The sequence below is a fragment of the Cytobacillus oceanisediminis 2691 genome, assembly GCF_000294775.2.
GTDB classification, from domain to species: Bacteria; Bacillota; Bacilli; order Bacillales; family Cytobacillaceae; genus Cytobacillus; species Cytobacillus pseudoceanisediminis.
In genome coordinates this window covers 230,687-288,357 of sequence record NZ_CP015507.1, presented here as the reverse complement: position 1 = coordinate 288,357, position 57,671 = coordinate 230,687, and the positions used below count along the sequence as shown (strand labels likewise).

Sequence of the window (57,671 nt, the reverse complement as noted above, 5' to 3'; positions counted from 1 at the left end):
CAAGATATATATCAATAGAGTCTTTCCTTCGCAATGAACCTGGTTGAGCATAAATCATTTCCTTTGTAATAGGGCGAATAGCTTCTCCTTCGGTTTCATCGGGAATCAATTGTTCAAAATCAATCATTTTAGTTGATATCATTGAGTTTCCTACGATATTGACGGATGAGTCCTGCCCCACTATTTGGTCCATATCTTGTGCAAGTACCACATCGTCAATTAGTGCCTCTTTTGGCCTTCTTTCTATAGCTAACTTATTTTTGGTTATACTTTCAGACTTAAGAATTTCTTCCCCAGCTTTCACAACGACTACTTCTGCTGAATCAATACGATCTTTTATATAAAAATCGTATACAAAAATAAATCCTGCAGTAGCCACGGAAGTGAATATTCCTAAAGCTATTTTGACTCCCGGCTTCATACAGTTGTCTCCTCTCCTTTGGATTCCGCTTTTTCAACACTAATCTTCTTATTAAAGAGCCCCTTAAATACTCCAGTAGCTTTCTTTTGTTTCTTAAGAAAATCACCAGGAAGGATATCTTCCAAAAGCGGCCGCAAACTTGATTCCAATTGTTTTTCGTAATCTTTTGTATCATTCAAGAATAATCCCTGGAACTGTGCTTGAAACACATCTGTTACTGGAAAAGAAGGTAAATGGGTTATCATTTTCTCCAGGTAAAGATCCTTAAGCAATTCGTTTTTCATTAGAGCTTTATCAAATCGATTTCCTACCAATGAAGATTTACCAGACTGAAGCTGCTTTTGTAGAAACTCAATTGATTTTTCACTTGATTCCTCAAAATGCTGGATAAAAGGAATATCAGGTTCAAGAATGAAGTAAGCATGATCAGCAATGTCAAATACATCTTGATAGAGTTCGTATTGCCAGTCAGTACCAACATCCATTATGGTTACTGTCGAGTTAGAAGAGAACAATACTTTGATAAGTGCATCAAATGAAACGTCCTCCTCCTGATAAAGCGGCTCTTTAGTGGGGTGTTTGCAAATAATATCTACTTCTGATTTGCTCCAGTCATATATGCTTTTAATCTTTGGATCTATGTACTTACTGAATTGATAGAATTTACTTTTGTACTCATCCGAATATAAATGCCCGAAAAATCGATCATATGTATACGATTTAGAGAATGGGGATTCTACATAGGTAGTGGAAACGCCCATTTTCGCTAAGCACCTTGCCAAAAGATGTGAAATAAATGTGCTACCACTTCGTTCAATCGGGCTACCAATCATCACTAATTTCTTTTTTACAGGAATACCTACAATCTTTTCGTTATGGTTATGTACATGAAAAGTGTAGTCCCTCTTGATAGTGGTTTTGTTAACGACTTTTTGAACGACTTTCTTTTCAATTACCTTTTGGACGACTTGCTTTTGCTTTTCATGGTTGGGGTTTTCATCAGCTTCACTTTCATTTTCGTTTATTTCTTCCTCACTGGAGCGGTGCTCAACTTCTTTGACTTTAGAGGTATCTGAAAAGATTTCTGATGAAAGGAACTTAGCAACTTTAGAAAATTGTGGTTTGGCTTTTAGCTGTTCAACAAAAACACTCAAATCAAATGAATTTGTATTGAAAATATCCATAATCCCTAAACTGACTATTGTTGAAAGGATAGGATCACCTTTTGGCCTTTCGCACAAATAAACAATACGTAAAGAGTCCTCAAACTGGATACGCATATCTTTGAGGAATGATATGAGCTCTTTGTCTTTCAATTCCTGTCGATTATAATCACTTTCAAGGTAATAATCGTGTATGATTAAGATTTCTGGGGTTTCAATTTCAACAATTTCTTGAAGGAAACGTCTATGCAGCACTTCTTGGGAGGATAAGGTGAAATCCTCTGTATGTTGCTGAAACGTATTAATCAGTATGTCTGTATAGGATTTATCCCCCACAGCGATAAGCACTTTTCTAGGCATTTAAAAATCACTCCTGGAAAAAACAAAAAACCCGAAACGTAATCACCAACAATACCATGTAGTATTGATTGGAAATTAGGTTTCGGGTTTTTCCCGTTTTATTATAGTTTTTTTCAGGCCTCCTAATCTCTTAGAAGGCCCACACTAAAAAACTTTAAGAAAGGCTGTTGCTTCAAGGCTATAAAGCAACTGCGTTGTTGTAGTCCCATTGTATCACTCCGATTTGCTAAATTCAACCATTATATTCGAGCAGCTTGCAGTGTAAATCGCTTAGAAAGAAATTGTATAAATCGATCAACTATATCTGGATCGTATAGTATCCCCTTATTAGATTACAATTCGTCAACTACTACATCGTGACATTTAGTATGCTGATAAATTCTGCCATTCAGCATAGTATCGTAACTGTCTATGACTCTTATCATCCGAGCAAGAAGTGGAATCTCTTTACCCGCAATTCCAAAATATCCACTGCCATCAAAGTTTTCATGATGATATTTAACACACATTGCATACTCTGGAGGAAAGACATCAAGCTTATAAAGTATTTTTTTACCGTAGTCGGCATGGTTCTTGATCTCTGCAAATTCACTTTTAGTCAAAGGTGTAGTTTTATTCAGCAAGGAGTAAGGAATTTTAAGCTTACCTATGTCATGGAGAAGCCCCAGCACAAAAATCTCTTGAGCATTACTAAATCCTAAGAAGTTGGAGAAAGCATATAATTCATCTCCTACCCTGAATGAGTGCATATACGTATCGAGACAGTGATGAAATAAGGCTGTAACAAGAGTGTGAGTTTCTTCTAAAAGCTCCTCGTTAATTTTCTCCACCTCCTTAAAAATCAAGTCTAATTCGTTTTAGGTCTTGCTTGTTCGGAATGTAAAAAGAAGTATTAAATCCACTTTCAAGAACATCCTCTTCGACACATACCCATATATTAAATGGGAAGGTATCCAGCATTAGTTCTTGATGTATATGATTCGCAATGCTAAGGGTGGAAGCAAATATTATGATATAGGAAGTATTATCAGGAAACTCACTTACCGGAATTCTTCCATAGTGTTCATAAATGTTTTTCCAATTGAATAGTCTTTCCTTGAAATACCCAATATAGTTTTGAGTCCCTTGAACTCGATCAATAAGGAAATTCATTTGACCCTGGGGAAACTCTATGATTCCCGCTCCTAATGGTCGGTTATTTTGATGGTTAGTGGCAATGATCGGATTCCACTTCCATTTTTTTAAGATGTTCATTTCCGCCATTAAACAGCGAAGTTCATTCATGGATACATATCGTTTGATTCCACCAACACCTAAAGAATCCCAACGATTCGCGTCCATAAAGAAATCAGAATTATAATAGTGCTTTAAAAGCTTAAATCCGGCCATTCCCAAAGTAAAGGGAGCGGGTGGTTTTACTGCATCCTCTTCTCCGTGAATTCGTATTTTCCAGCGTTCAACAAACCCATTTCGGCGCAAGCGGTCTAGCCTTAAAGATGTTTGAGAAGAACTCATAATAGGCAATAGATACCTTCGTAATTGGTTTTCGTTTGCACAAATGGCATCACCAAGAACTTTTAAGAGTGTGAAATCCTTCTCGTCTAACCTACCCCTCGTAAAATGTTCTACAACACTTTCTAAATTAGTGTAAGGGTAGTATTTCTTCGGCAAGACCTTAGTGCCTTTAAGGAAGGGGTGATCCCATAAAGGCACTTCACCTTTCTTTGTTGTGAGTAATGGATACTCCTGTGTTACTCCTGGGTTAGGCTGGTCTTGAATAAGAGCTTCCATTATTCAAACAAGAACGCTCCAACGTCCCTGCGTTTCTTTTTACCCCTTGGATATCCAGTAATGACAACTTTGGCTCTCCGATTCTCTTTATCGATGCTTCGAATTGCGCAGCTTACCACATCTCCGACCACTGGCTCCTCCAGATAATTAGGTTTAACGCCTTTTACTTCTAATCCAACATCCAGTTGAATGAAGATGCCGTGAACAGCGTCTACACCTGAAACTTTACCAGCGATTGCATTTCTGGATTGTAACGATTCTAGTTTTTCATAAGGATCTTCCATAGTATGACGACGGCTGACACGTATGGTATTGCGCTCTTTGTTAAATCGGATAATCTTTACTTTGATATTTTCTCCGCGGTGAATTTGTTCTTCAATACGTCTTCCCCGCTCCCAGCTGTAATCGTCTGGGTACATAGTGCAATCAACACCATTTACACGAACGAAAATTCGTCTAGTTCTTCTATCAAAACCAGTTATCGTTCCATCAAACACAAATTCATGCAATTGGTCAGTTTCTTCTAAAACCTCAAGTTGGCTTAAAAATTTTGCCCTTTTAATCTCATCTGCCTTTTTTATGCTGACAAGTAAAATTTCTTGTTCTAAATCCAGATGGTCGATGAGGAACTCCTGCATCGTACCTGCAAATCCATTTAGGCTGCGGAACTCATGTGATGAGAATTCATGTGCCGGGCAATAAGCTGTTACCCCGTTTTCAAGCATTAGATAAGCAATTTCAGTCTCTTTATTTACATACTCTTGAGAGTCAGCGTCCAGGACCCTTGCTTTAATTACTCCTACAGAGGTAACAACCCCTTTAACAATCTCTTTATTTCTTTTATATCTTGCAAGATCATCTAGCTGCTCTTCAGATTTCCAAGATTTTGTTGTGAGTTCTTCCATTTGTATCCCTCCTGATTTTAAAAAGGCAGGTAAGCAAACAAAAAAAGTCCCCCAAAAACGAGAGTAGTGTAGTACTACTCTGGTTCTTGGGGGACTCCCATTTTAGAATAATTTAATTTTCGCTCTTGCTACCTTACCAAAAGTGTATACTAAGCGTTATAGATTTGGCAATAATTAATTTACTATAATTAACTATATTACTACTTTATTCCTCAAATACACTGAATAGAATTTCAGCCTTTTTAGAATTGTTCTTTGCTTCTTTGTCTGTTTCAGAAGCTACAGCAACCTCTGACTTTGCGGGTATTTCACTTAACTCTTTTAGTAATTCGTTTTGAAGCTGTTCCTGCTTTTCGCCTAATTGAGACAGTACTGGTCGCTGCACCTCTTTATTTGATATATTACTGTCTGACTCATGAGTTATGTTTATTCGCTCCTTTGGTAAACCCTGTGGCATTTCTTTGGACAAAACATTGACAGTGGGTTCACCATCATCGCTGCTTAGAATAACACTATTAGAAGGTGGTTCTGTTTTGATATCTTCTAAATTAGCGGGACTTAAAGGAACAATCGGCTCTATTGCGTCAGTATTCTTTTTTAAATCTTCCGGAACAGCTTCTAATTTGTCACTTGAAACTCCAGCTGGTATTTCAGCCTCTGGGTCCGAGTCTTTTTTATTAAAAATTGGTAGTGTAATAGGATGATCATTACCGGGATTTAGTAGAAGCGGTTCTGCCTGCTCAATGTCCGATTTCTCTAATTCTTTAATAACCTCTTCTTCATCTAACACTTCAAATTCTTCGAGAGTTTGATTCTCGGTTAACAAAACTATACCCTTTCTAGACTCTAGCCATGTTTTAGCAGCTTCTTCATTTACCTGGATCACGGCCTCATTAAATTCTTCCTTTGGAACAAAGTTTGCATCAATTTGCATAACCGGCACCGGCTTATTATTAGCAACAATTTTAACTGCACATTGGAATGGATTCTGGAAAATGATATCGCTTGGAGATAGGATAGCCTCCTTTTTCTTCTGATAGGAATTCCCAACCCGTAACATAGGCTTTTCTTGCAGCGGGCTGACTGCTTGTTCATTTACTCCTTCTTCAAATCTTTCAACCTCCCCGAATATTTTTGAGAAAAGTTGAGCATCAAAATCAGGAATATCCCCGTAAACCATTTTGTGTCGTAAGGTACCTAGCAAAGTATGCATATAGGTTTCTCCATACTTATCCGCTAGCTGGGCAACAGTTTGTGCTACAACGGTAACAATAACTTTATATTTACGTGACTGAGCTGGAAACTCTTTGAATGGTTGATAAATGTAATCTGGAAATTCATCTACTAAAATATGATGAAAGTTTGATATATTAGGTTTCCTTCTGAAAACTGCATTCTGAAGACTCAACAATACGAGTTTACCTAATACGTTGGATAGGCCGCCGAGTTCTCCCTTGGCCGAGTTCACTAGTAAAACACCGCCTGATTCTAGATGGCGGTCAAATGAAAAATCAGATTTCCCAAATAATACTCTTCGTATTAACGGGCTTGCCCCTATGTCGTTAAGAATGTTTCTTAAACCCTGTACATACTCCGCTTTAGCATCGTAATATTCTTGCTGCCCTCGAAACTCCCCTTCTTGGACAAGTTTTGGTACGTTTCCTTGACCTGCTCTTTCTGTTTTCGGAAGAAGGTTTGTGTCAAACCATTCATCTATCTGTTTTACGATAGCCCAATGATTCCGCTCATCACGATCTTCCATCAGGTCCACATTTTCTGGGAAGGTCTTTTTAAGTTTCTCATGCATTACACGAACAAGGTTAGGATTATCGTACATTTTTAACAACATGTCGAAAGTAACTTCTTGTTCAGGCTCATGCAGTTTTAGTAAATAGATATAGTGCTTTAAATGGTTCCTTTCACTCTGTTGGAAAAAGAAGTTTGCCTGACCGCCTTCTGCTAGACCCTCGATAACCATAGCGAAAGCTTCAGCCACTTTATCAACCGGTCCTTCCATAGGATTTATAGATGGAGTATTCGGATTTGTAGGGTCGATGTAAAATACTGACTCCTCTGGGATGCCATGTGCTTTTACTAACTGAAATGCCTTTTGGCAAAGGTCGTTTGAAGGCTCTATTATGCTTACTCCATTTAGGTACATACCCTTAACATCTTCCGTATGGAAGTCCTCCCTCTGATACAGAGAAGGATATTCATTTATGTAGCGGCTCATCCAATGTAAATCCTGATTAATTATAGGTAGAACCAAAGCAGCGGTTTTACCTGTACCGATACTACCAATTATGACATTGTTGAGAGTACGGTCCTTACCTGGTTGGACAACCATTTCTTTTGTGTCTGAGTCTGGCCCCAATACCACATCTGGCCATAGTTCCTTTTTGCTCATCTTAAAGAATTTTTGCAGATGAACATTCTTGTATTCAAATTCCCAAAATGCTTGATTAAGTTCCTTTGAATATTGTGAGTACTGTCCAAATAGCCATAGCATACTTACGCAAGTAATTGTAGTAGGAACGAACATAACTGTTAGAAGCAATGTTTGGGTGTCACCCACCGCAATTTCTAACCATATACTTTGAACATCCATTTGATTTATGCGATTTCCTAAATACGGGATCAGGGTGTTATATACTGGTGCACTAATCAACCTAAGGAAGTGGAAAAACATTCCTAAAGCCATATTTCCAAACCAAGCAATTCTCCACCTTTTCGTTTGAAATGCTTTAAACTTTGTACTGATTAGCCATCCCACTATAAGACAGATTGCTGATAACCAGAAACCGATTCGGCCAGGTTCTGTAGAGTCACCAAATAAAATAAATGATGGTACCACACCTTTAAATTGAGCAGACATTAAAAAGAAATAATTTATGGTTGCCCGGATTGTTAGATACAAAGAGAGAATACCCAGTATTGAAACGGCAATGCCCGGCAATTTTAACAGCAGTTTATCCCTCATAAAGCAACACTTTCTTCCTCTTAAATTTAGAGGTTTGCTGATAAAATGTTGATCCGTCAATACTATTTCTTTGTAGCCTTTCGAAAGAACTGAAATAGACATGATTTAACTCCCAAAGGTCACCCAGATTATCATGCAATCTCTCCTCTTCTGTTTGATAGATAGCAAGGATTCCATCGACATGACTTTTATAACGGTCTTTTTCTAAAAGCCAGTTTAAATAAGCAAGTTGGTCCAAGGACTTTACGCAGCCTTCATCCATTACTTTGATTAAAAATGTTTTTACCTTCTCTCCTTCTCTTTTCATGTCAAAATGGCCGTCAGCAAAATATGAATTTAATACGTTTCCGGTATAAAACTCTTCAGGTAGCCTTTTTACCATTGAAACATTGAGGTGTTTATTAGTTTCTAAAGCTCCAATACTTTCATTTAGTACATAGGAATGTTCCTTAGTCTTTCCTGTTAGTAGGTTATAAGCTACTTTTCCTGCTCTGCTAGAAGTGACCACATGGAAATGAAGGTTAGGAATGATATGAGCGCTTGCCCTAATAACATATTCTTTTATTTGGCTTACACGCTTTTTACGTTCTTTTGGCCGATCTTCCACATAGCATAGGATGTCATCATCTGCAGAATCTATAGGGGCAATCAATATATGATGGTCTTTATGTTCTAAATTCTGAGCATTATATTCTACATACCTTTTAACTTTATCGATGATAGTATTTGCTCTTTCATGCCCGGTATCCGATTCAATATTCAGTATTGATGAATCACTGTACAATATCCAATCCGGTTCTACTAGAGTTGGTATTTTTAAGAGGTTTTTTCCCTGTTCTTTATAAGCCTTCTTCACTTTAGTGTCATAGTATGGAGTTTCTAATGGAGGAATTGAAGTAAACCTACCTCCCTTTTTATAAAACTCTAAATACGTTCTTATTACTATTTCTCTTGTTAAAAAGAAGTGATCAGCCGTTTTAGGATTTGGCAGCTCTACCAAAGGATAAGTTGAATTATGGATAACCCCTTCATTTACTAAAATATCAATTCCATTCTTATTGATCTGTACACATCTTAATTGGACCTTCTTCCTCCCGCTATAAACTTGTGTTTTGGTAATCTTAAGCTCGTTCCATTTCTGAAGCTTCTTGTAGACAGCACTCTTTTTCATACCATATGCCTTTAAAAGAAAAAACCTTACTTGTGAGACAGTTACTGATTTATGTAACCATATTAGCTTTAATAATTCTTTATCTTTTTCAGTTATCCATGCCCTGCCATTATTGTAAGTATAGATAGACTTATCACTCACCACTTATAGCCTCCCTTCTATGAGATAAAAAAAGACCCCGAACAAACCAAGCCTAAGCTTAGTGAGTCCAGGGTCGTCCCTTTAGATATGAAATTTCGACCTGAGTATACCATTTTATATCAGAGCTGGCAATAAAATATCGTGATATCTAGCGAATGATTATACAGGGATATACAAAGAATGGTGACCTTCATACTTAATAAGTTTTGTTATGAAATAGCTATATTTTAGGGTACAAATCGATGTTGTAAAATCAATAGAATTCAGTCTCATTACTGTAAGATTAACGGTGTGAAAACACGGTAAGAACTCACACTTGCTTTCGAACCCTTATTTACGATAATACCAAGACTTCATAGTACTTTTATTGGTGTACCATGGTGGAAAACTTCTGGTGGAACGATAATCGTTCCACCGCAACCTTTCCACTGGTAAGCGGAATTTTACTGATTTTGTTATATATTGAGGACTAAAGATACGATCAAGAATTTGAATGGAATAGTGAATACCCATATATAAAAGATAGTTAGGAATCCTTTCGAGATCTACCCGCTACCGACAATCTCCTACGTTCATTTCCCTTCTGGACTGTCTTCCCTGCATTTAATACTCCATCTTCCAGTAATAATATAAAACAATGTATTGAATTTACTTGAAAAAATTTATATTAATTCAAATGCTAGTACATGAGCTTGAATGAACCTGAATGATTGCTAGACAACGGTAAATATGTAAGTTGAATGATGTTGAATTGTGATCGAAGATGATCTATCTACCCCCTTTATACTGAACTAAATTGAATTTAATGATACGAAAATGAAATATAGTAGACTTTATTATGTAAGTTTTAAGGTTCATAATTGAGGTACGCAATTATGGTGCGCATTGAGAGTTATTGAAGGGTATATATTATCAGCAATAAATGTGTCTGAGATTTTTATTATGTACCACAATTGAGGTACGCAACAAAGGATGGATAGTACATTTATTTGTAGATAATTAAGTATAAATATTGCTTTTATTTGGCTTGTTTTCTATAATGTTCCTTAAAGGTACATAAAAGAGGTCTTTTAAGGTTCATAAGGTGGTGAAGGTATGAGTGAACTTGAAGCTAAGAGTTTCAGAGACTTAGATGAGTTGGAATACGATAATGACACGCTGCGATTTCTTAGAAAGAAGCTAGATGACTTTACTATAGACGTATTTAGACAGGTCGTAAAAGAAAACAAGATACATAGAGGCCTGGTTAAGACCAGGTTAGATAACTTTCATAGCAAACGAAAGAAGTATGATTCCGCTTTTTTGACTCTAGAAGCTCAAGGGTTTGTTGAGAAAAAAGAAGACGGAACCGCGACTCCCTATTTTGTTACAGTAAGAGGCAAACAATTAGCACAACTACTTTATGAAGAAAAGTTAAGGAAGGAGCAACACATATGATGATTAAGGCTTTTGGAGAAAATGAAAAGTTAGGTGCAATTAAAGCGCTGTTATCCCCACATTTACTATCTGATGAACTAAAATCTGAAATGGATCGTTATCCTTCACAAGCAATTATCGGTCTTGGACAAGGTGGTGGCCGAATCGCTGCTGAATTATCAAGGTTTGGGTACCCAACTTTCCTACTCAATTCATCAAAATCGGATATGGAAGAACATAAAAACTTGATCCCGGAAACACATAGGATTGTAACTTCTAGTAAGGACTTTCCTGAACTAGAAGGTACGGATAAAAATGCACAGCTTGGATTTGAAATCGCTAAAGAAAATGCAGATTTATATAAAAAGGTCGCACTTGACGATGCAGTACAGGACTCAGAATTCGTATGGGTTTGTGTAAGTTTAGGCGGCGGGACTGGTAATGGAGCTCTTAAAGTAGCATTAGCTTACCTATCGAAAGTCAGAGAAAATAGAGCCCTACCAGGCGGAAAAATCCCGTTAGGTGTTATTTGCTCCCTGCCTTCTTCTGATGAAAGAGGATCTGCGTTTAGAAGAAACGCTCTTGCTGGAATTAGTGTGATTCAACAGCTTATGAATGAAAACAAAATGGGTGCTGCTGTAGTTATTGATAATGAAAAAATGAAAGACTATTACGCAAATAGCCCTCTCAAAACATACGGTGGCCTTGAAATTGATGCTAAATCCTATAGCAATATGGTAATAGCAAGTGCTTTAGCTGAAATTTCATCTCTACCACTTTTAGATGGACGGTCCGTATTTGATAAAACGGAGCTACTTACTACCTTATCAACTCCAGGCTGGCTATCTATATCGAAGCATAAGGAACTGAAAAATGATGAAAATATTGAGTCTGTTATAGGAAATCTATTTAATAACAATGAAGTACTAGCTACTTATAAAGTGCAAAATGCTGTGGCTGGTGCTGTAGCAGTTCTATATCCTTCTTCGAAGAATATTTCACCTAAGATTGCAGATGATGTTTTTAGATATACTTCTGACTTGCTTGATACCAAAGTAAACCTGTCAATATCTAAAAACAGCAAGTTGGATAACCTTACTTTATATGGGCTTGCCGTTTACCCTTCTCCCTCTGTAAGAATTCAACAGTTAAGAGAAGAATTATCTCAGTGGGAACAACTAGAAAAAGAACAAGAGGAAGCTAAGAAACAAGCTTCTTCAGCACTAGGGTTAGATGAATTTGATGACTTCTTCTCTTCTGGAAACACTACAGTTCGACGGAAAAAGATGACTTTAGATGATTTAGAATTTGAGGAAAATGAGAACAAGCCAAAGAAAGCTAAAGTTGCAGATTTGAATGATATTGATTTCTAAAATGACAAGCCTTCCGAGGCTTGTTTTTTTATATCATTCTTATACACTGGATTGTACACCTCTTTTACGTACCATAAAGGAACATAACTAAATACCACCTTTTATATTAATCAATTTTTAATTTGTGTACCCTAGTTCAATCTTGAATGGTACACCATATAAGTTTTTACGCTTTGCTTAGAATTTTCATTCATTTAGAGTCAAATGCCTCTATAGAAAATAACAATGAATGCACCTAGATTAGTTAGGTTTATATACAAAGGATCAAAACAAAGGCCTTTGGTAAGCCAAGACTTAACATTGCTTCATATTTCTGGACAATTGATATAAAAAACTAAAATCAGATTCATTCAATGAAGTGCGGACGCTGTTTTTGCGCTGCACCTCAATCAAATACGAGTAACAGACTCATTCTTCGACGCTATGAGTATCAAATACTACTATACAACGGAAAATATGATGACTTTAGATGATATAGAAAATAAAAAATAATCCTTTAAGGGCCGTTTTTTGTATTATTCTATTACTCCTGGTTATGTACCTCTTTTGTGTACCGTAACGGAACACAATAAAACAATCCTTATAATATCAATGGTTTTTTTGTGTACCCCAATTAGCTACCTCGAATGTGGTACACAAAAAAAGTTTTTACACTTTGATAATGTGTTCCCTATCCGAATATAAATTCAGACATCTAAAGCCATGGGAGGTAATACCAATGAATTTCCTTAGTTTATTCAAATTTTGCTTAAAGAGCTCAACCCAATATCCTTTAGTAAGCCAGACTTATCATTGCCTCTAAGTACTGGACAATTGGTGAAAAAACTAAAATCACCTTCATTCAATGATGCCTGGACGCTGTTTTTACACTTTATCTCAACAAACACGAAAATCAGACTAATTTCTTCAACACTAGGAATATAAGAATTCGGTGACTTCTTCTCTTCTCGAAACAAAATATGACTTTAGAAGAAAATTAGAACAAACCTAAGAAAGCTAAAGTTACAGATCTGAATGATATAATTCTAAAAACCCTGCCCTTTAGGGCTATTTTTTTGTAACTTCAGGTTCTGTACCATTTTTGTGTACCATAAAGGTACACAACTAAACAATCCCTTATGTATCAACGTTTTATTTGTGTACCACAATTAACAACCTCAAATGCAGCACATACAAAAGTATTTTATATCTAGCTAAATACAAAATAACATTCTGACGGCTATAACTATAAAAGATAGAATCAAAGAATGCCCTTAGATTAGTAAAATTTACTTATAGGGCTTCAAAACAATTGCTTATGATGATCCAAGACGCAAACATAGTCTCTTACCCTGGTTAATTGGTATCGAAATCATCAATCACCTTCATTCAAAGAAGTATGGACGTTACTTCAGCATTCAATCTCATTCAATTACAAACAAAATCACAATAAAAGCTGATAAATCAAGCGTTAACACACACAAACGATGGATAGCGTTACCGTTTACGGAACGTTAAATAGCGTTCCTTATAATTCAATTACGAAAACGATGGATTCATATTTGTATGCATGAATCAACTACGTTATTGATTTATTAAATTACGTAAGGTAGCGCTCGCGCTGATGTTCGTTTGCGACGGATATCGCAAGCGCTGCGAATCGTTCGGAGGTTGCTAACGCCTAATATATCAACGTTTTGAGTTGATTTATGGATGGTTTAAGTGTAATATTTTTTATAAATGATTGTAGAAATCTACAGTACTGGAGGTGAGGATGTGGAAAACTTAGATATGAAAGAGCTGCTTATGGAAGAATTTGAAAATGACCCTATTTACAGAATGGCTGTTTTGAATGGGTTAGAGGACAGTGTGTTCACAAACGGAATTTTATCAATGCATAAGGACATGACATATAGCACTGTAGAGGCAGGCCGTATTATTGAACGGTCGGATTCTACAATTAGAAATCATTTTCGTTCAGATCTAATCGAGTACATACAACCGGAAAAGTTCGGGAAGTACTATAGGTTAAACTATAAAAGTGTATTTCGGTTACATTTAATATTTATATTAATGGACAAAGCCTCAAAAACTTCTGTGGATTTGCTTGCTGAGCTGGGAATGCAACCTGGTGTTTCAATGGGAGGGAATGTAAAGAGGGTTCAACGTGAAAGCAGCGATCTTCAAGAATATAACGATCAGCTTCAAAATAATTATGAAGAACGCTTATTAACTATGGAGAGAAATTTAGGGTTTCAGAGTAAAATGCTGAACATACTAAAGTACGAGAAAGACATTTCTGATATTGAGAGAAAACTAGAGAGAAAAGAAGTTGAAATCGACCAGATAAAAACAGATGCATATATGAAATATTTAGAAGAAAAACAAACTCAGCTCTTATCAACCTCATTGAAGAAAAGTGTTCAAAAATCATCTTTCTTAGGGCTATTTAAAAAACCTGATAATATAGATGTTGAACAAATTAACAAAGATGTTGAAACAAAGCTAAAAGAAAAAATGGATCAAGAAATTAAAGAAAAGATCAATATAGCAAGAAAAGAAGTAGAAGCACTCCAAGAGGAAAAAAGGAAAGTAACTACATTACTACAGCAAGAGCGTGAATCTTTTTCGAATATGCAGCTTGATACTGATGTAGATGACAAAAAACTATTAAGTGCAAATATGAAATAGATTGAAATATCCGAACATATGTTTTATAATAGGTTTACTAAAGTTGTTCATAAGGGGTGGGGCAGAGTGTTAACATATAATTTTAAAGAGAAAACAGTTAGAACAATTGATAAAGTGGTGGTGGCTGCAACCGCAGTAACTCTGCTTGCAGCTATCGCCAGGACAATCATTAATTGGTAAGTTCAATATCTCCTAAAGCTATTAAAGCTCATTCAGTAAAATATTTACTGGGATGAGCTTTTTTTTAGTCATTATTATTGTATTTCTAATGGGTTTTTGTTAAACCTTAGCTGCGTTCTTGGTTTGAAAAATAAATAAAATACAGGGTACAACTGAACTCTAAAAAAGTTAGGTTTCAAAACCACTGAGTAGTTAAGGTGAGTCTAAAATTTGCGGTAGTAAATTACAACAAAAAACCACTTAAAATTGGCAGTTTTTTAGTTTTTAAGGAAGATACGAACATATAATCTAGTATAATATAGGAAATATAAAGGTCTGATATTAGGAGGGGAGAATGAATGCCTTACGGATTTATTAAGCATATCGAAAATAAAGGGTATAGTGAGGAAACAGTAAATAGCTACGAAAAGGTTATAAACCAATTTTTTGCCTTTATTAAAGATAAATATCCGGAGAATAAGGAACCTTTTCAAATTACCTCTTCAGACATAATCAAATACTTAGAGTATCAACGTGATATAAGAGAAAAAAGTATCTCGACAATAAATAAAGAACTTGCCATTTTAAAGACTATGTTTAACTATTTTTGGGAAACTGACAAAGTACCTTTAAGTGTTGATCCTGCAGTCAAAATCAAGAGGTTTGTTGTAAAAGAAAAGCCAACTGTGCACATTCAATTTCACGAAATTCTAAAAGTACTTGATCTAGTTCTGCTTAATGATGAATATTCGCCGCTTAGAAAAGTATTGTTTTTATTGGCCACTAAAGGCTTAAAGATGGCTGAGTTTGGATTTACCAAGGATAAAGTTAAAGATAACGCAAATAAAGATATAGTTGAAATTCAATTGAAAAATAGAACCATTACCCTCCAGGGATCTGAAGTGGCGTACTTCCATGAGTACTTTTACTCCACTTTTTTTAATGGCAGCGAGTATGTATTTACGACAAAACATCACGGAGAGAACGTAACTGGACCTATACAGGTAATGTCCATGCAAAGTCATTTAAGAGCAATATCTCGTGATTACCTCCCTGAAGGATCTCCAGCTTTAACTCTTACTATAATTCGAAGAGCTATCGCATTTGATCTTTATTCTAAAAAAGTACCAATCCAGCTAATAGCCGCCGAATTAGGAATTGAAGAAAATACTGCATCATACTATCTGAAACAGATAGTCGAAGGAACCTATACCCAAAAAGAACTTGAATAGGCTTCAAAATTAAGTGTATAATTGTGGAAACAAAAACAACAATGGGAAGCACCCAGAAAAACTATCTTTTATCGGAGATGGTTTTATTCTGGAGTGCTTTTTTTTATGGGAAAGGAGCTGTGGCGTTGGAAGATAAGCAAGTTGCTAGAAACCTATTAGATTTCTCCAAAGCAGTCTTAATAGGAGAAGGAGATTTTGATTTCAATAATTCCAATGATGTATTATCTATACCTTTTAACAAACAAAAATCTTTATACTTATCGGAAGTTCTTAAGAATGAGCAGATTAGTAACTATATTGAAATTAATAGTAAAAAAGAACAGCTTAGTATACATTCACATCCAATTTTAAAAACTTTGATAGACCAATGGTACAAAGATAATTCGAAGATATTTAGCTTAATCTTAGATCCAGGCTTGATTACTTTAAAATCGATTATTGTCTGCATCAACTTATTTGGAATTAGAAAATTAGAAAGCATATCACTACCAACTAGTATTGATAGAGATCATCTTAAAACTCTTTCATATTGTTTAGAAAAGCATTTAAAAGTACCAGTAACACCTAGCAATAACCAAATGAAAATAACAGATATACCTAAACTTGTCACATCTGCAGTGAGTGACATCTCTGCTTTACATAGCGCAGAACTAATAAATTATCTTACTACTAAAGAAAAGAAGCTTTTGACAGAAGGGACCTTAAGATGAAAGTTAAAGCTATTTCTCTAATTCTATCTAGTTCTATGCTGTTAACTGGATGCGGTGGTTTATTCGATAAAGAATCAAAAAGAATTGAAGCTCTAAAAGAAGAAAAGAAGCAAGGTGAACTTAAGGATAGCAAAGAAAAAGAAGAACAAGAGAAAATATACAAAGATATGGAGAGACCAGTTAATGAGGTAGTCTATGAAAATGAGTTAGATACCTTAAAAGAAGTTGAAAATCTAGACTACAAAAATTTAGAAGAGTATAAGGATGCTGCAGAGTTTTCAAAATTTGTCGCAGACGCATTGTATAAATTCTACACAGTGCAACTTTCTCCGGAAAACTATTATGAATTCCTTTTACAATATGGAACTGAGTCAGTAAAGGAATCTTTACCTTCTAAGGATGATGCTGTAACTGTATTTTCTTCATTACAGGACCTGTATCTAAAACAAAATATTAATGGCGAAAGCTACACATTAACAAATGTTACTTTTAACCGGCTTAAAAATGAAGGGAGTTTTTATCGTAAGGTTTTAACAACAAACGGGGAGGAGTATTTTATATCCATAATTCAAAAGGAAAATGGAGTCTGGAAATATGCTGATGATAGTCCTTCACCTCCATATGAAGTTCAGGATAATGCTTCATAATACTTACAAAGGAGAATTTAGATGACACAAACCACTGAGATTAATATTTATGAATACACACAAAAGAAATTAAAAGCCCACCAACAGAATAATCAAGAGTTCAATATTGATTTAGCAACAATCTATGAGTTCTATAAAAATAGATTATTACAATACGTGCAGCATGACAAAGTAGAGAAGATGGAGAATATGCTATTTGCAGGAATTCAATCACAAATATTTAATGGTTACTTTATGGCAATGGAATTAATGCAAAACAGCGAATCGAACTTTGAGGATGATTGGTTTAAACAAGCAGAAGGGGTAATAGCGCAACAAATCCCCGATATGCTCCGAGTCGGCTCAAATAATAACCTAGAAGAAGTAATAACCATGGATAGCCTTAGAGAGATGATCAAATGGATGGTAATTGAATATGAGGGTGTTTACCCTACCCTGATGGATATATCCTTAAATACGGCTTGTTTAGGGGCATTATGGGCTTTTAAAGACGAGGCTAATAAAAGAGGTATACATTTTTATAAGTCTCAACACAAAGGCATTATGGCTTCTCTAGATGACATTACCTTTATTAATCCTCAGAACTATCTTAGTTTAACTGCAGTAAATAGTTTAAGTGAAGTTTGGGAGATTATAAATTCAGATTATAGAGGATTAGACAAAATAGGAGAAGTAACAGTTTTGGCTGTTGATATCGGGGATAGCGAAAAAGGTCTTTTCCTGAATATTTCAATAAAAACTAGCCTAACTGATTTAGAGCAGGACAATCTTTTAGATCAAATAGTTACTAGAGCAGTTGTTATGAATACTCTTGATAGAGATAAACTTACAGTTAACTTAGCTCAAGTAGACAGTTTCTTTCAATACAACTAATAAACAAGACCAAGCAGATTGCCTCTGCTTGGTCTTTACATATCTTCTTTTCGAAGTACAAAAAAGACCATCTAAAAAATGATGGTCTTATAAAAATTAATTTATTTTATTGAGTTATCGGCTCACTTCTCATATATCCTTTCTTAGAATGATAAAATATCTTATGGGTAGATAATGTTCCTAATTCGAATATTTCATTCAATACTGTGGATGCTGCTAGAGCTGAGTAACGATTAGTTATCACTCTCTGCGGATTAGAAGCAGCAAGTTCAGTACATGAAAGTTCGGACGGGGCAATTTCATCCTGGTCTTCTAAAATATCAGGAAATACAGAAGCAACTGGCTCAGAAATTACATTCCCATTAATTTTAAGGCCACATACCAATTGACCCGTAAAGCCTGATCGTTCATAAGTTTCCAACTCTTCTTCTGTCCAGGCATCTTTTGACCGGATACGGAAGTCATTGGGAACCTGGGCTTCCTCATTCCCAATATCGATATATAAAAGATTATCTACTTTTTCAAAGTATTCATGGAATACCCTTCTAGAGAAATTGTTATCAACACAAGAGATTAAGATTGGTACATATGATGTACTCCAGCCATGACAACCTTCATAGTCTGTATTAAATAAGTTGTCTAAGGTTTCAACATTCTCAATATAACTAGCGCTATATGTTTCAATGTTTACCTGGTAAGCTGAGCGATAACGTTTAGCTAATATTTCTGCTTTGTTCCTTCCTAAATCTTGGCGTAAACAAAGCTGGTTAGCTAGGTTTTTTTCTTCATAATGGTCATAATCAGCAATCACCATTTTGCCCCACACATCAAAGATATTGAGCATTTGAGCTACTTGCTGAATGACATAACCTCCATTTCCTCCCGCTCCAACTAACACAATATGAGTGAAAAGACGTTTTCCTTTTGTAAAGTCCACAGATATTTTTGGCATATTACTCTACCTCCACATTTGAAATATCACTAAGATAAGTCGCATAATCATCAAATACCGGGTTTTCAAAAACATTAGAGGGATTAATATTAAAGTGTTTTTGAGTCTCCTTGTTAAATGTTCTTACGATTAAATCCGGAAAAAATTTATCCAAGCGGCCAACAATGGCATAAAGGATAGGGGACCTTTCGTTAGCATCATCCACTGGAGAGGGGATAGCCGGCATTACATGATGAGAATGGATCTCCATTACTTTTATTAAGTTTCTATCACCATATTTCTCAACATAAAGCCATGCATTATCATCATCGATTGAGCAAAGCACAGGGTTAACCACTTGCTTAGGAATATCTAACATAAATGTTCCTGTGTCCCTGTCAATGTAGATGTCAGCATGAACCTCCGTTCCAAACTTACTAGAAAAATCTTTGGCTACTACGATAAAATCAGCCAATATGTGAAAGGGAATTTTCTTTTTCTTTGAACAGGAAGAAACCTCTGCAGATGCAGAGGTCTCCTTACAATCCACCATACCTTTCTTCTTTGCAGAAAGTACGGGTACAATAATGTTTTTCTTCTCAATGTATACAAGTTGAGTAAAGTTGGCCACAAGCTCAGGAAAGTCATCTTCTAATTTCTTTCTGAGAGCATTTTCAGAAATCGCCTCAAATGCTGATTCTTCTCCATCATCATCTTTTTTCTTCTTTTTAGTCGGAAGTCCATTTTCTAGCTCTTCTATTGAGAAATAGTTGGTAACTGGCAAGTCCATACCCGCATAGCGAACAATGGTATCAACCAGGACTTTAAATGGATCCTTTTTTGGAGCAGCTGGTGTAGAAGCTTTGGCCTCTTTCTTTTCCTCATTTGATTTCCTTAATTTTTCGATTTGTTCTTCTCGCTTTTTTACGGCGGCTGCTTTTGCAGCTTCAAGCTTAATTACTGCCTCATCCTCAATATCAAACATGCTAAAAATATCAGTTTGTTCTACCTTTGTCATTGTTTATTTCCTCCAATTAGTTTTTTTAAAAATTTCCAAGTATAGACTCTTTTAAAGGAACAAGCCATTCATCGTTAAAATCGTTGTCCTTAAGTACGGTAAAAAGCTCTCGTATTGTTTTTCCATTAGACGTCTTTGACCCATAGTCATCCCCGAACGGTGCCGCAAAAAAGATATTATGAAAAGTACTTAACTGAGATAGAGTTTTAATAGGAGGGAGTTCATTTCCACCCATACATACCTTTGTATCTGTGTTCACATTTGAAAAAGGAAACAGAAATAAAGGGGTTTCATCAGTTAGTATCCCTTGCTCTTGCACTGCTACAATGTTAGATAGGGTTACTTGAGTGTCAGACACTGAGTATTTAAAAATCATCCTTGGGAATCCCACCTTCTCAAAAGCCTGAGAATGATAGGTAATATCCCACCGCCTTTTCGGTATCTCAATGTATACTTCATGCTGTTTAGCAGCTCGATTCACCCATACATGCTTTATGCAATTTTGCGGTAAAATAGGAGTTGAAATGTTTTCTCCACCTGCACTAGATTCCGATAAGATCCGGATTAAATCTGATAGAGTCATTTTATATAAATCCTGGATGAGACGGTTTTCTATTTTCACCATCTTGTCCAAGCTTTCTGTCTTTCCATCAAAACGGTCAGATAATCGCAGAACCTCTACATAACCTTCATAGTCATCAATTTTGTCAGATAGCTTGATAACATAATCCATTATCTGTCACACCCTCAATTTGTATATATAAATCCTCTACTAATCTAGTAATTCTAGCCACTGCCTCAGCCGCTTCAAAAAATACACTTGTAAAATAAATTGCCAAGACCAATCCATATTCCTTATGGAAACTCATATCAAATTCAGTAAGATCTCCGTAAAGTTTGGATAATGGCTTTTTTAGCTTATCTATCTCACCCGTATCTAGTAGCTTTTGAACCTTATCATTGTTTAATAAATATAGCCGCTCAGGAGTAGAAGAAATATTAGATTCTTTAGTAATGGTTTCTAGTTTGTGTTCATCTTCATAATCCAGCTGTCTGAATGTTGGATAAAGTGCTTTTAATCCAGCTTCTAGAATCTCGAAAGATGAACCATCATAACCACCTGGATACACAATGTATTCCGGAAATTCTTTCACATTAACCCCTAAATCGTGCCAAATCTTTAATGTAAGAAAATTGCTTATTGATTCATCGTAAGCGTATTTTTCTTCTGCATCTAATAACATTCTCATGCCAATTCCTCCTTAAATGAAATCATCTTCATTCTCATAAACCTTGTTATTACATTTGGTTAATGAATAGATCAAGTCATCCCAGGCAGCGTTAATCTCCCATAGATTGTCTTTAATAGCGACTAAATCTGCCTGTGTCATTTCATCATCGTAGTGGGGGAGGAAATAAAACTCATAAAAAGCTCTAAGACCTCCGTTTAGATTAAAAGAATCAAAATCCACCTTTTTGGTAGGAGTATGATTCCATACATATTGAATGACTTTGGCTACTCCTTCCTCTTTCTTTTCAGAGGTTTGCTTTTTAATTTGCTTATAAGGCTCCAAAAGTTTTTCTACTTTATGAAAGTCAATCTTCAAATTAATTCCCCCATTCGAAAAGGAGGGAGATAACTCTCCGCTCCTTACTGTGTTCTAACTGGTAAGACCAGCTGAAGCTCTTCATACTCAGATTCACATGGAGTTAACAAGAAAGGTCTCATTTCTCCGTTGAACTTGAAACTTATGAATTCGTCATCGATGGCTTTTAAAGCATCAACAATGTATTTTCCCGAAAAGCTAATCGTGAAATTATCTTCGCCTTCTAAAGACTCATAATCTACAACCGATTCACCTTTGCCTGTTTGAGCGGTATAAGAAGAAATAGTTGCTGCTCCGTTTACATGAAGTTTAATTACTCCACCTTGTCCATTGTCTGCATTATTAGCAATCCCGCGGATTATTTCAATTTCATCCAGGAACACTTTCCGATTAATCTTCATTTCCGCTTTAAAATCTTGCGGAATGAGACGGGAAGTATCAGGGTAGGTGCCTTCTAACAAACGACAATAGAACACCAAGGAACCACTTCTAAAGATGAGCTGGTTTTCTGATTCACAATAGATATGGACATCCTCCTGTAAATCAAATGTTTTATTCAGCTTATCAAGCGATTTCGCAGGAATAACAAACTTTAAATCCCTATCTGAAGTGTTTCTCACCTGGACTTTACCCAACCGGTGAGAATCGGTACAAACCATTTGCATACAATCTCCAGAAAGGTCTAGGCATACACCGGTTAATATAGGGCGTATTTCAGAATCAGCCGCAGCAAATCCCGTTTTCTTGATTAGATTGCTAAGATCAGTGCCCTTTAAGAACAGGGTAGATTCTTCAATAGCAAAGTCGGGTAACTTTGGAAACTCTTCAGGGTCAAACGTATTCAAATTAAACTTAGACCGGCCTGATTGCAGAAGGAGAGTAAAACCATCAAGCTTTAAGGTAATGTCCTTCTTGAATCTTTTTACGGTTTCGGTCACTTGTTTAGGCAATACCGTTTTCCCTGGCTCATATACCTCAACGTTTTCACCATCAACAGGTACGTGAAAGCGGAATGATTCATTACTGTCAGAACCTATAAAAATAAGTTCTTCATTAGTAGCTTCCATGTAGATTCCTTGTAATATAGGGATATTGTGTTTGGCGTTTACTACCTTCTCTACCTTTTTTAAAGCATCAGACAACACAGAATGGTTAATTTTAATATGCATTGTTATTCCTCCATGAGTTGTTTTTTTATAAATAAAAAAGCACCAAAAGAAAGATAGAAAAATCTTCTTTAGTGCCACTCCTCAATTAAGCGATTTTAGTTAAATTTCCATTTTGAAGGTCCTCTTTAATAAATGTAGCGACTTCTTTAACATGATCCTTCGTTAGATGTATAAAGCAACTAAACAAACTCTCAATCTTCACATTAGGAAGAAGAATTTGTACATATCTTAAAGAATCACTTAAAGCAACTTTATAATTATTTGTGATAAGAACCAGGTCATTAACCGGCCTCAAAACACCATAAAATGCTCTAAGTTCCTCTTCTGTTGCTTTATCAAAAATATTTTGTAGTGACTTGCAAGTAGAATTTTGGGTCACCTTTTTGAACAGCGGAATGATAAATTGCGGTTGTTCCTTCAGGCCCGTAGTTTCTAAATACTCACCAATTACCTTTAAACAACGAGAGCGGTCAAATTCGCCCTTTTGATTCATTTGTTTAGTTCCTTTCGGAGGTTGTTTCCCAGTTTTTTTCAGTACAGAGTCATTTTGATTACTCTGCTGAGCTTGGCTATTTTCTCTTTGGTATTGCTTTTCAGGCTTATTTTGAGGATCTTGAGAAGCATTTCTACAATTTCCTTTCTCATCAGCAGGCAAAGCCCAATCTGGAAGCTTTGGTGGCATCCAATAACCCTTAACATTAGTTTTCTTGTCGTTTATATAGTTGGATCCATCACGTTTATTATCAAAAACTTGTACGTAATTCTCTTCCAATCTATACAAATATCTTCCAATGCCCCACTGAACTGCAGCTCTTTTCATTGCACTTGAAAGGCCACCTTTCAATGATTCAAACTGAGTTTGCTCTGCTCCATCTGATTTTTTTATCCATTCGCCATCTACATAACATGAGATTGTACAAAGGACTCCTTGCATAAAATCAGAAAAATCATTTTGCCATCCAGCCGGTCCGAATACTTCATCTAATCGATTTTGAATTGCTCGATTTGTGACATAAGCTAAGACAAAGGCATATTTTTTACCATTGCTTTGACCACTTCGACTGACACGCCATTCGATATCCTTTGAAGGAAAAGGCGCTTGCAGCTTTTGCATAACTTCCTCCATGCTACAATCTTTCTTCACAACAACAGCCCCTTAAAGTTTCTTAGAACTTTTCCACCACTTATTTTTTGCTCCATTAATGCAAAAAAACCTCTGAGTTTGATAGTTACAAATAAGCACAAAATGCTTACTTGAATTCCATCAACCCAAAGGTTGTAAGTTTAATAGAGTATCCGCTAACCAAATTATGGCTGCCAAAAAATAAAAAAATAAAAAAAGTTCCTGAAAAAATTATACAATTTTATCATTTAATTAACAATAATAAACTTCCAGGATTGTGCTATTGTGGTGTTTTTACCCTTTAAAATGCTTCCCGATGTGCTATAATATTTCTATAATTTAATTTACTTAAAGCGATGACCGCTCAAACAGCCTTTTGTTAAAGGTGTGTTTAGCGGTCTTTTTTATTTGAATCTATAAAGAGGGGAGAACAGTTAAATAAATGCTAACAGTTGATACATTTAATGAAATTGAAATAGAAGATGACGTAGAACGATTGTTAATTCTCCGAAAACGAATGGCCTTATCCCAATATCAGTTTGCAAAGGGGATGGGAATTAGTACAAGTTATCTTGGACAGATTGAAAGGGGCGAGGTACCATTCTCTCCCCAACTTAGAGTTCGGATTAACGATTATCTGAAGCGGGAGAAAGAGATTCATGAAAAAGATATATTTAGCAGTTTCTGATAAAGAAGATGGAGAAATCAGAAGTACAATTAAAGGATTGCTTCCCTTTGTAGATGTACATAAGCTATCTTCCAAGGAGGAAGTTTTAGAGGCAATAAGCAACCCATTTTTAGCATGTATCACTCTAAGTGACTTTCTGGATCAACATATTTTAGAATCCATTAAATTAGAGGGTCAACTCATTGTAATCGACTATGATAAAAGTATAAACGTTACAAATAAAAACATAGTTCTATGCAGAAGTACAAATGATACAAGAATGGCCATCTATGATTCACCTATTGGCCACTTAGGAATAGATAGAACAGTTATGGAACCATCCAATGATAAGCCGATAAAGAAAGAAATTGCTAATGAAACAGCTGAAAATGACGTTAAGAAGAGTGATAATCAGGAAAAAGCCATAGACAAATCACCTCCAGAATTCTCGAAGGAAAAGGATAATACAAACTCTAAAATTCCTCCAAAAGAAAACGATCTAGAAAAAAACTCAGAAAAGATCAATAGTAAATCCCTAAGTAAAACGCCAAGTCCGGAATCTAAAAAGGCAGCACCTAATCAAGAACATGACAACTCATCAGCTTCACAAAAAAAGAGGAAGAAAATATACATTTCTTCACCTACAAAGGCTCATGATTTCGGTAGAAAATTAAATGGTGTAAATCTCAGTACAGAAAAGACTGTGGGTATTTGGGCACCTTTAACAGCAGGGGCCACAACCTTCATTGTGGATTATGCCATATTCCTTCAGCAACATGGTGTTCCTATATCAGTTGTGGAGATCCCAAAAGAGAATCCTCACTTGTTTAAGATGTTACACCGGTTTGGTTCAAAGCCAGACAATTGGATTTCACTAACGGAAAACCTTTACTCCAATGACAATGGCAATAATAACTCTTTATGGATTTATAAAGGCGTCAAATGGTTCCCGGTAGGCTTAAATGATTTTGATATTGATCGAAACCAGGACCTAATTTTAGATTTTTTTATTTCAGTTAAAGAAAATGCTTATGTATTAGTGGATTTGCCTACCGGAAAGATGGATGATTCCACTTTAAATACACTTCCATACCTCGACGAAATTTGGGTAATTGCTGATGACCAGTTTGACCGAACTAAAGAATGGAAAAATTTCATACACAATACACTCATTAAGGAGTATAAAAAGCCAGTTAAATTGATTCATAGCCGCACTGGTACTCATAGCCGGCCAAAGGACGTAGCAGAATTATTAGACTTGGAGCTCATCACAGCTTTACCTTCCATGTTTGACAGGGTAATGGCAAATAACCATGAGAGAAAACCATTGATTGCTGACATAATTGCAGCTCAAAAGCTCATACCGCCATTTATTAAAATAGCTAGAGGGTTTGTGGGGAAAGAATTTGATAAAATATACCGACCAACCTTCTGGATGAAAATAAAAAGAAAGTTATTAGATGCTGTTGATTGATTCTTCATGTAGGTGCTAAACTGATAGTAATCTATTTTCTTTTATTATTTCTTGGCTATCTTTTATGAGATAAGCGGTAATTTATCAATTTAGCGGTCTTTGGATCGAAGCAAGAGCTTTCTTTTTGATGCTCTCTCTTCTTTCCATTGGCCGCTTTTTTTATTCAATGGAGGTGGAAAAAATTGAATTTAAAGGAAATTAAAAAAGTCTTAATGACTGGAAAAGGAAAAATTTTAATAGGGACACACACTAAGAAAAGGCTTAAAAAGCGAGGGTACTCTAAAGGAGACATTGTTTCAGCTTTATTTAATGGAGATATCGTTGAAAGACAAGGGGCATCTAAGGTTGTAATAGCCGGGAGAGATATGGATGATAACCCGATTGTTGTGGTCATCGCTAAACATTCGCATTTTATTTTTAAGCTTGTAACAGTCATGCCGCCAATTGATCATTTCCGATTTAAGGATTGTGTGTAAAGAGCTTAAGAACTATAAGAAAGGTTGTTACGAATTATGAAATTAATGAGGCAAACTAGAGTCAAAGATTGGTATGAATACTATCGGACCCCATGTGTAATTTGTGGTAAGACAGGTGGTTGTATGGCTCACCTTGATGGTTCAGCGGTAGCTTGTATCCGAACTGAAAGTGACACTTATTTTTCAAAAAATTCGGCTTTACCTAGCTACCTTCACCTACTTAAAGGGGATAATAAGCGAAAGATTAACAAAGAGGAAATCGAAGAAATTCATGTAGGACATCCCAAGCAAAAAGATAAAGTACTTAATACTGTTTATAGTGCATTAATAGAATGCTTAGAACTTGATGATGTACATTACAAACACTTAACTTCTCCTTCAAGACAGCTAGCGGATAAGCAAGTTATGCTAAGGCAATACCGTAGCTTTCCAGATAAGCCTTGGGAGGTAGCGAGATTGTTGAAAGAAGGTTTGGAAATTAAACATTTTAAAGGAATCCCTGGTTTTTATCTACAAGAAGAAAAGTACTGGACTATTGCCGGCAGCAAGGGAATTTTAATACCTTTTCGTAATCACTATAACGAAATTGTTGGTTTCCAGTATCGAATTGATAATCCTCAAAATGTGGTTGAAGTAAAATTTAATCGCCCTGGTCTTAAAGCCCGGGTTATAGAGCAACCAGATTTTGTGCAGGTCTCTTTTGATGGTGAGATCATCTTAGAGGAAAAGATTGAATCTAACAAAACATGGACAACCATAGTCCATGAAAATGAAGTTAAAGGATGGGTTCGAGTAGTAAAAGGAAACCGATATTTCTGGCGTGCGAGACGTTTCTCAACAAGTGCTTAAAGCATGAAATGAGAGGAATTAAGTTATTTAATTCTAACTGGAACATTGATGATAGGAATGATAGCCGTCATGTTGGCTTGAAACTACACCCTAATACTCCTACATGCGCCTCAACGTTACAGAGTTGATGGGGTCTGAAGCTAGGTGAAGTCGGCTGAAACTAACCTAAGTCCAAGAGTGGATATGGTTAGTGATAGGCCGGGGGGCTGAAAAAGCGTTTTATGATGAGAATGTGCTAAAGATGCACTGACAAAGTGGCGAATGTACGGGTCTAAAAATAGATGCACAGGAAACTGTGTAGCTTCCAAGTGGAAGGTGAATTACCGAAAAGTAAGATTGCCAGATATGAAATTCGGGATATCCAACAATGAGGATATATAATTTACAGGCTCAAAGTCACCATCTAAGGAACGATATGATAGCTAAATGTTTCGGAACGTCGAAAGCAATGAACTTCTATTAAACGTCTGTAAGCGGGAAGGTTGCTATAAGGTTATCTTACTAACCGAAGTGCATTTATCGTTGTGAGAGTAGGGGCACAGTACCGTTGAAGCTATGGAAACATAGTAGAGGGATAGCCCCGAGTCGGAATACTAATGACTAAAGAGGACAATATATCAAATTTATTGGGTTCGAGTATGACTAAGAGAAGCAAAACTCCACTAAGGAGGATGCTGACCAATTGGCACTCAATCTCAAAAAGAAGAGGCTCAGGCACAATGAGTATTATGATATGCAAGCTACGCTTGACCAACTTTACCAAGACAGCCTAAACAATCGTGAAACAAGCGATTTAATGTCTTTGATAACGTCAAGGGAAAATGTCAGGCTTGCTTATAGAAACATAAAACGTAATGGTGGAAGCCTTACTAAAGGAGTCAATAAAACTAACATCACCAATATAGCTGATAAAAACATTGATGAACTGGTATCTTATGTTAGAAAAAGGCTTCAAAACTTCCAACCGCACTCTATAAAGAGGGTTTATATACCTAAAGACTTCAGTGAAGAACGCAGACCTTTGGGTATCCCTACAATTGAAGACAGAATCATCCAGCAATGTATCCTGCAAATTCTCGAACCAATATGCGAAGCTAAATTCCACAAACACAGTTATGGATTTAGACCCACTCGCTCAGCTCACCATGCAATCGCCAGATCACAACATCTTATGAATACAAATGGTCTGCACTACGTAGTTGATATCGACATTAAGGGTTTCTTTGATAACATCAATCATGGAAAATTACTTAGACAGATATGGAACATAGGGATTAGGGACAAAAACCTTATTTCAGTAATAAGCAAAATGTTGAAAGCCAATATTATTGGCGAAGGGAGAATGGATAAAGGAACCCCGCAAGGTGGAATCATTTCTCCGCTCCTATCCAACATTGTGCTGAATGAATTAGATTGGTGGATCAGCTCCCAATGGGAAACATTTCAATCTAAGAAAACCTACTCAAATAAGGGCAAACAGGATAGAGAATTAAAGAAAACTAGGTTAAAAGAAGTTTTCATTGTAAGGTACGCTGATGATTTTAAAATCTTCTGTAGAGACATTAATGTTGCAAAGCGAATGTTTTCTGCAACCAAAATGTGGTTGAAAGAAAGGTTAGGACTTAAGGTAAGTAATAAGAAATCTAAAATTACTAATCTTCGTAAGAACTATACTGAATTCCTTGGATTTAAACTCAAGGTAACTCCTAGAGCAAATACAAGGCATGGATACGCATCTATCAGTGACATATCGGATAAGGCAGTTCGGAAAATGAAGAAAAACCTTAAAAAGTCCATCAAAACAATCCAATACTCAAAAGAGCATAAGAAATTAGAAGTAGACAGAATGAATTCGAAAATAAGGGGATATCACAATTACTACAAAGCAGCAACAAGAGTAAACATCACCTTTGTAAGAATGAATTTTGCGCTCTCTAAGGTCATACACAATAGATTAAAAAGCCAAAGCTCTAATGTTGGGACTGAAAGCAAAACGTACAATAAGTTATACGGACAATATAAATTCAAGAAGATATTTATTGATGGTAAGCCTATCTTTCCAATTGCAGGTATTAAATTAGAAATACCTAAAAACTTTAGAAAAGATATCAATAACTTTACTAAAGAGGGAAGAGCAGCTATCCATAACAGTCTGAAAGCAGTGGATAGTGAAATGCTTGTCTATCTTCTGAAAAATCCTGTAATAAATGAGTCAGTTGAATTTAACGATAACCGTATATCACTGTTCGTAGCGCAAAATGGTAAATGTGCTATTAGCGGTCAACCTCTAACTATCGGTAGGATGCATACTCATCACAAGAAGCCTAGAAACTCAGGTGGAACTGATAAATATAGCAACCTTATTATTGTATCCAACTTCGTTCACACTTTGATTCACGCAACAAAGGAGGAAACGATAAAACGATATATAAACTTAGAGAACCTTTCCTTAAAACAAATTGATAAAATCAATGTTTTGAGAAAACTGCTGAAACTACAACCCATAGTCGCCTAACAAATAAAGCCTTTAATGGATTTTGAGAGTGAGTAGCTTTGATGCATTAGTCCATATTAGAAGTATTTCGATGGAACGCGGTATGCGGTGAAAGTCGCACGTACCGTGTGAGGCGGGGGAAAAGCCAGAGATTACTTCAAAGGTTTACCTATCGTACCCGAAATGGGCAGTGGCTACCTCAATCGTTACGGATTGAGATGCCACACATTTAGTTCAGCAAAGAAACCAGAAGGAACAGGTTCAGGTAATCCAGCCCCCATTCATGTTGCAGTACCTACTTCTAAGTTAAAGGAATGGAAAGAAGGGGTTAGTCTAAAAGCAAGAACTGTATGGTTATCTGAAGGTCCTTTAAAATGCGACATAGCATCAGATTGTATTGGGAAACTATATAATCCATTAGAAATTGATGATATAGGTGATATCTTCTTAGCACTTCCGGGAGCAGGAGCATGGCGTCTAGCCCTTCCTGTATTAAAGGAAATGGGTGTGGAACAAGTAAATATTTGCTTTGATGCTGATGCCGTTTCCAATGTATATGTAAAGAAACACTTGATGGAATGTGCGAAAGGTCTAAAAGAAGAAGGCTATAGAGCAAACCTTGTTTTATGGAATGAAGATGAAGCTAAGGGGATTGATGACTTATTTATCAAAAACCGCTTACCACATATAAAAAAATTATTTTAAAAAATATTATTTAAGCTATAAAAAAGTCCTTTGAGTTGAGTTTGAACTGTGCCCCGATTTACGGACAGTTTAAAAAGCGCCTATGCGGCTAGTAAATGGCCCCGGTATTGCTCCGGGGTCATTTTATTTAAGCCCCATTGATAACGATGCTGGTTATATTCCTCAATCACTCGATCCACTTCTTTTCTAACATCTCCTAAATTATCTAATGATTTATACTCTGCTAAATCCTTAAAGTGCCCAAAGAAACTTTCCATTGGTGCGTTATCCCAACAGTTTCCCTTTCGGGACATCGATTGTATTAAGCCAAGTTCTTTTACTTTGCTTTGGAATTGGGGATGGGTATAGTGGAAACCTTGGTCAGAGTGCAGTATGGCTTCTGGATGAAAATGATCGCCAACAGCTTGTTTTAACTTTTTAAGCGTCTTATATACAATATCCATTTCTAACGAAGTGGATAGATGATAAGCGACAATTTCTTTGGTAGCTCCATCTTTTACGCAGGATAAGTATGCTTTTTGTCCCTTTCCGAAATAGAGATAAGTAATGTCAGTAAGCAGGACTTTTCCTGGTTCTTCTTGATTAAATTCTCGGTTAAGGAGGTTGGGACAAGATCGATGCTCATGGGTTGCCTTAGCCATTTTACGATAAGGATTGGCTTTCCTTACTTTTGTTACAAGATTATATTTTGCCATCAGACGCCTAATCTTTTTGTGGTTCATTACCGATGAATAATCATTCTCCATAATCATTTTGATCTGGAGGACACCTACTTTTTCTTTTTTACTTATGAATATTTCTCGAATTAACTCTATATCCAATTGATCCTTCTCGTCACGTTGTGCCCGTAATTGTGCTGCCTTCAGCCAATCATAGTAGCCACTTCGACTTACGCCTGCCAGTTCACACAGGTAGGAAACAGATTTTTTCAACTGATATGTTCTGATGGTTTTCTCAATTAAAGAAAACTTCTCAGCTGCCGTTAGAATCGTTTCTTCATCAACGCCTGCCTTTCTAGTTCTTCCAGCTTTTTTAAGAAGTCATTCTCTGCCTCAAGGAATTTAATCCTTGCCTCAGCCTTCCTTAGTTTCTCCTCAATGGAAAGTTGTTTAGAAGAAGGACGTCCAGTGCTCCCTTTACCTCGACGTTCCGTAAGGAAACCTTCCTCCCCGAACCTTTCGAATGTTTCTCTCCAACGCTTAAGACAACGTTTTGGCTGTTCCTTGCCAATCATCTCGAGATCAAAGCCTTGTTCAATAAAGATTTGCGATGGTGTTTTCCCACTTTTGTACTCCGCCACTGCTTTTATCTTAAATTCAGAACTATAGGAGATTGACCTCTCAGAAGCCCTCAAAACATTAGGATTCTTTTCAAGCTCTTTCATTTGCAATTCATTATAGATATTCTTACTCATAAAAAATCCTCCGCCTTATTCATTAAAACTATTGAAACACAAAAAACCCCAGAAAGGGGCACTTTTTTATCAGTGTCCACTATCTAGGGTATAGTTCAGTTCTCAAGGGACTTTTCCTTTTTACATCAAAAACTGAACAAACAAAATTAAATGTTATTGGCAACTTTCCATCCCTTTCGTTGTTTGGCAGCTGATAAGATATTTGAACATTTAAAAGTCCTAAGTTGCTGCTTCCCAACATCCAATGTAAGAACAACTTCGCTAGTATAACTCCTTACAACCACTGCCCTATGTGTGAGTTTCCCTGCATCATTCATATAAATTAGATCAATCGGTATTTTATTTTCCCTTGAGAAATTAAACAAGCATTTCATGTATTATCAGCTCCTTTTTACATAATAATAAGGGAACTAATGTTCGTTTTCAAGTTGATTTAAGAACGAATGTTTGTATAATTATTGATATAAGGAGATGAGAATAGATGATCCGTGACAGAGGAAAAATTAAATGGCAGCCAGCTCATTTTATGCCAGAGCATAGGGCCATGCTTAATCGAATAACAATCGACGACAAAAAGCAAAAAAAGCCTCAGTTGGATGAACATGAATTTGAGGAAATAGGTTATATTGTCATGGAATCCTTAAAGTGTACCATCCCAATTAAAGTGACGATTTGGAAAGACGGGTTTTTTATGTTTAGAACCGGAATCGTAGATAAAGTGGATATGCTAATAAATATTTACTCTTAGAATCTAATGGTGAGTTATTAAGGATATCTATTCACGAAATTACGGCTGTTGAGAGGATATAAAAATGACCAGGATTCCAGAAAAAGACCGGGATATTTTAGAGCAAGCTATGTATCTCCCGATGCTCCTTACCATTCTCGAAAGGGATCGAATATTATTTGATAAAGGTTCCTTCAAACTTAAACAACCATACTTGGAACTTATTGATGAGACGAATCCAAGAATTCGAAATAGGGTCCAGGAACTAATGGAGTTTTACCTGTATAAGCGATTTAAATAGTAAAAGCCCTTAAGAAGGGCTTTACTAAATTTAGAACCAGTTATTTAACTGTTTTTCACTGCATCTTTCAGTGCTTTACCTGGAGAAAATGCTGGTACTTTACTCGCAGCAATTTCAATTTCTTCACCAGTTTGCGGATTACGCCCTTTACGAGCGGCTCTTTCACGAACCTCAAAGTTACCAAAACCTAAAAATTGGGCTTTTTTCCCTTCTTTTAATACATTAGTAACTGCTTCAAATACTGCATCAACAGCTTTTGAAGCATCCTTTTTGGAAAGCTCACTACGTTCAGCAACTGCATTTACAAGTTCTGTTTTATTCATTTTGGTCACCTCTAGAAAAATTTGGAATCATCAATTTATTGTTGCACTATAAGTAATAGCATATAAGCTTGTTTATATTCAAGAAAAATAATCTCTTCATATTTTACTACTTTACCAGCTTGAGTTTAAAATCTGCTAAAATCACTTCACTTTTACTTTCGTCACAGCTTTAGATTTTTTTGCTGCCTTCCCTAATTCCTTCAGCAATGTTTTTTTATCCTTTTTAGAAGCCATATATTCCCCACCTGCCCTCTTATTTCGTTCGTTAATTTTTAGTTTGTCCAAATTAATAAATTCTAAACGTACTATACTCTCCACTAGATGAATAGATTAACAATATAACTATTTAACATTTTGACACTGGGATAAAAGAGGAGAGAGGGGCTCTTTTAGAAGAGGGGGGAGTATATTGAAAGCAATCAATCCAATTTTTGATAACAAAAATAAAAACAAGCTATCCGTAACTCATACACCCAATGTTCGGAAAAAGCCTGTAACGAAGGCTGAGGGCAGAAAAGAAAGATGCGATAAAAAGAAAGATGTGAAGATACCATTCAATGACGAAGAGAGGGTATTAATTAAAAGGCTTGCTAAAATGCGTGGCCTGGAACCGACTCCTTATTGCACTTTGTTAATCAAGAAGGCGCTCAAGGAAGAGCATCATTTTCCTCCCTGTTATTACAATCCAAAAGGGAAACCTTATCCTGCAAAACTTGAAGTTCATTACCATGATCAGCTTTTTGATTATAAAGTTAAATGGGATTGTAGTCTAAAAGAGGCTGCCTACAGGATTATAAGTTTCATGCTAACCATTGAAAGAAGGTTATTGTTATGAATAAAACCAGATATGGTCAATATGAAATATATGAAGAAGAACTTGACGATTTATCTTATCAACCAAGTGGATTGATTGATAAGTTAATTTTTAATCTGGGTAGAAGCTTATATAAATCTCAAGAACTTCAATACTCTTTTTCTGTGCCTGCATCTGAATACTTAAGGGGAGAACTATTTTGCAATGATGTATCTGAAGCCATGGAGTGTAAATTCACGCAAAGAGATCTAATAAGTTTACTCCTTGACGATTTTTTGTATCAAGCAAAACAACGAAACAATCCATATGATCTTTATCATGAATTAGATATAAGGAGTGAACACTCGTTAAAGGTGAATAGCTATGAAGGTGGGAATAAAACATATAACCGTAATACATCTAAAGGAAAAGAGCGTATATTTGAATGTACCATCAGAAGAAAAGAAGCCTTACGACTGGAAGTAATTTTAAGTGATATAGCAGAATTAGGGGAAAACAAATCATTTACAGTTAACCAGGTGCTAAGAATTCTTTATAGCGACTTTATACAGAAATATAGAACTGGAAATTTAACCAACGTAATAGAAAATATTGTTGCTCGTTATAGAAACTTATAATCCTTATTAAAGTTGGTACCATAATTTAGGATTTCACGGAGCAATAGGCCCTTCAAAAAACAGGAATAAAGGCTTGACCATATCCAATATTTACATTATTATGATGATATATAAATTAAACCAACGGGAAAGCCCCGAAGAACTAAGAGCAGATACTTTTTGTATCTGCAGCTCTTAGCTTCTTCGGGGCTTTTTTTGTTCCTCGAAGGAGGTGGAACCATGAAAAAGTCTATGAAAAAATTATTTCCATTTGTAGCGTTAACTGCAGTATTTGCCTTTTCTTTACTTCTTTTCTCTCCAGAGGAAGCCGCAGCAGCTTGGAAAAAATCCGGTATTACCCCTCAGGGAAATTTGCAAAACAGTAAAATTTACACCGATCTTGCTAACATTGTTTACTTTATTACAGCTGTAGGTGGATTCTGGGTTATTGGATGCCTATTATTCGCGGGTATGAGACTCTCAGCTGCTCAGGGCGGAAATCCACAGGCCCGAACGCAGGGCTTTATTGGAATCTTAATGGCTGGACTTGGAATTTTCATTATTGTTAAAGCAACGACTATTGCTGGTGTGCGAGACGTTTCTCAACAAGTGCTTAAAGCATGAAATGAGAGGAATTAAGTTATTTAATTCTAACTGGAACATTGATGATAGGAATGATAGCCGTCATGTTGGCTTGAAACTACACCCTAATACTCCTACATGCGCCTCAACGTTACAGAGTTGATGGGGTCTGAAGCTAGGTGAAGTCGGCTGAAACTAACCTAAGTCCAAGAGTGGATATGGTTAGTGATAGGCCGGGGGGCTGAAAAAGCGTTTTATGATGAGAATGTGCTAAAGATGCACTGACAAAGTGGCGAATGTACGGGTCTAAAAATAGATGCACAGGAAACTGTGTAGCTTCCAAGTGGAAGGTGAATTACCGAAAAGTAAGATTGCCAGATATGAAATTCGGGATATCCAACAATGAGGATATATAATTTACAGGCTCAAAGTCACCATCTAAGGAACGATATGATAGCTAAATGTTTCGGAACGTCGAAAGCAATGAACTTCTATTAAACGTCTGTAAGCGGGAAGGTTGCTATAAGGTTATCTTACTAACCGAAGTGCATTTATCGTTGTGAGAGTAGGGGCACAGTACCGTTGAAGCTATGGAAACATAGTAGAGGGATAGCCCCGAGTCGGAATACTAATGACTAAAGAGGACAATATATCAAATTTATTGGGTTCGAGTATGACTAAGAGAAGCAAAACTCCACTAAGGAGGATGCTGACCAATTGGCACTCAATCTCAAAAAGAAGAGGCTCAGGCACAATGAGTATTATGATATGCAAGCTACGCTTGACCAACTTTACCAAGACAGCCTAAACAATCGTGAAACAAGCGATTTAATGTCTTTGATAACGTCAAGGGAAAATGTCAGGCTTGCTTATAGAAACATAAAACGTAATGGTGGAAGCCTTACTAAAGGAGTCAATAAAACTAACATCACCAATATAGCTGATAAAAACATTGATGAACTGGTATCTTATGTTAGAAAAAGGCTTCAAAACTTCCAACCGCACTCTATAAAGAGGGTTTATATACCTAAAGACTTCAGTGAAGAACGCAGACCTTTGGGTATCCCTACAATTGAAGACAGAATCATCCAGCAATGTATCCTGCAAATTCTCGAACCAATATGCGAAGCTAAATTCCACAAACACAGTTATGGATTTAGACCCACTCGCTCAGCTCACCATGCAATCGCCAGATCACAACATCTTATGAATACAAATGGTCTGCACTACGTAGTTGATATCGACATTAAGGGTTTCTTTGATAACATCAATCATGGAAAATTACTTAGACAGATATGGAACATAGGGATTAGGGACAAAAACCTTATTTCAGTAATAAGCAAAATGTTGAAAGCCAATATTATTGGCGAAGGGAGAATGGATAAAGGAACCCCGCAAGGTGGAATCATTTCTCCGCTCCTATCCAACATTGTGCTGAATGAATTAGATTGGTGGATCAGCTCCCAATGGGAAACATTTCAATCTAAGAAAACCTACTCAAATAAGGGCAAACAGGATAGAGAATTAAAGAAAACTAGGTTAAAAGAAGTTTTCATTGTAAGGTACGCTGATGATTTTAAAATCTTCTGTAGAGACATTAATGTTGCAAAGCGAATGTTTTCTGCAACCAAAATGTGGTTGAAAGAAAGGTTAGGACTTAAGGTAAGTAATAAGAAATCTAAAATTACTAATCTTCGTAAGAACTATACTGAATTCCTTGGATTTAAACTCAAGGTAACTCCTAGAGCAAATACAAGGCATGGATACGCATCTATCAGTGACATATCGGATAAGGCAGTTCGGAAAATGAAGAAAAACCTTAAAAAGTCCATCAAAACAATCCAATACTCAAAAGAGCATAAGAAATTAGAAGTAGACAGAATGAATTCGAAAATAAGGGGATATCACAATTACTACAAAGCAGCAACAAGAGTAAACATCACCTTTGTAAGAATGAATTTTGCGCTCTCTAAGGTCATACACAATAGATTAAAAAGCCAAAGCTCTAATGTTGGGACTGAAAGCAAAACGTACAATAAGTTATACGGACAATATAAATTCAAGAAGATATTTATTGATGGTAAGCCTATCTTTCCAATTGCAGGTATTAAATTAGAAATACCTAAAAACTTTAGAAAAGATATCAATAACTTTACTAAAGAGGGAAGAGCAGCTATCCATAACAGTCTGAAAGCAGTGGATAGTGAAATGCTTGTCTATCTTCTGAAAAATCCTGTAATAAATGAGTCAGTTGAATTTAACGATAACCGTATATCACTGTTCGTAGCGCAAAATGGTAAATGTGCTATTAGCGGTCAACCTCTAACTATCGGTAGGATGCATACTCATCACAAGAAGCCTAGAAACTCAGGTGGAACTGATAAATATAGCAACCTTATTATTGTATCCAACTTCGTTCACACTTTGATTCACGCAACAAAGGAGGAAACGATAAAACGATATATAAACTTAGAGAACCTTTCCTTAAAACAAATTGATAAAATCAATGTTTTGAGAAAACTGCTGAAACTACAACCCATAGTCGCCTAACAAATAAAGCCTTTAATGGATTTTGAGAGTGAGTAGCTTTGATGCATTAGTCCATATTAGAAGTATTTCGATGGAACGCGGTATGCGGTGAAAGTCGCACGTACCGTGTGAGGCGGGGGAAAAGCCAGAGATTACTTCAAAGGTTTACCTATCGTACCCGAAATGGGCAGTGGCTACCTCAATCGTTACGGATTGAGATGCCACACATTGGTTTGCAGGATTCGGATCCTAATTAGAAATTCAAATAGAAAAACTCATACCCCTCTAAATTATTAGAGGGGTAGATTTTTAAAGAAGGTGCTCATTTGAGAAAAGAAACTGTTCCAATTGATATGTCCTCTGAACAAAAAACAATACTAGGCTTTATCTCTATAAGGCAACTTATCTACCTCATCATTGGCGGGGCCATTTTATATACATATATCCCCATAGTCTTTAACATATTCCCGCATTTTATCGTCGGTGGGATAGCTGCTCTTATTTCAGCAATTCCCACACTGGTTTTTATTTTCATATTTGGTTTTTGGAAAAAAACAAAACTTCATCTAAATTTTGACCACTATTTTCTAATTAAGCTTAATTACGGAAAACAGATAGGCATTTGGCGGAAAGGTAGCCGTTCTAAAAATTGGAAGGTGACTAATAAATGATTGAACTTATCGTAATGGCAATCTTCGGGGTTGTTGCTTATGTATTTTACAAAATGATGTTGAAGGAGCCCATTCTCCCTTGGAAAGAAAAAAAAGTTTATGAATCAGATACCCCATCAAATAAAAAGAAACAAAAAAAGAAAAAGCATGAGGTTTCAATCGAAGAAGAGCCAAAGCTTTTTCAAGAGTTATTTGATGAAGTAAAGGACATATCAAACCATATGATTAGGTTTAATGATAATTCCTTCACCATGATAGCTGAAGTTGAGCCGGTCAATTACTTCCTTAAGAGCCAAGATGAACAGGAAGCGATCGATATGGTTTTTGAAAGTTGGTTAGCTGCCATTAATTACCCTGTACAGTTTTACCTACAAAATCGTTTTATAGATATTTCTGAACCGGTCCAGCAAATGAAAGAGAGCATGAGAAATTCAGAAGACCTTAATGAAGCAGCATTAAGTTTTGGCCAATCAATGATTGATGACTTACAAAATTGGCAATCACAAACACCACGTTATGAGACTAAGAGATATCTCATATTTACTCATAAAATCAACGCAAAGGACATTTCAGCTGATTCAGCTGAAGAATTAGAAGAAAAACTTGTTGAGAAATCATTTGCTGAATTAATGAGGAGATTGAATGCCGCTAAATCTCAATTAAGGAGAGCGGAAATGAATGTTTCTCTTCTTCCTACAGAAGGGATTTATGAATTGCTTTATCACACTTTTAATCGTCGAAAAGCAGTAAAAAATCGTTTCAAAGATTTAGTAGAAACAGAAAAAAATGCATTGTACGTAACAGCTGAGCAGACTGATGAACATATTGAAGCGGTTAAGGAGGCTATTGAAGAAAATGAATTTAACCAAGAAGAACAGCGAAAAGAAGATCGAACAGAAGAAAGCCAAGCAAGTTAAAGAAAGTAAGGTTAAAAAGAAAAAACAGTCCGGTAAGGATGAAGCGATCTCAGATCATCAAATGGTGACTAAGCCTACAATGTGGGACATTATTTCCCCTGAAGGCTTAAAAATTAATAGTGAAGATTTTGGAATAATAAAGCAATCTCTAGGAACCAAAACATATTTCCGTCCAATTTATATTCCAAGAGACGGCTATCCCAGAAAAATGCAGACTAATTGGCTTTACAATCTTTCTTCAAGTGGAGAAGTAGACGTTCTAATTGATGTACATAAAGTAGGAAAATCAGATGCCATTAGAACCTTACAGCGGCAAATTACAATGCTCCAGTCGAACTTAACCTTTCAGACTAAAAGAGGAAACATTGATCAAATTAATGATTTGGAATCTAAAATTCGAGACACAGACTTACTTATGAGCGAAATACAGTTCTCCGAGAATGACATGTATAACGTTAGTTCGTTAGGGGTTTTATATGGCCAAAGCGAGAAGGAACTAAATAGGTACAGTGAAGCCATCGAGGATGAAATGAGCAGTCAATTCTTCTCTTTAGTCTCGACCTGGGGCAGAGTCAAAAAAGGTTTTAAAAGTGTTATTCCTTTTGGGAAAAATGAGATTCCGGATTCATTTCGTAATATTGACCGCCGTGCTTTATCTACCTTCGCTCCCTTCATTAGTGGCAGCGGTAAATACATGGGAGGTATTCCATTAGGAATAAATAAAATTACTGGCCAATTAGAGTTTATCAATAGTTTTGGGAATGAAGAGTACCGTCCACAAAACTATAACATGTTTGTAGTTGGTATATCTGGTTCAGGTAAATCAGTAACTCTTAAGCTCTTAATTGCTCGGGAATTAACTGGTGCAAATATCTATAGCAGATTAATAGACCCAGAAGGTGAATTTGTTCGAATCACCAGACGATTAGGTGGTATCAATTTAAACATTAGTGAAGAAGAAGATATTTGCATTAATCCTCTCGCTATTAACTTTACTGACGTCCCAATGGATGAGCAAGATGAAGAGTTAGATTTATTAGAAGATACTGATGAACGAGAAGTTATTGAAAAAGAGGGGAAGAAATTTATTCGGTTTGTACCTCTTAGAGAAAAAATGAATGACATTCTGGACTTTTTCGATATTATTTGCCGCGGTAAGAATTCGGAAGATCGAGGCCTTGATGTTTTTGAGAGAAACTATTTAGAAGAAGCAGTTCAATACATCTTTAATGAAAAGTTAAAGCTTACATCTCATCCGGATTCCTTATTCAGCAACGAGGTAGTTCAAGTTGACAACCAATTGATCCAATCAAAAGTCAGGAAACCGGAACCGACTATATCTGATGTGTTCGAATACTTAAAAGATCATTATGAGGAAGAGCCAAAAGCTCTAAGATTAATAGCCGCCATTCGCCCCTTCTTAAGGGATGGCTCAAAGCCTATCTTCGATGGACAAACATATCTTGGCAAGGGAGTTACCCAATCATTGCAAGATGCAAGGCTGGTTAATTTTAATATTAGCCAAATGGAGGAAGGCTTTTTACGCCCAATTGCTTATCATGTAATCCTGAATTATTTATGGGAGCATTTTGTGAAAAATCTAGATAACGCAACAAAAAAGAAATTTGTTTACGCCGATGAAGCTTGGACATTAATCGATTCTGAGCAAACAGTCAGTTTCCTTGAAAAAATGGCACGAAGAGCCCGTAAACGAAACACAGGTCTTCGATTGGCAAGTCAGGACTTTGTACGCTTTGTTACTAATAACAAAGCTAGAGGGATTCTACAAAATACACATGCTTATCTATTCCTTCAGCAAAACAAAATTGATTTGAAAGTTATTAAGGAAAACTTTGACCTTAGCGCTGGTGAAATAAATATCTTATTCGGGAATCCGGATAAAGGTGAAGGAATTCTTCGGATGGGAAAAAGCTCCGTGTGGTTACAAACAAATCCTAGTGAGGAAGAATTATTCTTCATTGAATCTAACCAAGCAGTTTATGAAGAACAAATGAAGCGAAAACAACTCATGGAACAGCGTTAGAAGGGGGTGGTGGTCCTTGCAAGATAAAATTATGGATATATTTGAGTCCCTATTTGAGAAGATGCTCGAATGGATATTGGGTCCCTTTAAGGATCTAGACACTCTTAAGGGGCTCATTTATGACACAGGAAAAGAAGAATACTATTATGGTGTTTTTAATGAGGATCAATTTGGTGTTATAGCTCAAGGTATGGCTGTTATGCAGTCCTTATCTGTAGGGTTCATTTTAGTTTCTATTATATTAGCGGGTATGAGAATATCCTCTTCCGGTATAAATCCTTCTAACAGGACCTATACATTTGAATATTTTAAAGACTTTATTCTTGTAGCTATATTGTTTTTTAACTTGAGCACAATTTTCGAAATTATGTACTCCGTAAATGAAATGTTTGTTTCGACATTCTCAAGTGCAAAAGAAGTCATGGATGGAGATATTGCGAAACAGGCTACTACATTTCTAAAGCAAGGTGTTCTAGGGGGATTAATAATAGGATTGGTACTTCTTGGACTTTCAATATGGGCAAACTTCTATTATATGATGCGTACCCTTACACTAATGATTTTAACCATAATGTCGCCTTTGGCAGTGGCTCTTTACCTTATTCCGCAAACGAAAGGTATTACCGCTGGATTGTTTAAAGAATATGCAGGAACTGTATTTGTTCAATCCGTTCATGCCGGGGTATATTGGGTAATTGCAGCAATTGCTGGTGCGAATCCTGGTATCGGAAGTATCTTACTTTACATCATCTTTATTCCTGTTACGGAATCAATCAGATCTCTTTTAGGTTTAGGAGGACAGATGAATGACCGGTTAAGTAAAACGGCAGCCATGATGGGTGGTTCTGCACTAATGGGTGTTGCTGGTGCAGTTAAAGGGGCCTTAAGTGGACAATCTGTCGCTCAATCATTAAGAAGTGCTGCTGGCCAGGTAGCTAAAAATGCTAAAGGCGGAAAAGATGGTACTGAAGAAGACGGTGCAAAAGGTCTCCTTGCAGGAGCTGGAACAGACATAGGTTCTACCTCAAGAGCAGAAAGAATGCTAAAAGCTGGAGAAATTTTTTCAAAAGGCGGTAAAGCTGTCTTTGGAGCCGCCGGAGCTATTGCTGGTTCACCGATGGGTCCTGTCGCTTCAATTGCTGGCTCAACTTTAGGTTTTAGTGCTGGTGGTGCAATCGGTGGAGTAGCGGGAAGAGCGGGTATGGCTGGTGCAGAATTATTGGCAGACAGAGCTAAAGCTGGTTTTAAGGTGGGGAAAAACAAGTTTGATGGTTTAAAAAATGCTGAAGCTCATGCAGATGAAAAATTAGCTAATACCCTTGCTGATAAAGAAACCTCTCAATGGGCTGGTGAAAATAAAGATGCATTTCTAAAAGATATTAAAGAGCGTTTCCCTGATGCCACTGATCGCGAAATCAATCAAATGTGGGATAAACAAGTTGCGTCTAAGCAAAGTGATTTTCTCGAAAAAGCAAGGTCAACAGTAAAAGGACTTAAAGCACAAAATGGGAAACTTGCAAAAGCTTCAGACTTAGTAGATTCCACCGTAAATAACCTGACTAATGATTGGGCAAGAAACAATGAAGATACCTTTAAACAAAATTATGATGCCGCTCATCCGTTGCCAGCAAATGCTACGGAAGCTGAAAAGAATAAACATAATCAGAATAAAAATGAAGCCTGGAATCAGAAGATAGCTGAAAAGAGAAATGCCATAAATGGTGTAGCCGTGGCTGCAGCTTCTAAACTCGGATTTGGCAAGTTAGATGGCCAATCTTTCATTAATAAGGATGACTTTATTAGTGAGGTTGGCAATCAAGTCGGTAGCGTTCTTGGCATGAATGGGAAACAAGAAAGTTTAGGTGCCGTTAAGGATGCAATCAATAGCGTTAACTTAAATCGTGCAAAAGCTACAGATTTGATAAATACTTCTGTTGGTGGCCTAACAAAAGAATGGGCCAGTAAAAATAAAGAAGCATTTATGAGAAATTATGATAATGAAAACCCCTTACCAACGAATGCTTCTACAGAAGAAAAAACAATGCATCAACAATCTAAAGAAGCTGCCTGGAATCAAGCACTTGGTCAAAAGCAAAATGCTATTAAAAATGCTGCCATTTCGGTTGCCTCCAAACTAGGGAATGGATCTCCAGTTGATTCATCCTCTATTAATAAAGAAGAGTTTGTAAATCAGCTTGGAAATAAAGTAAGTTCCATTACCGGTTTTAATAATCCTGAAAGTATTCAAGCAGTCAAAGCTGCGACTAATGGAGTTAAAGTGGGACAAGCTCAGGGTTCTGAATTAATCGGTGCAACTGTAAGCAATTTGACAAGCAAGTGGGCTAAAAATAATCGTGAATCCTTTATGAAGAACTATGATATGTCCAACCCATTGCCTGCAGATGCAAGTTCAGATACTATACAAACCCATAACCAAAATCGGGAAGTTGCTTGGCAAAATGCGGTTGCTGGTAAAAGAAACATAATTAGTCAGATTGCTAGTAAGGCCGCTTCTAAATTAGGATATATCCCTTCTAGTACCAATTCTTACATTAATAAGGACGACTTTGTTAATGAGGTTGGAAATGAAGTAGGCGCGGTAATTGGAGCGGGTCAAAGCGCTAGCCTCCTCGCTGTTCGTGGAGCTACAAGTGCCGTAAAGAACGCTTCACTGTATTCAGGGAAGTCGGTAAATACACCATTCTTACGTAATCAATTAGCTTCAATGCAAACAAACAAGCAAAGGGACGCTTTTGTTGAACAGCATATTAGTAGCAACCCTGGGGCCACCAGACAAGAGGCTGTTCAAGAATGGAACACATCACATGCACCATCTCAATTTCAAAAGAACTTAAACGCGTTAGCCAATCCTGTAAGCGGACTCCCTAGACATATACCTTTAGACCATCGGTTAATCGGAGGAGGTAGTTTCGTTAGAGGAGCATCTGCTTTAAGTGCAGGTGTTGCTAGTGGAGTCCTTGAAAGTACGGGTATTATTTCTGGTCCGAAAGCTGTTGGCCAATTTCTGAATGATACTAAGATGGGCGCATTCGGAACAGCATTAGTAACAGATACAAAAACGGCATGGGAAAATAGAAATCCTGTAAAAAATCCAGTCACTGCAGGAGCAGATTCTGTGGGAATTGGATTAAAGAATGCTTGGAGTGCAGCAGATAATCATGTTGCTCAAAATGTGGTCGGTAAACAAGCCGGTTTTAGAAACACTGTTGCTTATTCAGTAGGTATCTTGGGAGGAGTAAAGGGTTATAAAGCCGGAGCGAATTATGCAGCTGGAGGAACACAAGTAACTAAAGCATTTGGCTTAAGAGGATGGAATCCATATAACAACGCTGTTAATCAAAAGTCTCCGGATGTTGCTGAAATATCTGAGATAGAACAAATGGCTCAAACTATAATTGGGGATGATGGCCAAAAAACACTTGCATCTGGAGCAGTTCGAATGGTTACTACTAAGGGTCAAACAGTCCTTCAAGTAAGAACGAAATCGGGACAGCTTCAAACAGTTTCTCGTATTGGCTCGGGTGATTCTTCTTTAAAAAAGGGAGAAACCCTTTATCAAGATTTATCAATTCAAGATGGCCAACTCACTCCAACTTCTAATGTCTACCAAGAAGACAGTGGAGGAGGGAGGGTTAATTTAAACCGCACAATAAATGTTAACCCTAATAAACTGGTAGCTAATAGGAACACACCTAAAACTCCAAGGGTTGTAAAAGAAGTACAAAGCTATAACCAATTGGTAGATAGCGGACAGTATTATTTAAAGAATGCAATGAGTGAAATGTCCAACATTGAAATGATTGTTGACAGAAATCGAAGCTACCTTCAAGGAGTAAAGAATGGACAAACCTACCGCATTTCTCCTTATGGACCGGGTGATACAAGAATTAGCCCAGATGAAACTCAAAAGATCACCTGTGAGATGAGAAATAATAAGCTGATTCCAAATAATACTGATGGTTATACTACTTCATTAAAACCAGAGGATTTAGTCGCTTATCGTCCAGCTAACAAACGAAATATGATGAGAAAACAGAATGACAAGTTCAGAAATAAAGCATTTGTGGAAGGCTTGAGGTGATCGCATGCTGCCTTCACCTCAAGAAAAAGAACGTGATCCATCCGTATTAAGAAAATATGCTGAACATAAGGCCAAACAGCAGGGCAGGAAAGTAGCTAAAAAAGGAGCTAAATTTGCAGTTAAATTAGCTAAATTCGCGGCAAAAAAGTTTGTCTTGCTACTTGGAAAAGTACTAGCTTGGCTAGTTGGAGCTGTTGGCCTCCCTGTTATAGGGATAGCTTTAGCGGTAATTGTTGCTCTTATTGTTATCTCATTAGCCTGGAGCTTCATGTTCGGTACAGGCGATGGACTAGAGGGTGAAGATAAGAAGATTCATGAATATATCGTGCAACAGGCAAATGGCACAGTAAATATGAATAGTTCACTTGAAAGACCCTATCGCGTACCCGAAAAACTAATAGCTGCCACTATTCAATTAGATGCTTTCCAAAAAAATGATGATATTAAAAGCGTCATTAAAAAAATGGCCAATGCTCTTGCTCCTACATTTGATTACGGTCAATATGATGAATGGAAAGAAAAACAGGTCACGGTATGTGAAGATGGAAAATGTAATGCTGGACCTGTAAAAAGAACCTCAAATATGGTTACAAAATTAAACCATGTAGAGTATTGGAATGGAACAACAACTTTTACGTACACACCTAAAGTTACTCCTTGGAAAACTAGTGAGAAGATCACATACCGGGAAGAAAAATATAAAGAAAAAGTAAAAGAAACATACACCGTTACTGTAGTGGAGTACTATATCGAATATGAGACACGGCCCTATACAGTTACCGAATACGTTCCTTATGAAGAAAAAATTGCTGTTGTAAAACTTGATGAAAACGGTAGAAGGTACGTAGAGTATATAACTGTTACAAAGTATAAAAAGGTAACTAAAACAGAGTATAAAAAAGTTCCTGTAAAAAAAGCTAAATCAAGGGAAGAAGAAAGGGTTAGAGAAGTAGAAGTCGAGAAAGTTCGAAAAATAGAAGTAAAAACAATTACGAAAACACGTCAACAATATTTCGAGTCCTCTAAATCTACTATTACTGATTATGCTACTTTTGATAGCATCCTCAATTCTTATGGGCTTGGTCTAACCGATAAAAGTATAGTAGAAGCAAACTATATGTTTATGGGAGGAACTATTGCTTATACAGATTGGCTTCAAACGATGGGAACCGGCGGTAGCTTCGGTGGTTCCCCTGGCTTTGACGGAACTATAATACCTGGTGCAGGTGTACCTCCACAATACATGCCTTTCTATCGATCTGCGGAAGAGAAGTATGGTGTTGATTGGTATGTATTAGCAGCTGTACATTTTGTTGAAACTGGATTCAGTTCACATAAAACTATGGTTTCATCTGTTGGCGCTGTTGGACACATGCAGTTCATGCCCGCAACATGGGTTGGCTGGAAGTACAATATCGGCGGAGGACTGGTTTCGTCAAGTCTAGATATCACCAGTCCAGCAGTCATTGCTGCTGGAAATGGATACGGAAGAGATGCACAAAATGACGGCAAAGCAGACCCTTGGGACATGGAAGATGCCATTCATACCGCAGCATATTACCTATCAAAAAATGGATATGCAAAAGATGCAAGAAAAGCCATTTGGCAATACAATCACGCAGATTGGTATGTTAATAAGGTACTATCAAACGCAGAGAAATTTAAGACTGCAGCAACCTATGAAGGTGGTGGAGATACTCCTCCATTAAAGCCAGGTAGCTTTATGAGGCCAGCTATTGGTCCTGTGTCTTCTCCTTTTGGAGCAAGATGGGGAACGGTACATTATGGAACTGATATCGCTTCTGGGGGTAAATCCAAAGTTCCTATCGTTGCTTCTGCAGATGGGACAGTTAGCCGATCATATTTTTCTTCATCTTATGGAAACGTTGTTTTTATTAAGCACAACATTAATGGGCAAGCTTATGAAACAGTTTATGCTCATATGACCAATAGAGCAGTGAGTCAAGGTGCAAAAGTCAAGCAAGGGCAATTTTTAGGCTATATGGGTACGACCGGGAATTCAACTGGAGTACACTTACACTTTGAAGTGCACAAAAACCAGTGGACACCCAATAAAGGGAATGCGATGAATCCGGCATTAGTTGTTCAATTTTAATAAATGAGGGGGATTCCCCCTCTAAAAAGGAGAATCAGTATTTGTGAAAAAGCTAGGGATTGCAACTATTATCATTACTAGTATCTTTATTTTAATGGGATGTTCCTCAAAACAAAATGCTACAGCAAGTTTAAAGGTAACTGAAGAAAATAAATCCTATCTAGAAGAATATGATAAGTCCTTACAAGTATATTTTGATCAAATGACATCAATTTTTAAGTCCTTTAATAATTCATTAGATGGCTTATATACTGAACAATACAGCCGTGAACAATTCGCAAAATCTATGAAAGACAATATAGAAATATCAAATACACTAGTTTCTGATGTTGAAAGTTTAGATGTAGAGCCCGAATTATTTGAGAACCATCAAAATCTTATTGCGCTAATTAATCGTTCTCACGGACTTTTGTTAACTGCTATTGATATGGCCAACACTGAAGAAAATGAAATTGATAAAAACTATCTAAGAACTGAGTACCAAGAAATTAAAACGAATCAAGCATCTATCAATAATGAATGGAAAATACTAAGAAAGAGTCTTGAAACCTCAGACGGAGAGACACCTCAATAATCATGAATAAAAAATCTGCCGCTTTAATATCAATAATGGCCATTTTAGGTGTTTCTTTGTTTATCTATCTAGATATCAATTCAGACAAACAAAGGATTGAGTTAGACGCTACTAAAGAAGAGGTACTGAAGGAAATAAAAGATTCAAAAGAATACACTGAGAAAACAATTCAATTAGCGGAAGGTAACGACCAAGACATCGGTTATTTCCATCCAGAACATGCTGAGCATGAGGGAAAAGAAGATCCCAAAAAAGATGCCATAAAATATTTTATTGCTGGGCTTCTTAGCAACAATACCGACATCTTTTTATCTAGTTTTTATGTAGAGTCTATCTCTCAAGATTTATTTAAGAGTAAAAATCCCGATAAAGATGCTGTTACTAAAGAAATAATGGATAAAATTTCTCGCAATGGTACTCTAAAAGAGATTTTGTATAAAGTAAATAAAGGGTTCTTAAATGCAGATAGCAACACAATCTCACTAACCATTAAATACGACGATCAAAAAGAAGCCACAGTAAATTTTGATCTATTAACTTTATCAGACTCTCACCATGAGGATGAAATAGGCACTTACGTAATAACTACTTCTGCATGGGATATCATTAAACAGATAGAAGCCAGCCTCCAATAACAGGAGAGCTGGCTTTTAAATTACATTGGCTTTATCACATTTTTAGCTGTGTTCCAGGAGCCAAAATGTTTATGGAAGGTGGTACTTCTAGGCAAGTTATTCTCAGAAGCATATATATCCCATCTTGCCATGCTTGATGTTAAAAATATATCCTTATGCTTAAGTGCTATGCGTATTAGATCATCTTTTGATAAATTAATCTTTTTTTCCTTGTTAAGAATTTTTGTAATTTCCTCGTAATCAAAATATTTCTTTATAGTCTTGTAAGTCGGAAGTTTATTCTCTTTTGCATAAACATCCCATTGTGTACGATTTTGGAAATTGGGAGCATGGTTTTTGAGTATATCTTTAATGTCTTTCTTTGTATATGTCGGTTTTCTTTCACGTTTATTCCCAACATATTTCCTTACTTCACTCCATGTTTCAAAACTCTTTATAAGCGTCTTAGAAGAGGGTAAAGAATGTTCCCTCGCATATAGATCCCATACAGATTGGGTCCTAACATGATTCTTATGCTTTTTGACTATTGTTCGTATCTCGCTCGGAGTATATGATGTATTTGTTACCGGAAGCCCTAGCTTACGTTTTAATTCATTCCATGACCCATAATTAGCGATCAACTTATTTGAATCTGGTAAACCAACACTTTTTGCATATGAGTTCCAATGTGCAGCAGTTGTTATTTCCGATTTGTGTTGTTCTAATTGATTTATTAATTCCTCGTTATCCATAGATTGCCTCTCTATTGTACTCTTCCTTCAGATTGTATCATCATCCTTACTATCTCTTCATTGGAAGCATTGAAATTTACTATTTCTTGGACTGCTTCATTGAATCTTTCTTTATTTGGAGTAATAGAAATGGTTTTTTCTAAATTATCCTTTTTTTGAATGTATGTTGACTGTATTTCATCAATGTATTTTCTATATTCATCCCGGTAACTAAATTGCTGAGATTTCGCTTTAATATCCTTATGGCTATTTTCAGAGTGATAGAAAGTAATCCGATCAATTGGGACTGGCTGAATACCTCTACCTGGGTAAATCTCTTCTGGCTTAATATCTATCTGAAATGGCCCAATACCAAATTCTGAGCCATTGCACCGTTTCATAATGGATTTTATTCCCCATAGGCCAGCACTGAAATTCTCAGTATTTAAAAAATATGGTTTTGGAAAAACAAAAAATACTTCGTTTTCCTCTGTTATCCCTAATAAGAATAAATGGTCTCCCTTAGTAGGAATTCGGTTCAAATACCTTATTGCCTCATCTTCAGTAATTTCATTATAGTTCTCCTTTATGATATCAATTGGAGTACTATTAGCTTCTTTATATATTCTCATTCGTTCTCTTTTTCGTTCTTCCCGGACTTCTTTTGGTGTAAATATAGTATCGTAGAGTGACCACAACAAAATAAAAGGTAATGCTAGTACAACCACAAAAGTACCCAAAATTGCAGCACCTATATTACTTGAGCCAATAATTGAAAATATAATACCAAGAACTAAGGTTAGAAATCCTAGTACTACAAACAATATGCAAATCCTAAATGCAACCATAAAGATGCTGAATCCAGTCATATAAGATTCACCTTCATATATGAGACCCCATTTATCGAGAAAACTTATCAAACCGATTGCTTCCAAAATAGGGACGATATGATCCCATTGATAAGCAGCAAGTAATACAATTCCTATAAAAACTAAACCCGCTAACCCTGTTTGTTTTCCTCTGTTATATTGCAATGCTGCATTAGCCGCACTAAGTAAAGTGTTCATCCTATTCACCACCAGTAATTAAATAAAAAAATAAATTCGTTTTAAATTACACCAATTTATAGTGTTTATTATATTACCTAATTATGGCAGGGTCAAGAAAATTCAGACTTCAAATCCTCCAAAATGGTTACTTTACAAGCATTTGGATAACTTGCCACCAATTTTATAAGGATACTATTAAAGGTATCTGTTAATGTTGAAATGAGGTGGTATGGATGTTTGTTTCACCAATGTTATTGCATAAATTCAGTCCTCCATTCGATGAGCTTCCATTTGATGAAAATGAATATATCTCCGAATTAAAAATAGATGGGATTAGGTTACTTCTAGCTAAATGGGATAACGTTATAAAACTATATACTCGACATGGAAATGAAATAACAGGGAAGTTTCCTGAGCTCCTGAATATAGTTATCCCAAATGGAACGATCCTGGATGGAGAAGTAGTTGTGCCTGGTCCTGGAGGTAAACCTGATTTCGAGGAAACAATGAGCAGATTTCAAGCGGGGAGAAATGGAATACAACCCATACAGTATTGTGTATTCGATATTATCTATCTTGAGGATAAAAGAATTACGCATTTACCTCTGCTCAAGAGAAAAGAACTATTAAAATCTTTAATCAAACCTTCTCAATATATAGCACCGGTCGAATGGACAACCGGAAATGCGGAAGCATATTTTAATTTAACCAAAGAGCATGGACTAGAAGGGATTGTTATAAAAAAAGCAGACTCCTTATATAAAATTAAAAATAGGTCTCATAATTGGCTTAAAGTCATCAATTACTCTTTCGCTGATGTTTACATTACAGGATTGAGAAAAAACGAATTTGGACTCCTTCTAAGCTTGGAAGAGGGGAACAAAATGAGACCTGTTGGATTAATGGAGTTCATGGTTCCTGCAGCGAGGAAAAAGTTTTATCAAGAGTACCGTAATTATGTAGTTGATGAAAACAAGGACTTTATTTTCCTGGAACCAAAAATAAAGGCAAAGGTAAAATATCGTAACCTGACAAAAGAAAATAAATTACGTATCCCTTCCTTTGTAGAATTTATCTCATAATGAAAAAAGTTTCGTTTTGAAATGCATATCAAATAAATGACAATAAAAATGGCTTGCTAACTAAAAATAGTTTTGGCAAGCCATTTTTAAGTTTATAGAGTTCTTCGCGTCACAAATCCCTTTTTAACTAGTATAGTGAACAAAGATTTAGCAACGATTTAGTCAGTTGTTAGGATACTAATATGAAAACGACATGCTTCCAAATACACCTGTAATCCATGAAGTGGCTGGTCCTGATAACGTGTATCTTCCAGAAAAGACGTAGCCTGCAGGACTTACAAAAACAGGTGCTGAAGCTAAAATGTATTTTCCAGGACCATTTGGCCTTTCACCAGAATTAAAATAGTTATAGTAAGTAGTTAATGTCATAAGGCAACCGGAACATTGATACAAATTCCCAATCCATGTACTTCCATTGGTTAGGGTATGCTTTCCAGTCCCGCGAGCCTTCATTTGATGTTTTGTTCCTGTCTCTGGACAGGGAACGTATAAGACTCCAAAATCCCCATCTTGCTTTTTCTTACTCTTACTAGTATCAGAGAAGCTTTCGTGCGCATGATTGTGATGTTCTATTTCATGGTTATGATTATCTGTATGATTTGTAGAGGCACTAGTTGGAGAAGAAATAGATATTAATAGTAGAAGCGAGAATACCAAACTAATAAACTTTTTCAAATAGAACACTCCCCTTTAATTGATTTGCCTTTAGAAAACCAGTATTTTTGATTTCCTTACCCCATAAATTACCAAACACCTCCTGTTCATAAGAAATTCTATCTTTAATAGAAACACCCTTTTTTTGGAAAATAAAATAAGATAAACAACCCATAAACTTATTAATTATGCTTTTCGTAAGGATCTATTGTCATAGCTTAAAAGGCCCTGTTTTTTTTAATAGGTACATATTTTTTATACTTGTGATTCTTCAATAAACATGAATTACTGTAAATGTCAACCCAAAAGTTGACCATGTCGCTCATGTAAAAGTTGACCACCCTCTTGTTACTTCGAATATGTTTCTTTGAGACGATAACTCTCTCCGTTCATTGGGATAATGTGGGCCTTGTGAGTCACTCGATCTAACAAGGCGGCGGTCATCTGTTCATCGTGAAAAACTTCTACCCATCGGCTAAACTCCCGATTGCTAGTGATAATCATGCTTCCTCTTTCATAACGAGTAGAAAAAAATTGAAACAGTAATTCGGCTGCTCTCTGGTGGTAGGGGATATAGCCAAGTTCATCAATAATCGTGACATCTGCAGCCAACCATTGTTTCTCCAACTGGAGGAGCCTTTTTTCGTCTTGGGCTTCCATCAGTTCATTCGATAGGCGGGCGGCCGTATAATATTTGACAGTATAGCCTTGATTAATCGCCTCTTCCCCTAACGCAATTGATAAATGCGACTTTCCTGTACCTGAGTTCCCAATAAAAATGACATTCCTTTTCTGCTGAATGTACTCTCCTTGAAAGATGTCCAGAATGCGTCTTTTTGGTACGTGGGGAGCCTCCTCAAATTGAAAAGAGAGGAGGTCCTTATGTACAGGGAATTGCGCCTTTTTTCTGGCTAACTCTTTCTTTTTGATTTCTCGCTCAGCTATTTCAATCGATAATAATTGAAAGAGAAATTCTTCATAGGTAATTTGTTGCTCATTTGCTTCGCGCAAATAAGCGTCAACTTGTTCACGTATAGTCGGCAAGCGCAGCCTTTTTAGATATTCATCCATTTGATAATGGTGTGTATTCAGTGAATATACCTCCCTTTCTGTAATAGTTGGTCATACGGGCTAAATGTAGGAGCCTTGACGGTGACGGACTGCTCCATTTCATATTTTATTGGGGCTGGCTTTGTTGCTTCCGGCTGAGTCATGAGGTAAAGATAATGCCTTACACTATCAGCTGTATATAGCTGCTCTTTTACACAACTTGCCACTGCCCTTTCTACTGTTTCCATCGTAAACTCCCGATGGAGTTTTAATAGTTGAATAAACTCTTTTCCATGCCCATACTTTGAAAGACTTCTCTTATAAAATTCTTGATAACTTGGTGGAAGATTAGCTCTTCGAACTGGGCGCGCATGCTGGATGGCCCTTGGTTTTCTCTCCAGTTCATCCAAGTAATGATCCACTTCAAAAATTTCTTGAAGCTTTTCGTATGAACGCTCATGTTTGGCTACACAGTTTCCGTCAATGTTTATTTCAATGTGATTTACATAAGCATTTATTTGTGCATCTTTCCGACCGGCATACCTAGTAGGTACCGAGTAGGCGTTTGTTTCAAAATTAACAAGCGAAAGACTGTTGACAGAGGCTCTTACCTTCCTTGCGCAAGGATGAGTACCAATAATCGGCAGAAGCTGTTGCTTCTCTAGTAAAAATCGTTCACCCACCTGTTCTTTCGTTTTTGGAACATAGGTTTCTTCATAGGCATCACATTGTTCTAAAAGATAGTGATTAAGTACCTGTAAGTCACTTACCTGTGGAACGGGAACTAAAAATTGAGCTCGTGCTGTTTGAACTAGTTTCTCTACTTGTCCTTTTTCATTTCCTTTTGCGGGTGCACAAAATTGGGCATCAAAAAGATAGTATGATCGAAACTGGATAAAGGCCTCCTGTTCTTCACGCTTGGTCCCTTCTAACACCTTCTTTACCGCTGTTTTCATATTGTCATAGACAATCGTTTTCGGGACACCACCGAAATAATCAAAGGCATCTGCGTGACCTTGAAATAACGCCTCCTGCCGTTGATGCTGAAACACTTTTACAAAAATCTTACGGCTATACAAAAGTCTCATACAAAAAAGCATTACCTTCGTTTCAATCCCATTTAAAAGCACAATGATTTCCCCCCAATCAAATTGGGCAAATTCACCGGGATCGAATTCCAACGGTATAGAGGAATTAGGAGTTTCTTTGAGCTGCTTATATTGGCGTACAAAACGGCGTACAGTGGATTCTCCACCTTTAAAGCCATATTCTTTCACCAAGCGTCTGTGGATTTGAGCAGCACTGTGACGCTGTTTTAGGGGGGCTGTTTCATCGTCCGTTAACCATCGGATAATAATTGGTTTAACGGGGTCGATGACCGGGTTGGTAACCGGCTTTGATCGTTGATAGGTTGGAATTTTATTCTGTTGTAAAGCTTTTCGAATGGTTTGTCTTGATAATGTAAGATCTTTCGCTAATTGTCGTATAGAACGACCTTCTTTAAAGTGCAATTTTCTGATAAGCTCTATATTAGCCATCTTTAACATCCTTTTTTTCCTCCCGAATCATGAAGTTCTCGACAAACTCTATGATAAGGGATTGGGTGTTAAGGGTGGTCAACTTTTTGGTTAGCGAATTGCGCTAAAGTGGTCAACTTTTATTTTAGCGTTTACACTCTACAGCTTGTAAAAGTGGCTCATTTGCCTTTGTAGAATGAAAGTCTAATACTCTTAATAGCGTCGGCGTATATTTTCTAAGTGAATAAAAGCGTTTTTGCAGTAAGTCTAAATAATCATAGTCAGCAGGACGTGCAAGCTCCTGAGCTTCTTCTACAGAAGAAACAAAAGAATTCCATTCAATAACAGATTCCAAAACCTCAAAAACATCTAGTTTATCCTTTTTTGCTTTGATTAAAGCCTGTCCGATGTTCGTAAAGTGTATTACCTTCTCATTTAGCTTTTTACCGTTTTGTTTCTGAATTTCTTCTTGCGCCTTACGGCCTTTTGATAACAGACTTAGTATTTGTCTGTCATGAATTTCAAATGCCTTATCCGTTAACTCCTGAGTAAGATGTAATAAATAGACGGTTAATATCGAATATCGTTTATTTTCTTGAAAGTCACGGAATGCATAAGGCTCATATCTTGAACCTAAGCGAGATAGCTGTAACAGGCGATTGCGATGCAAATGACTAATTTGTACCGTTTCTAACTCCATTCCTCGTATGTATTCGAGTCGTTCTATTACTTTTAGAAATGTTTCGGGTGAAGGATGACCTGGTGGTTCCTTTAACCAACCCAATATCGTTTTATTGGATTCGGATGGATGCTGCGAAGTAATGACCTCTTCCAGCTTTTCTTTTTGCTTTTTTGTTAGAGATTGATTAACCATGTTAAATAGCTTCTTTTCAGCCATCGCCCTTGCCTCCCACACCATTCTCTCAAGTGTGGTGAAAGCAGGTAATATGATTTTATTTCTTCTTAGAAAATCTATGCATTCATGTAGTAAATGTATGGCATCACCATTTTCCAAAGCTACTTGATGAAGATGCTTAAATGTCATTCGATATTCTTTTAGAGTAAAAGTTACAAAGTCGTATTCACTTCGAATTTCTTTCAAATGATCCCAAAGTGTATTTTCTCTTTGAGGATAAAGACTAATCGTGGATGGTGTGGCACCGATTTGTTTCGATATATAATGTATGACGGAATCTGGGATGCTTTTGATATGAGTGTATGGCCATCCGGGATACCGAAGAACGGCCAATTGAACTGCGAACCCTAAACGATTTTCTTCTCTCCTTCGCCTATTTATAATTTCTAAATCTCGTTTGGAAAAAGTGTAGTAGGTTCCCAATACCCATTCATCTTCAGGGATTTGCATTAAAGCAAGTCTCTGATCTGGTGTAAGTAATTCTCTACCTCTCGCAATTTTCATATAGTCTCATCCCATTTCTGTAATTTTTCAGTTAATTAGTTTAATTATATATCAATAGAGTGTACTCTATTGATACAAGTATAGTAGACTGATAAAATCATAGTTAAGAGTGTCTCATAAGACTTGTCTCAAAAACGAGGTGAAATTTTGCAGAAAATCGGTTATATACGCGTCAGTTCGACTAGCCAAAATCCTTCAAGGCAATTTCAGCAATTGAACGAAATTGGAATGGATATTATTTATGAAGAAAAAATTTCAGGAGCCACAAAGGATCGTGAACAACTTCAAAAAATGTTAGAGGATTTACAGGAAGGTGACGTTATTTATGTTACAGATTTAACTCGGATCACTCGAAGTACGCAAGATTTATTTGAATTGATTGATTTAATACGAAATAAAAAGGCAAGCTTAAAATCACTTAAGGATACATGGCTAGATTTATCAGAAGATAATCCATACAGCCAATTCTTAATTACGGTAATGGCTGGTGTTAACCAATTAGAGCGAGACCTTATTCGTTTGCGTCAGCGTGAAGGAATTGAGCTCGCAAAGAAAGAAGGGAAGTTTAAAGGACGGTTAAAGAAATATCATAAAAATCACGCAGGAATGAATTATGCAGTAAAGCTATATAAAGAAGGAAATATGACTGTAAATCAAATTTGTGAAATTACAAATGTATCTAGGGCTTCATTATATAGAAAGCTGTCAGAAGTGAACAATTAGTCACTCCTTATTCCATATAAGGCCCCGATTGTGGAGTATCTCTAATTACGTAGTAGACTAAATACTGCGCAATAAATAATGTCTTAAATTAAGTTATTGCAAGAAAGATAGCAGAAATAAAAAGAGATAAACAGCTATCCATTATTAATGGTTTTTCTTTTTCCACCGTGGTTTGCGGTGTTTTTTTATAAATAAAAAGACCCTATACCTCTTCGGAAAATCTAACGATTGCAGCAAACATTTTGGCTAAAGCATATCCTTCCTAGTTTCATTATTAACTTTATATATCATTTAATCTTCTCAGCTTGGTTAATAATAAAATACATTAAATTTTTCAAACTATATTTTTCCACTTAGCAAACCACTTTACAAATTAAATCATATATTATACAATTCAACTATTCAATCAATAAGTTGAATAGATTAGAGGTGATTATATGGAACCTAGAGAATTTAAAGATCTTGTTTACAGTCAATTTGCTCGAATTAGTAAAGCTCTATCTAGTCCTAAGCGCTTTGAGTTATTAGATTATTTATCTCAAGGACCAAAAACAGTGGAGAGGTTATCCAAAGAAGCAAAGATGTCTGTAGCAAAT

Annotated in this window: 50 protein-coding genes and 1 pseudogene (2 of these 51 running past the window's edge); 29 read left to right on the top strand and 22 right to left on the bottom strand. The window is 36.4% G+C overall.

All coding sequences use genetic code 11. The features are described from left to right. From A361_RS28600 to A361_RS28570, 7 genes are all read right to left on the bottom strand, one after another. Positions 1 to 421, bottom strand: partial view of a hypothetical protein gene (locus tag A361_RS28600; RefSeq protein ID WP_019379626.1) — the 5' portion only. Its footprint begins 344 nt before the window's first position; the window shows 421 of its 765 coding nt (coding positions 1-421); the start codon lies at positions 419 to 421; the stop codon falls past the left edge of the window. Continuing rightward, on the bottom strand, positions 418 to 1,944 hold the full coding sequence (locus tag A361_RS28595; RefSeq protein WP_019379627.1) for a hypothetical protein: 1,527 nt from the start codon (positions 1,942 to 1,944) through the stop codon (positions 418 to 420). The genes A361_RS28600 and A361_RS28595 overlap by 4 nt, the downstream gene beginning before the upstream one ends. A 332-nt stretch (positions 1,945 to 2,276) precedes the next feature. After that, on the bottom strand, positions 2,277 to 2,774 hold the full coding sequence (locus A361_RS28590) for an HD-GYP domain-containing protein (protein ID WP_157888626.1): 498 nt from the start codon (positions 2,772 to 2,774) through the stop codon (positions 2,277 to 2,279). A 4-nt stretch (positions 2,775 to 2,778) separates the two neighbouring features. Next, complete coding sequence (locus tag A361_RS28585; RefSeq protein WP_019379629.1) at positions 2,779 to 3,735, bottom strand: hypothetical protein; 957 nt, start codon at positions 3,733 to 3,735, stop codon at positions 2,779 to 2,781. Beyond that, complete coding sequence (locus tag A361_RS28580) at positions 3,735 to 4,640, bottom strand: S1 RNA-binding domain-containing protein (RefSeq protein WP_009336099.1); 906 nt, start codon at positions 4,638 to 4,640, stop codon at positions 3,735 to 3,737. The genes A361_RS28585 and A361_RS28580 overlap by 1 nt, the downstream gene beginning before the upstream one ends. A gap of 205 nt (positions 4,641 to 4,845) precedes the next feature. Beyond that, on the bottom strand, positions 4,846 to 7,722 hold the full coding sequence (locus A361_RS28575; protein WP_236888098.1) for a type IV secretory system conjugative DNA transfer family protein: 2,877 nt from the start codon (positions 7,720 to 7,722) through the stop codon (positions 4,846 to 4,848). Further along, positions 7,610 to 8,932, bottom strand: coding sequence for a hypothetical protein (locus A361_RS28570; RefSeq protein WP_236888097.1), 1,323 nt, complete (start codon positions 8,930 to 8,932; stop codon positions 7,610 to 7,612). Before A361_RS28570 ends, A361_RS28575 begins: the two co-directional genes overlap by 113 nt. Positions 8,933 to 10,027: 1,095 nt before the next feature. Here A361_RS28570 and A361_RS28565 point away from each other — a divergent pair. The 7 genes from A361_RS28565 (at position 10,028) to A361_RS28535 (ending at position 18,012) form a co-directional block, all read left to right on the top strand. Next, complete coding sequence (locus A361_RS28565) at positions 10,028 to 10,369, top strand: hypothetical protein (RefSeq protein WP_009336102.1); 342 nt, start codon at positions 10,028 to 10,030, stop codon at positions 10,367 to 10,369. After that, positions 10,366 to 11,721, top strand: coding sequence for a hypothetical protein (locus tag A361_RS28560; RefSeq protein WP_019379632.1), 1,356 nt, complete (start codon positions 10,366 to 10,368; stop codon positions 11,719 to 11,721). The genes A361_RS28565 and A361_RS28560 overlap by 4 nt, the downstream gene beginning before the upstream one ends. Positions 11,722 to 13,476: 1,755 nt before the next feature. Further along, entirely contained in the window at positions 13,477 to 14,391 is a 915-nt protein-coding gene (locus tag A361_RS28555) for a hypothetical protein (protein WP_019379633.1), read from the top strand. Positions 14,392 to 14,909: 518 nt separating this feature from the next. Beyond that, on the top strand, positions 14,910 to 15,782 hold the full coding sequence (locus tag A361_RS28550) for a tyrosine-type recombinase/integrase (RefSeq protein WP_019379635.1): 873 nt from the start codon (positions 14,910 to 14,912) through the stop codon (positions 15,780 to 15,782). A gap of 23 nt (positions 15,783 to 15,805) precedes the next feature. Continuing rightward, the gene (locus tag A361_RS28545) at positions 15,806 to 16,492 is read left to right on the top strand and encodes a hypothetical protein (RefSeq protein ID WP_236888096.1); all 687 of its coding nucleotides are present in this window, start codon (positions 15,806 to 15,808) and stop codon (positions 16,490 to 16,492) included. Further along, positions 16,489 to 17,139, top strand: coding sequence for a hypothetical protein (locus A361_RS28540; RefSeq protein WP_019379637.1), 651 nt, complete (start codon positions 16,489 to 16,491; stop codon positions 17,137 to 17,139). The genes A361_RS28545 and A361_RS28540 overlap by 4 nt, the downstream gene beginning before the upstream one ends. Before the next feature lie 21 nt (positions 17,140 to 17,160). Then, positions 17,161 to 18,012: a hypothetical protein gene (locus tag A361_RS28535; RefSeq protein WP_019379638.1), complete on the top strand. Its 852-nt coding sequence runs from the start codon at positions 17,161 to 17,163 to the stop codon at positions 18,010 to 18,012. Between the two features lie 106 nt (positions 18,013 to 18,118). Here the strand turns inward: A361_RS28535 and A361_RS28530 are convergent, their stop codons facing one another. From A361_RS28530 to A361_RS28500, 7 genes are all read right to left on the bottom strand, one after another. Then, positions 18,119 to 18,964, bottom strand: a complete 846-nt coding sequence (locus tag A361_RS28530) for a ThiF family adenylyltransferase (RefSeq protein WP_019379639.1) — start codon at positions 18,962 to 18,964, stop codon at positions 18,119 to 18,121. A gap of 1 nt (position 18,965) precedes the next feature. Further along, positions 18,966 to 19,928: a hypothetical protein gene (locus A361_RS28525; RefSeq protein WP_236888095.1), complete on the bottom strand. Its 963-nt coding sequence runs from the start codon at positions 19,926 to 19,928 to the stop codon at positions 18,966 to 18,968. Between the two features lie 58 nt (positions 19,929 to 19,986). Next, a complete protein-coding gene (locus A361_RS28520; RefSeq protein WP_019379641.1) occupies positions 19,987 to 20,694 on the bottom strand; it encodes a hypothetical protein in 708 nt (235 codons plus the stop codon). After that, positions 20,669 to 21,211 carry a hypothetical protein gene (locus A361_RS28515; RefSeq protein WP_019379642.1) on the bottom strand — a complete coding sequence of 181 codons (543 nt, stop codon included), beginning with the start codon at positions 21,209 to 21,211 and terminating at the stop codon, positions 20,669 to 20,671. Before A361_RS28515 ends, A361_RS28520 begins: the two co-directional genes overlap by 26 nt. A 12-nt stretch (positions 21,212 to 21,223) precedes the next feature. Beyond that, entirely contained in the window at positions 21,224 to 21,568 is a 345-nt protein-coding gene (locus A361_RS28510) for a hypothetical protein (RefSeq protein ID WP_009336113.1), read from the bottom strand. A 44-nt stretch (positions 21,569 to 21,612) separates the two neighbouring features. Beyond that, positions 21,613 to 22,737, bottom strand: coding sequence for a DNA polymerase III subunit beta (dnaN, locus tag A361_RS28505; protein WP_019379643.1), 1,125 nt, complete (start codon positions 22,735 to 22,737; stop codon positions 21,613 to 21,615). Positions 22,738 to 22,822: 85 nt separating this feature from the next. Further along, positions 22,823 to 23,863: a Rad52/Rad22 family DNA repair protein gene (locus tag A361_RS28500; protein WP_162272030.1), complete on the bottom strand. Its 1,041-nt coding sequence runs from the start codon at positions 23,861 to 23,863 to the stop codon at positions 22,823 to 22,825. Between the two features lie 439 nt (positions 23,864 to 24,302). On the opposite strand from A361_RS28500, the gene A361_RS28495 reads away from it, so the two are divergent. The 6 genes from A361_RS28495 (at position 24,303) to A361_RS28470 (ending at position 30,525) form a co-directional block, all read left to right on the top strand. Then, positions 24,303 to 24,548 carry a helix-turn-helix domain-containing protein gene (locus tag A361_RS28495; RefSeq protein WP_009336117.1) on the top strand — a complete coding sequence of 82 codons (246 nt, stop codon included), beginning with the start codon at positions 24,303 to 24,305 and terminating at the stop codon, positions 24,546 to 24,548. Continuing rightward, positions 24,520 to 26,001 carry a hypothetical protein gene (locus A361_RS28490; protein ID WP_019379645.1) on the top strand — a complete coding sequence of 494 codons (1,482 nt, stop codon included), beginning with the start codon at positions 24,520 to 24,522 and terminating at the stop codon, positions 25,999 to 26,001. The genes A361_RS28495 and A361_RS28490 overlap by 29 nt, the downstream gene beginning before the upstream one ends. Before the next feature lie 182 nt (positions 26,002 to 26,183). Next, positions 26,184 to 26,477 (top strand): DUF4258 domain-containing protein, encoded by a 294-nt coding sequence (locus A361_RS28485; protein ID WP_019379646.1) that lies wholly within the window; start codon positions 26,184 to 26,186, stop codon positions 26,475 to 26,477. Positions 26,478 to 26,600: 123 nt separating this feature from the next. Continuing rightward, positions 26,601 to 27,326, top strand: coding sequence for a hypothetical protein (locus A361_RS28480; RefSeq protein ID WP_064328244.1), 726 nt, complete (start codon positions 26,601 to 26,603; stop codon positions 27,324 to 27,326). Between the two features lie 682 nt (positions 27,327 to 28,008). Continuing rightward, positions 28,009 to 29,841, top strand: a complete 1,833-nt coding sequence (gene ltrA, locus A361_RS28475) for a group II intron reverse transcriptase/maturase (protein ID WP_019383531.1) — start codon at positions 28,009 to 28,011, stop codon at positions 29,839 to 29,841. A 162-nt stretch (positions 29,842 to 30,003) separates the two neighbouring features. After that, a complete protein-coding gene (locus A361_RS28470; RefSeq protein WP_064328243.1) occupies positions 30,004 to 30,525 on the top strand; it encodes a DUF3854 domain-containing protein in 522 nt (173 codons plus the stop codon). Between the two features lie 80 nt (positions 30,526 to 30,605). Here A361_RS28470 and A361_RS29645 read toward each other — a convergent pair. Next, positions 30,606 to 31,939, bottom strand: a protein-coding gene (locus A361_RS29645) for an IS3 family transposase (RefSeq protein WP_099049187.1) whose coding sequence is annotated in 2 segments (ribosomal slippage) — positions 30,606 to 31,567 and positions 31,567 to 31,939 — 1,335 coding nt in all. Because the reading frame shifts where the segments join, the coding sequence is not laid out codon by codon here. 481 nt (positions 31,940 to 32,420) lie between these two features. Here A361_RS29645 and A361_RS28450 point away from each other — a divergent pair. Further along, on the top strand, positions 32,421 to 32,687 hold the full coding sequence (locus tag A361_RS28450) for a YolD-like family protein (protein ID WP_019380478.1): 267 nt from the start codon (positions 32,421 to 32,423) through the stop codon (positions 32,685 to 32,687). A 64-nt stretch (positions 32,688 to 32,751) separates the two neighbouring features. Next, entirely contained in the window at positions 32,752 to 32,967 is a 216-nt protein-coding gene (locus A361_RS28445) for a hypothetical protein (protein WP_019380477.1), read from the top strand. Between the two features lie 44 nt (positions 32,968 to 33,011). Here the strand turns inward: A361_RS28445 and A361_RS28440 are convergent, their stop codons facing one another. Continuing rightward, entirely contained in the window at positions 33,012 to 33,290 is a 279-nt protein-coding gene (locus A361_RS28440; RefSeq protein ID WP_009336125.1) for an HU family DNA-binding protein, read from the bottom strand. Positions 33,291 to 33,699: 409 nt separating this feature from the next. Here A361_RS28440 and A361_RS28435 point away from each other — a divergent pair, with 409 nt between their 5' ends. The 11 genes from A361_RS28435 to A361_RS28385 all read left to right on the top strand — a co-directional run bounded on the left by A361_RS28435 (position 33,700) and on the right by A361_RS28385 (position 48,870). Next, complete coding sequence (locus tag A361_RS28435; protein ID WP_019380475.1) at positions 33,700 to 34,125, top strand: hypothetical protein; 426 nt, start codon at positions 33,700 to 33,702, stop codon at positions 34,123 to 34,125. Further along, positions 34,122 to 34,721 (top strand): hypothetical protein, encoded by a 600-nt coding sequence (locus A361_RS28430; protein ID WP_009336127.1) that lies wholly within the window; start codon positions 34,122 to 34,124, stop codon positions 34,719 to 34,721. Before A361_RS28435 ends, A361_RS28430 begins: the two co-directional genes overlap by 4 nt. Before the next feature lie 219 nt (positions 34,722 to 34,940). Then, on the top strand, positions 34,941 to 35,324 hold the full coding sequence (locus A361_RS28425) for a pilin (RefSeq protein ID WP_064328241.1): 384 nt from the start codon (positions 34,941 to 34,943) through the stop codon (positions 35,322 to 35,324). Positions 35,325 to 35,999: 675 nt separating this feature from the next. Continuing rightward, entirely contained in the window at positions 36,000 to 37,832 is a 1,833-nt protein-coding gene (ltrA, locus tag A361_RS28420) for a group II intron reverse transcriptase/maturase (RefSeq protein WP_019383531.1), read from the top strand. A gap of 305 nt (positions 37,833 to 38,137) precedes the next feature. Next, complete coding sequence (locus tag A361_RS28415; RefSeq protein ID WP_019380452.1) at positions 38,138 to 38,482, top strand: PrgI family mobile element protein; 345 nt, start codon at positions 38,138 to 38,140, stop codon at positions 38,480 to 38,482. Then, positions 38,479 to 39,399 carry a hypothetical protein gene (locus tag A361_RS28410; protein ID WP_019380453.1) on the top strand — a complete coding sequence of 307 codons (921 nt, stop codon included), beginning with the start codon at positions 38,479 to 38,481 and terminating at the stop codon, positions 39,397 to 39,399. Before A361_RS28415 ends, A361_RS28410 begins: the two co-directional genes overlap by 4 nt. Further along, positions 39,338 to 41,443: a VirB4 family type IV secretion system protein gene (locus tag A361_RS28405; protein ID WP_009336130.1), complete on the top strand. Its 2,106-nt coding sequence runs from the start codon at positions 39,338 to 39,340 to the stop codon at positions 41,441 to 41,443. Before A361_RS28410 ends, A361_RS28405 begins: the two co-directional genes overlap by 62 nt. Before the next feature lie 16 nt (positions 41,444 to 41,459). Further along, the gene (locus A361_RS28400) at positions 41,460 to 45,545 is read left to right on the top strand and encodes a hypothetical protein (RefSeq protein ID WP_019380454.1); all 4,086 of its coding nucleotides are present in this window, start codon (positions 41,460 to 41,462) and stop codon (positions 45,543 to 45,545) included. A gap of 4 nt (positions 45,546 to 45,549) precedes the next feature. After that, positions 45,550 to 47,661, top strand: a complete 2,112-nt coding sequence (locus tag A361_RS28395) for a peptidoglycan DD-metalloendopeptidase family protein (protein ID WP_019380455.1) — start codon at positions 45,550 to 45,552, stop codon at positions 47,659 to 47,661. Positions 47,662 to 47,704: 43 nt separating this feature from the next. Beyond that, positions 47,705 to 48,235 (top strand): hypothetical protein, encoded by a 531-nt coding sequence (locus A361_RS28390; RefSeq protein ID WP_019380456.1) that lies wholly within the window; start codon positions 47,705 to 47,707, stop codon positions 48,233 to 48,235. A 2-nt stretch (positions 48,236 to 48,237) separates the two neighbouring features. Continuing rightward, complete coding sequence (locus A361_RS28385; RefSeq protein ID WP_019380457.1) at positions 48,238 to 48,870, top strand: hypothetical protein; 633 nt, start codon at positions 48,238 to 48,240, stop codon at positions 48,868 to 48,870. A 20-nt stretch (positions 48,871 to 48,890) separates the two neighbouring features. Here A361_RS28385 and A361_RS28380 read toward each other — a convergent pair whose 3' ends face one another. Next, the gene (locus tag A361_RS28380) at positions 48,891 to 49,601 is read right to left on the bottom strand and encodes a hypothetical protein (protein WP_019380458.1); all 711 of its coding nucleotides are present in this window, start codon (positions 49,599 to 49,601) and stop codon (positions 48,891 to 48,893) included. 11 nt (positions 49,602 to 49,612) lie between these two features. Further along, positions 49,613 to 50,647 (bottom strand): hypothetical protein, encoded by a 1,035-nt coding sequence (locus A361_RS28375; RefSeq protein WP_019380459.1) that lies wholly within the window; start codon positions 50,645 to 50,647, stop codon positions 49,613 to 49,615. Between the two features lie 215 nt (positions 50,648 to 50,862). Here A361_RS28375 and A361_RS28370 point away from each other — a divergent pair, with 215 nt between their 5' ends. Next, a complete protein-coding gene (locus tag A361_RS28370) occupies positions 50,863 to 51,711 on the top strand; it encodes an RNA ligase family protein (RefSeq protein ID WP_019380460.1) in 849 nt (282 codons plus the stop codon). Between the two features lie 177 nt (positions 51,712 to 51,888). Here the strand turns inward: A361_RS28370 and A361_RS28365 are convergent, their stop codons facing one another. The 4 genes and pseudogenes from A361_RS28365 to A361_RS28350 all read right to left on the bottom strand — a co-directional run. Continuing rightward, the gene (locus A361_RS28365; RefSeq protein WP_019380461.1) at positions 51,889 to 52,386 is read right to left on the bottom strand and encodes a hypothetical protein; all 498 of its coding nucleotides are present in this window, start codon (positions 52,384 to 52,386) and stop codon (positions 51,889 to 51,891) included. Positions 52,387 to 52,713: 327 nt separating this feature from the next. Continuing rightward, positions 52,714 to 53,436, bottom strand: a complete 723-nt coding sequence (istB, locus tag A361_RS28360) for an IS21-like element helper ATPase IstB (RefSeq protein ID WP_019380289.1) — start codon at positions 53,434 to 53,436, stop codon at positions 52,714 to 52,716. Positions 53,437 to 53,453: 17 nt separating this feature from the next. Beyond that, entirely contained in the window at positions 53,454 to 54,962 is a 1,509-nt protein-coding gene (gene istA / locus A361_RS28355) for an IS21 family transposase (RefSeq protein WP_019380290.1), read from the bottom strand. 118 nt (positions 54,963 to 55,080) lie between these two features. Then, a pseudogene (locus A361_RS28350) lies at positions 55,081 to 56,352 on the bottom strand (DUF4158 domain-containing protein); the annotation flags it as partial. 147 nt (positions 56,353 to 56,499) lie between these two features. Here A361_RS28350 and A361_RS28345 point away from each other — a divergent pair. Beyond that, entirely contained in the window at positions 56,500 to 57,075 is a 576-nt protein-coding gene (locus A361_RS28345) for a recombinase family protein (protein WP_016204422.1), read from the top strand. Between the two features lie 437 nt (positions 57,076 to 57,512). Next, positions 57,513 to 57,671, top strand: the 5' portion of a protein-coding gene (locus A361_RS28340) for an ArsR/SmtB family transcription factor (RefSeq protein WP_016204421.1). The gene runs 495 nt beyond the window's last position; only the first 159 of its 654 coding nucleotides appear in the window; the start codon lies at positions 57,513 to 57,515; its stop codon lies beyond the right edge, outside the window.

What these genes read in the sequence shown, in the direction of transcription:
- A361_RS28595 (WP_019379627.1), bottom strand. Translation starts at nt 1,944, where the DNA reads ATGCCTAGAAAAGTGCTTATCGCTGTGGGGGATAAATCCTATACAGAC.
- A361_RS28585 (WP_019379629.1), bottom strand. Translation starts at nt 3,735, where the DNA reads ATGGAAGCTCTTATTCAAGACCAGCCTAACCCAGGAGTAACACAGGAG.
- A361_RS28580 (WP_009336099.1), bottom strand. Translation starts at nt 4,640, where the DNA reads ATGGAAGAACTCACAACAAAATCTTGGAAATCTGAAGAGCAGCTAGAT.
- A361_RS28575 (WP_236888098.1), bottom strand. Translation starts at nt 7,722, where the DNA reads ATGTCTATTTCAGTTCTTTCGAAAGGCTACAAAGAAATAGTATTGACG.
- A361_RS28565 (WP_009336102.1), top strand. Translation starts at nt 10,028, where the DNA reads ATGAGTGAACTTGAAGCTAAGAGTTTCAGAGACTTAGATGAGTTGGAA.
- A361_RS28560 (WP_019379632.1), top strand. Translation starts at nt 10,366, where the DNA reads ATGATGATTAAGGCTTTTGGAGAAAATGAAAAGTTAGGTGCAATTAAA.
- A361_RS28550 (WP_019379635.1), top strand. Translation starts at nt 14,910, where the DNA reads ATGCCTTACGGATTTATTAAGCATATCGAAAATAAAGGGTATAGTGAG.
- A361_RS28540 (WP_019379637.1), top strand. Translation starts at nt 16,489, where the DNA reads ATGAAAGTTAAAGCTATTTCTCTAATTCTATCTAGTTCTATGCTGTTA.
- A361_RS28535 (WP_019379638.1), top strand. Translation starts at nt 17,161, where the DNA reads ATGACACAAACCACTGAGATTAATATTTATGAATACACACAAAAGAAA.
- A361_RS28530 (WP_019379639.1), bottom strand. Translation starts at nt 18,964, where the DNA reads ATGCCAAAAATATCTGTGGACTTTACAAAAGGAAAACGTCTTTTCACT.
- A361_RS28525 (WP_236888095.1), bottom strand. Translation starts at nt 19,928, where the DNA reads ATGTTTGATATTGAGGATGAGGCAGTAATTAAGCTTGAAGCTGCAAAA.
- A361_RS28520 (WP_019379641.1), bottom strand. Translation starts at nt 20,694, where the DNA reads ATGGATTATGTTATCAAGCTATCTGACAAAATTGATGACTATGAAGGT.
- A361_RS28515 (WP_019379642.1), bottom strand. Translation starts at nt 21,211, where the DNA reads ATGAGAATGTTATTAGATGCAGAAGAAAAATACGCTTACGATGAATCA.
- dnaN (WP_019379643.1), bottom strand. Translation starts at nt 22,737, where the DNA reads ATGCATATTAAAATTAACCATTCTGTGTTGTCTGATGCTTTAAAAAAG.
- A361_RS28500 (WP_162272030.1), bottom strand. Translation starts at nt 23,863, where the DNA reads ATGGAGGAAGTTATGCAAAAGCTGCAAGCGCCTTTTCCTTCAAAGGAT.
- A361_RS28495 (WP_009336117.1), top strand. Translation starts at nt 24,303, where the DNA reads ATGCTAACAGTTGATACATTTAATGAAATTGAAATAGAAGATGACGTA.
- A361_RS28490 (WP_019379645.1), top strand. Translation starts at nt 24,520, where the DNA reads ATGAAAAAGATATATTTAGCAGTTTCTGATAAAGAAGATGGAGAAATC.
- A361_RS28480 (WP_064328244.1), top strand. Translation starts at nt 26,601, where the DNA reads ATGGCTCACCTTGATGGTTCAGCGGTAGCTTGTATCCGAACTGAAAGT.
- A361_RS28470 (WP_064328243.1), top strand. Translation starts at nt 30,004, where the DNA reads ATGGGCAGTGGCTACCTCAATCGTTACGGATTGAGATGCCACACATTT.
- A361_RS28450 (WP_019380478.1), top strand. Translation starts at nt 32,421, where the DNA reads ATGATCCGTGACAGAGGAAAAATTAAATGGCAGCCAGCTCATTTTATG.
- A361_RS28445 (WP_019380477.1), top strand. Translation starts at nt 32,752, where the DNA reads ATGACCAGGATTCCAGAAAAAGACCGGGATATTTTAGAGCAAGCTATG.
- A361_RS28440 (WP_009336125.1), bottom strand. Translation starts at nt 33,290, where the DNA reads ATGAATAAAACAGAACTTGTAAATGCAGTTGCTGAACGTAGTGAGCTT.
- A361_RS28430 (WP_009336127.1), top strand. Translation starts at nt 34,122, where the DNA reads ATGAATAAAACCAGATATGGTCAATATGAAATATATGAAGAAGAACTT.
- A361_RS28425 (WP_064328241.1), top strand. Translation starts at nt 34,941, where the DNA reads ATGAAAAAGTCTATGAAAAAATTATTTCCATTTGTAGCGTTAACTGCA.
- A361_RS28410 (WP_019380453.1), top strand. Translation starts at nt 38,479, where the DNA reads ATGATTGAACTTATCGTAATGGCAATCTTCGGGGTTGTTGCTTATGTA.
- A361_RS28405 (WP_009336130.1), top strand. Translation starts at nt 39,338, where the DNA reads ATGAATTTAACCAAGAAGAACAGCGAAAAGAAGATCGAACAGAAGAAA.
- A361_RS28395 (WP_019380455.1), top strand. Translation starts at nt 45,550, where the DNA reads ATGCTGCCTTCACCTCAAGAAAAAGAACGTGATCCATCCGTATTAAGA.
- A361_RS28385 (WP_019380457.1), top strand. Translation starts at nt 48,238, where the DNA reads ATGAATAAAAAATCTGCCGCTTTAATATCAATAATGGCCATTTTAGGT.
- A361_RS28380 (WP_019380458.1), bottom strand. Translation starts at nt 49,601, where the DNA reads ATGGATAACGAGGAATTAATAAATCAATTAGAACAACACAAATCGGAA.
- A361_RS28375 (WP_019380459.1), bottom strand. Translation starts at nt 50,647, where the DNA reads ATGAACACTTTACTTAGTGCGGCTAATGCAGCATTGCAATATAACAGA.
- A361_RS28370 (WP_019380460.1), top strand. Translation starts at nt 50,863, where the DNA reads ATGTTTGTTTCACCAATGTTATTGCATAAATTCAGTCCTCCATTCGAT.
- istB (WP_019380289.1), bottom strand. Translation starts at nt 53,436, where the DNA reads ATGGATGAATATCTAAAAAGGCTGCGCTTGCCGACTATACGTGAACAA.
- istA (WP_019380290.1), bottom strand. Translation starts at nt 54,962, where the DNA reads ATGTTAAAGATGGCTAATATAGAGCTTATCAGAAAATTGCACTTTAAA.